The 55393-nt window shown below is 37.0% G+C and carries 79 protein-coding genes (2 of these 79 cut by a window edge); 13 read left to right on the plus strand and 66 right to left on the minus strand.

The features are described from left to right. From TY13_RS19700 to TY13_RS20550, 14 genes are all read right to left on the minus strand, one after another. Window positions 1-756, minus strand: the beginning of a protein-coding gene (locus TY13_RS19700) for an Ig-like domain-containing protein (RefSeq protein ID WP_052344231.1). The gene continues 1182 nt to the left of window position 1, outside the view; 756 of the gene's 1938 nt are visible here — the first part of the coding sequence; the start codon lies at window positions 754-756; its stop codon lies off the left edge, out of view. Window position 757: 1 nt separating this feature from the next. After that, window positions 758-1363, minus strand: a complete 606-nt coding sequence (locus TY13_RS05310; protein ID WP_042472766.1) for a hypothetical protein — start codon at window positions 1361-1363, stop codon at window positions 758-760. Then, window positions 1356-1664 (minus strand): hypothetical protein, encoded by a 309-nt coding sequence (locus TY13_RS05315; protein ID WP_042472769.1) that lies wholly within the window; start codon window positions 1662-1664, stop codon window positions 1356-1358. Before TY13_RS05315 ends, TY13_RS05310 begins: the two co-directional genes overlap by 8 nt. Then, window positions 1661-2314 carry a putative phage tail protein gene (locus TY13_RS05320; protein ID WP_052344232.1) on the minus strand — a complete coding sequence of 218 codons (654 nt, stop codon included), beginning with the start codon at window positions 2312-2314 and terminating at the stop codon, window positions 1661-1663. The genes TY13_RS05315 and TY13_RS05320 overlap by 4 nt, the downstream gene beginning before the upstream one ends. Beyond that, complete coding sequence (locus tag TY13_RS05325; RefSeq protein ID WP_042472772.1) at window positions 2311-3402, minus strand: baseplate J/gp47 family protein; 1092 nt, start codon at window positions 3400-3402, stop codon at window positions 2311-2313. The genes TY13_RS05320 and TY13_RS05325 overlap by 4 nt, the downstream gene beginning before the upstream one ends. Continuing rightward, a complete protein-coding gene (locus tag TY13_RS05330; protein WP_042472775.1) occupies window positions 3395-3811 on the minus strand; it encodes a DUF2634 domain-containing protein in 417 nt (138 codons plus the stop codon). The genes TY13_RS05325 and TY13_RS05330 overlap by 8 nt, the downstream gene beginning before the upstream one ends. Continuing rightward, on the minus strand, window positions 3805-4116 hold the full coding sequence (locus tag TY13_RS05335) for a DUF2577 domain-containing protein (protein WP_230199385.1): 312 nt from the start codon (window positions 4114-4116) through the stop codon (window positions 3805-3807). Before TY13_RS05335 ends, TY13_RS05330 begins: the two co-directional genes overlap by 7 nt. A 1-nt stretch (window position 4117) precedes the next feature. Then, entirely contained in the window at window positions 4118-5074 is a 957-nt protein-coding gene (locus TY13_RS05340) for an XkdQ/YqbQ family protein (protein WP_042472778.1), read from the minus strand. Window positions 5075-5084: 10 nt separating this feature from the next. Then, entirely contained in the window at window positions 5085-5786 is a 702-nt protein-coding gene (locus tag TY13_RS05345; protein WP_042472781.1) for a LysM peptidoglycan-binding domain-containing protein, read from the minus strand. Then, entirely contained in the window at window positions 5783-8425 is a 2643-nt protein-coding gene (locus TY13_RS05350) for a tape measure protein (protein ID WP_042472785.1), read from the minus strand. Before TY13_RS05350 ends, TY13_RS05345 begins: the two co-directional genes overlap by 4 nt. A 51-nt stretch (window positions 8426-8476) precedes the next feature. Continuing rightward, a complete protein-coding gene (locus TY13_RS05355) occupies window positions 8477-8839 on the minus strand; it encodes a hypothetical protein (RefSeq protein ID WP_042472788.1) in 363 nt (120 codons plus the stop codon). Between the two features lie 365 nt (window positions 8840-9204). Then, window positions 9205-9540, minus strand: a complete 336-nt coding sequence (locus tag TY13_RS05360) for a hypothetical protein (RefSeq protein ID WP_042472791.1) — start codon at window positions 9538-9540, stop codon at window positions 9205-9207. A 135-nt stretch (window positions 9541-9675) separates the two neighbouring features. Beyond that, a complete protein-coding gene (locus tag TY13_RS05365; RefSeq protein ID WP_042472794.1) occupies window positions 9676-10410 on the minus strand; it encodes an ORF6C domain-containing protein in 735 nt (244 codons plus the stop codon). 16 nt (window positions 10411-10426) lie between these two features. Beyond that, complete coding sequence (locus TY13_RS20550; RefSeq protein ID WP_042472796.1) at window positions 10427-10621, minus strand: helix-turn-helix transcriptional regulator; 195 nt, start codon at window positions 10619-10621, stop codon at window positions 10427-10429. Window positions 10622-10812: 191 nt separating this feature from the next. On the opposite strand from TY13_RS20550, the gene TY13_RS05375 reads away from it, so the two are divergent. Beyond that, window positions 10813-11235: a helix-turn-helix domain-containing protein gene (locus tag TY13_RS05375; protein ID WP_042472799.1), complete on the plus strand. Its 423-nt coding sequence runs from the start codon at window positions 10813-10815 to the stop codon at window positions 11233-11235. Between the two features lie 1226 nt (window positions 11236-12461). Here the strand turns inward: TY13_RS05375 and TY13_RS05380 are convergent. The 36 genes from TY13_RS05380 to TY13_RS05545 form a co-directional block, all read right to left on the minus strand. Beyond that, a complete protein-coding gene (locus TY13_RS05380; protein WP_042472802.1) occupies window positions 12462-12863 on the minus strand; it encodes a phage tail assembly chaperone in 402 nt (133 codons plus the stop codon). A 38-nt stretch (window positions 12864-12901) separates the two neighbouring features. Next, complete coding sequence (locus tag TY13_RS05385; protein ID WP_042472804.1) at window positions 12902-13369, minus strand: phage tail tube protein; 468 nt, start codon at window positions 13367-13369, stop codon at window positions 12902-12904. A gap of 17 nt (window positions 13370-13386) precedes the next feature. Further along, window positions 13387-14682: a phage tail sheath subtilisin-like domain-containing protein gene (locus TY13_RS05390; protein WP_230199386.1), complete on the minus strand. Its 1296-nt coding sequence runs from the start codon at window positions 14680-14682 to the stop codon at window positions 13387-13389. Continuing rightward, on the minus strand, window positions 14682-14882 hold the full coding sequence (locus tag TY13_RS20555; RefSeq protein ID WP_154661531.1) for a hypothetical protein: 201 nt from the start codon (window positions 14880-14882) through the stop codon (window positions 14682-14684). Before TY13_RS20555 ends, TY13_RS05390 begins: the two co-directional genes overlap by 1 nt. Beyond that, complete coding sequence (locus TY13_RS05395) at window positions 14833-15300, minus strand: phage tail terminator family protein (protein WP_052344233.1); 468 nt, start codon at window positions 15298-15300, stop codon at window positions 14833-14835. The genes TY13_RS20555 and TY13_RS05395 overlap by 50 nt, the downstream gene beginning before the upstream one ends. Next, window positions 15293-15691 (minus strand): HK97 gp10 family phage protein, encoded by a 399-nt coding sequence (locus TY13_RS05400; protein ID WP_042472810.1) that lies wholly within the window; start codon window positions 15689-15691, stop codon window positions 15293-15295. The genes TY13_RS05395 and TY13_RS05400 overlap by 8 nt, the downstream gene beginning before the upstream one ends. Then, window positions 15691-16083, minus strand: coding sequence for a hypothetical protein (locus TY13_RS05405; RefSeq protein ID WP_042472814.1), 393 nt, complete (start codon window positions 16081-16083; stop codon window positions 15691-15693). The genes TY13_RS05400 and TY13_RS05405 overlap by 1 nt, the downstream gene beginning before the upstream one ends. 2 nt (window positions 16084-16085) lie before the next feature. Continuing rightward, entirely contained in the window at window positions 16086-16430 is a 345-nt protein-coding gene (locus tag TY13_RS05410; protein WP_042472816.1) for a head-tail connector protein, read from the minus strand. Window positions 16431-16432: 2 nt separating this feature from the next. Beyond that, window positions 16433-16618 carry a hypothetical protein gene (locus TY13_RS05415; RefSeq protein WP_042472820.1) on the minus strand — a complete coding sequence of 62 codons (186 nt, stop codon included), beginning with the start codon at window positions 16616-16618 and terminating at the stop codon, window positions 16433-16435. A gap of 19 nt (window positions 16619-16637) precedes the next feature. Then, window positions 16638-17681 carry a major capsid protein gene (locus tag TY13_RS05420; protein ID WP_042472823.1) on the minus strand — a complete coding sequence of 348 codons (1044 nt, stop codon included), beginning with the start codon at window positions 17679-17681 and terminating at the stop codon, window positions 16638-16640. 16 nt (window positions 17682-17697) lie between these two features. Next, window positions 17698-18057 (minus strand): hypothetical protein, encoded by a 360-nt coding sequence (locus TY13_RS05425; RefSeq protein WP_042472826.1) that lies wholly within the window; start codon window positions 18055-18057, stop codon window positions 17698-17700. Between the two features lie 14 nt (window positions 18058-18071). Further along, a complete protein-coding gene (locus TY13_RS05430) occupies window positions 18072-18569 on the minus strand; it encodes a phage scaffolding protein (RefSeq protein ID WP_042472828.1) in 498 nt (165 codons plus the stop codon). Between the two features lie 137 nt (window positions 18570-18706). Then, window positions 18707-19795, minus strand: coding sequence for a minor capsid protein (locus tag TY13_RS05435; protein WP_081796926.1), 1089 nt, complete (start codon window positions 19793-19795; stop codon window positions 18707-18709). Next, on the minus strand, window positions 19785-21230 hold the full coding sequence (locus TY13_RS05440) for a phage portal protein (RefSeq protein WP_042472830.1): 1446 nt from the start codon (window positions 21228-21230) through the stop codon (window positions 19785-19787). The genes TY13_RS05435 and TY13_RS05440 overlap by 11 nt, the downstream gene beginning before the upstream one ends. A gap of 9 nt (window positions 21231-21239) precedes the next feature. Continuing rightward, window positions 21240-22514, minus strand: a complete 1275-nt coding sequence (locus TY13_RS05445; RefSeq protein ID WP_042472833.1) for a PBSX family phage terminase large subunit — start codon at window positions 22512-22514, stop codon at window positions 21240-21242. Beyond that, entirely contained in the window at window positions 22507-23451 is a 945-nt protein-coding gene (locus TY13_RS05450; RefSeq protein WP_042472836.1) for a terminase small subunit, read from the minus strand. The genes TY13_RS05445 and TY13_RS05450 overlap by 8 nt, the downstream gene beginning before the upstream one ends. A 50-nt stretch (window positions 23452-23501) precedes the next feature. Then, a complete protein-coding gene (locus TY13_RS05455) occupies window positions 23502-24221 on the minus strand; it encodes a GlsB/YeaQ/YmgE family stress response membrane protein (protein ID WP_042472838.1) in 720 nt (239 codons plus the stop codon). A gap of 192 nt (window positions 24222-24413) precedes the next feature. Next, a complete protein-coding gene (locus tag TY13_RS05460) occupies window positions 24414-24887 on the minus strand; it encodes a hypothetical protein (RefSeq protein ID WP_042472841.1) in 474 nt (157 codons plus the stop codon). A gap of 86 nt (window positions 24888-24973) precedes the next feature. Then, window positions 24974-25507 (minus strand): sigma factor-like helix-turn-helix DNA-binding protein, encoded by a 534-nt coding sequence (locus TY13_RS19705; protein ID WP_052344235.1) that lies wholly within the window; start codon window positions 25505-25507, stop codon window positions 24974-24976. Between the two features lie 101 nt (window positions 25508-25608). Continuing rightward, on the minus strand, window positions 25609-25776 hold the full coding sequence (locus TY13_RS20560; RefSeq protein ID WP_154661532.1) for a DUF3954 domain-containing protein: 168 nt from the start codon (window positions 25774-25776) through the stop codon (window positions 25609-25611). A 90-nt stretch (window positions 25777-25866) separates the two neighbouring features. Then, a complete protein-coding gene (locus TY13_RS05470) occupies window positions 25867-26121 on the minus strand; it encodes a hypothetical protein (RefSeq protein ID WP_042472842.1) in 255 nt (84 codons plus the stop codon). 192 nt (window positions 26122-26313) lie between these two features. Next, the gene (locus TY13_RS05475; RefSeq protein ID WP_042472845.1) at window positions 26314-26739 is read right to left on the minus strand and encodes an ASCH domain-containing protein; all 426 of its coding nucleotides are present in this window, start codon (window positions 26737-26739) and stop codon (window positions 26314-26316) included. Window positions 26740-26751: 12 nt separating this feature from the next. Then, window positions 26752-27558: a DNA adenine methylase gene (locus tag TY13_RS05480; protein WP_042472848.1), complete on the minus strand. Its 807-nt coding sequence runs from the start codon at window positions 27556-27558 to the stop codon at window positions 26752-26754. A 19-nt stretch (window positions 27559-27577) separates the two neighbouring features. Further along, window positions 27578-28384, minus strand: coding sequence for an ORF6C domain-containing protein (locus tag TY13_RS19710; protein ID WP_052344236.1), 807 nt, complete (start codon window positions 28382-28384; stop codon window positions 27578-27580). A gap of 12 nt (window positions 28385-28396) precedes the next feature. Beyond that, on the minus strand, window positions 28397-29011 hold the full coding sequence (locus tag TY13_RS05495; RefSeq protein WP_042472850.1) for a hypothetical protein: 615 nt from the start codon (window positions 29009-29011) through the stop codon (window positions 28397-28399). A 17-nt stretch (window positions 29012-29028) separates the two neighbouring features. Further along, window positions 29029-29553, minus strand: a complete 525-nt coding sequence (locus TY13_RS05500; RefSeq protein ID WP_042472853.1) for a Holliday junction resolvase RecU — start codon at window positions 29551-29553, stop codon at window positions 29029-29031. Beyond that, window positions 29546-29722 carry a DUF6011 domain-containing protein gene (locus TY13_RS20850; protein ID WP_195891666.1) on the minus strand — a complete coding sequence of 59 codons (177 nt, stop codon included), beginning with the start codon at window positions 29720-29722 and terminating at the stop codon, window positions 29546-29548. Before TY13_RS20850 ends, TY13_RS05500 begins: the two co-directional genes overlap by 8 nt. Next, window positions 29709-29900, minus strand: a complete 192-nt coding sequence (locus TY13_RS05505) for a hypothetical protein (protein WP_154661533.1) — start codon at window positions 29898-29900, stop codon at window positions 29709-29711. Before TY13_RS05505 ends, TY13_RS20850 begins: the two co-directional genes overlap by 14 nt. A gap of 59 nt (window positions 29901-29959) precedes the next feature. After that, window positions 29960-30967, minus strand: coding sequence for a DnaD domain-containing protein (locus TY13_RS05510; RefSeq protein ID WP_042472858.1), 1008 nt, complete (start codon window positions 30965-30967; stop codon window positions 29960-29962). A 21-nt stretch (window positions 30968-30988) separates the two neighbouring features. Continuing rightward, window positions 30989-31153 (minus strand): hypothetical protein, encoded by a 165-nt coding sequence (locus TY13_RS20565; protein WP_154661534.1) that lies wholly within the window; start codon window positions 31151-31153, stop codon window positions 30989-30991. Between the two features lie 29 nt (window positions 31154-31182). Continuing rightward, window positions 31183-32145, minus strand: a complete 963-nt coding sequence (locus TY13_RS19715) for an ERF family protein (RefSeq protein WP_052344237.1) — start codon at window positions 32143-32145, stop codon at window positions 31183-31185. Window positions 32146-32366: 221 nt separating this feature from the next. Beyond that, entirely contained in the window at window positions 32367-33239 is an 873-nt protein-coding gene (locus TY13_RS05520; RefSeq protein WP_042472861.1) for a DnaD domain-containing protein, read from the minus strand. 165 nt (window positions 33240-33404) lie between these two features. Then, window positions 33405-33839 (minus strand): hypothetical protein, encoded by a 435-nt coding sequence (locus tag TY13_RS05525; protein ID WP_042472864.1) that lies wholly within the window; start codon window positions 33837-33839, stop codon window positions 33405-33407. A 384-nt stretch (window positions 33840-34223) separates the two neighbouring features. Further along, on the minus strand, window positions 34224-34496 hold the full coding sequence (locus TY13_RS05535) for a hypothetical protein (RefSeq protein ID WP_154661535.1): 273 nt from the start codon (window positions 34494-34496) through the stop codon (window positions 34224-34226). 8 nt (window positions 34497-34504) lie between these two features. Further along, a complete protein-coding gene (locus TY13_RS05540) occupies window positions 34505-34798 on the minus strand; it encodes a helix-turn-helix domain-containing protein (RefSeq protein WP_042472868.1) in 294 nt (97 codons plus the stop codon). Window positions 34799-34990: 192 nt separating this feature from the next. Then, window positions 34991-35212, minus strand: coding sequence for a hypothetical protein (locus TY13_RS05545; RefSeq protein WP_042472871.1), 222 nt, complete (start codon window positions 35210-35212; stop codon window positions 34991-34993). Between the two features lie 121 nt (window positions 35213-35333). Here TY13_RS05545 and TY13_RS05550 point away from each other — a divergent pair, with 121 nt between their 5' ends. Next, window positions 35334-35966, plus strand: coding sequence for a hypothetical protein (locus tag TY13_RS05550; RefSeq protein WP_042472874.1), 633 nt, complete (start codon window positions 35334-35336; stop codon window positions 35964-35966). Between the two features lie 4 nt (window positions 35967-35970). On the opposite strand, the gene TY13_RS05555 is transcribed toward TY13_RS05550, so the two are convergent. Together TY13_RS05555 and TY13_RS05560 are read right to left on the minus strand one after the other, a co-directional pair. Beyond that, the gene (locus TY13_RS05555) at window positions 35971-36207 is read right to left on the minus strand and encodes a hypothetical protein (protein ID WP_042472877.1); all 237 of its coding nucleotides are present in this window, start codon (window positions 36205-36207) and stop codon (window positions 35971-35973) included. 38 nt (window positions 36208-36245) lie between these two features. Continuing rightward, a complete protein-coding gene (locus TY13_RS05560) occupies window positions 36246-36479 on the minus strand; it encodes a helix-turn-helix transcriptional regulator (RefSeq protein WP_042472881.1) in 234 nt (77 codons plus the stop codon). 157 nt (window positions 36480-36636) lie between these two features. Between TY13_RS05560 and TY13_RS20045 the strand changes: the two genes are divergently transcribed. The 5 genes from TY13_RS20045 to TY13_RS05585 all read left to right on the plus strand — a co-directional run bounded on the left by TY13_RS20045 (window position 36637) and on the right by TY13_RS05585 (window position 41886). After that, window positions 36637-36999, plus strand: coding sequence for a helix-turn-helix domain-containing protein (locus TY13_RS20045; RefSeq protein ID WP_042472884.1), 363 nt, complete (start codon window positions 36637-36639; stop codon window positions 36997-36999). Between the two features lie 295 nt (window positions 37000-37294). Further along, window positions 37295-38347 (plus strand): dsDNA nuclease domain-containing protein, encoded by a 1053-nt coding sequence (locus tag TY13_RS05570; RefSeq protein ID WP_042472887.1) that lies wholly within the window; start codon window positions 37295-37297, stop codon window positions 38345-38347. Between the two features lie 11 nt (window positions 38348-38358). Then, the gene (locus TY13_RS05575; protein ID WP_042472889.1) at window positions 38359-40047 is read left to right on the plus strand and encodes a coiled-coil domain-containing protein; all 1689 of its coding nucleotides are present in this window, start codon (window positions 38359-38361) and stop codon (window positions 40045-40047) included. Between the two features lie 84 nt (window positions 40048-40131). Next, window positions 40132-40629, plus strand: coding sequence for an ImmA/IrrE family metallo-endopeptidase (locus tag TY13_RS05580; RefSeq protein ID WP_042472892.1), 498 nt, complete (start codon window positions 40132-40134; stop codon window positions 40627-40629). A gap of 93 nt (window positions 40630-40722) precedes the next feature. Continuing rightward, complete coding sequence (locus tag TY13_RS05585; RefSeq protein WP_042472894.1) at window positions 40723-41886, plus strand: tyrosine-type recombinase/integrase; 1164 nt, start codon at window positions 40723-40725, stop codon at window positions 41884-41886. A gap of 1019 nt (window positions 41887-42905) precedes the next feature. On the opposite strand, the gene TY13_RS05590 is transcribed toward TY13_RS05585, so the two are convergent. Next, window positions 42906-43139 (minus strand): hypothetical protein, encoded by a 234-nt coding sequence (locus TY13_RS05590; protein ID WP_042472897.1) that lies wholly within the window; start codon window positions 43137-43139, stop codon window positions 42906-42908. A 280-nt stretch (window positions 43140-43419) separates the two neighbouring features. Here TY13_RS05590 and TY13_RS05595 point away from each other — a divergent pair, with 280 nt between their 5' ends. After that, window positions 43420-43761, plus strand: a complete 342-nt coding sequence (locus TY13_RS05595) for a hypothetical protein (protein ID WP_042472899.1) — start codon at window positions 43420-43422, stop codon at window positions 43759-43761. Window positions 43762-43842: 81 nt separating this feature from the next. Here the strand turns inward: TY13_RS05595 and TY13_RS05600 are convergent, their stop codons facing one another. The 3 genes from TY13_RS05600 to TY13_RS05610 all read right to left on the minus strand — a co-directional run bounded on the left by TY13_RS05600 (window position 43843) and on the right by TY13_RS05610 (window position 46258). Beyond that, the gene (locus TY13_RS05600) at window positions 43843-44106 is read right to left on the minus strand and encodes a hypothetical protein (RefSeq protein ID WP_042472902.1); all 264 of its coding nucleotides are present in this window, start codon (window positions 44104-44106) and stop codon (window positions 43843-43845) included. 643 nt (window positions 44107-44749) lie between these two features. Next, the gene (locus TY13_RS05605; protein WP_230199387.1) at window positions 44750-45193 is read right to left on the minus strand and encodes a GNAT family N-acetyltransferase; all 444 of its coding nucleotides are present in this window, start codon (window positions 45191-45193) and stop codon (window positions 44750-44752) included. Between the two features lie 852 nt (window positions 45194-46045). Further along, window positions 46046-46258: a hypothetical protein gene (locus TY13_RS05610; protein ID WP_042472906.1), complete on the minus strand. Its 213-nt coding sequence runs from the start codon at window positions 46256-46258 to the stop codon at window positions 46046-46048. A 153-nt stretch (window positions 46259-46411) separates the two neighbouring features. Here TY13_RS05610 and TY13_RS05615 point away from each other — a divergent pair, with 153 nt between their 5' ends. Next, complete coding sequence (locus TY13_RS05615; RefSeq protein WP_042472909.1) at window positions 46412-46648, plus strand: hypothetical protein; 237 nt, start codon at window positions 46412-46414, stop codon at window positions 46646-46648. A 263-nt stretch (window positions 46649-46911) separates the two neighbouring features. Here TY13_RS05615 and TY13_RS05620 read toward each other — a convergent pair whose 3' ends face one another. After that, window positions 46912-47112, minus strand: coding sequence for a hypothetical protein (locus TY13_RS05620; protein ID WP_042472912.1), 201 nt, complete (start codon window positions 47110-47112; stop codon window positions 46912-46914). Between the two features lie 172 nt (window positions 47113-47284). Next, window positions 47285-47488, minus strand: a complete 204-nt coding sequence (locus TY13_RS05625) for a DUF4177 domain-containing protein (RefSeq protein WP_042472914.1) — start codon at window positions 47486-47488, stop codon at window positions 47285-47287. 655 nt (window positions 47489-48143) lie between these two features. Here TY13_RS05625 and TY13_RS20050 point away from each other — a divergent pair. Next, the gene (locus TY13_RS20050) at window positions 48144-48269 is read left to right on the plus strand and encodes a YjcZ family sporulation protein (protein WP_042472921.1); all 126 of its coding nucleotides are present in this window, start codon (window positions 48144-48146) and stop codon (window positions 48267-48269) included. A 222-nt stretch (window positions 48270-48491) separates the two neighbouring features. Then, on the plus strand, window positions 48492-48602 hold the full coding sequence (locus TY13_RS20055) for a YjcZ family sporulation protein (protein WP_042472923.1): 111 nt from the start codon (window positions 48492-48494) through the stop codon (window positions 48600-48602). A 278-nt stretch (window positions 48603-48880) separates the two neighbouring features. On the opposite strand, the gene TY13_RS05645 is transcribed toward TY13_RS20055, so the two are convergent. The 6 genes from TY13_RS05645 to TY13_RS05670 form a co-directional block, all read right to left on the minus strand. Beyond that, a complete protein-coding gene (locus tag TY13_RS05645; RefSeq protein ID WP_042472925.1) occupies window positions 48881-49306 on the minus strand; it encodes a YybH family protein in 426 nt (141 codons plus the stop codon). Window positions 49307-49436: 130 nt separating this feature from the next. Then, window positions 49437-49661, minus strand: a complete 225-nt coding sequence (locus TY13_RS05650) for a hypothetical protein (protein WP_042472927.1) — start codon at window positions 49659-49661, stop codon at window positions 49437-49439. 219 nt (window positions 49662-49880) lie between these two features. Then, window positions 49881-50396 (minus strand): SRPBCC family protein, encoded by a 516-nt coding sequence (locus TY13_RS05655; RefSeq protein ID WP_042472930.1) that lies wholly within the window; start codon window positions 50394-50396, stop codon window positions 49881-49883. Between the two features lie 17 nt (window positions 50397-50413). After that, window positions 50414-50758 (minus strand): ArsR/SmtB family transcription factor, encoded by a 345-nt coding sequence (locus tag TY13_RS05660; protein ID WP_042472933.1) that lies wholly within the window; start codon window positions 50756-50758, stop codon window positions 50414-50416. Between the two features lie 251 nt (window positions 50759-51009). Then, complete coding sequence (locus TY13_RS05665; protein WP_042472936.1) at window positions 51010-51528, minus strand: hypothetical protein; 519 nt, start codon at window positions 51526-51528, stop codon at window positions 51010-51012. A 68-nt stretch (window positions 51529-51596) separates the two neighbouring features. Next, complete coding sequence (locus tag TY13_RS05670) at window positions 51597-52460, minus strand: aminoglycoside phosphotransferase family protein (RefSeq protein ID WP_042472938.1); 864 nt, start codon at window positions 52458-52460, stop codon at window positions 51597-51599. A 186-nt stretch (window positions 52461-52646) separates the two neighbouring features. Between TY13_RS05670 and TY13_RS05675 the strand changes: the two genes are divergently transcribed. After that, window positions 52647-53588 (plus strand): phosphotransferase enzyme family protein, encoded by a 942-nt coding sequence (locus TY13_RS05675; protein ID WP_407637711.1) that lies wholly within the window; start codon window positions 52647-52649, stop codon window positions 53586-53588. Between the two features lie 53 nt (window positions 53589-53641). Here TY13_RS05675 and TY13_RS05680 read toward each other — a convergent pair whose 3' ends face one another. Further along, window positions 53642-54310, minus strand: a complete 669-nt coding sequence (locus TY13_RS05680; protein WP_042472940.1) for a M15 family metallopeptidase — start codon at window positions 54308-54310, stop codon at window positions 53642-53644. Between the two features lie 145 nt (window positions 54311-54455). On the opposite strand from TY13_RS05680, the gene TY13_RS05685 reads away from it, so the two are divergent. Continuing rightward, entirely contained in the window at window positions 54456-54644 is a 189-nt protein-coding gene (locus TY13_RS05685; RefSeq protein ID WP_042472943.1) for a hypothetical protein, read from the plus strand. A 146-nt stretch (window positions 54645-54790) separates the two neighbouring features. Here TY13_RS05685 and TY13_RS05690 read toward each other — a convergent pair whose 3' ends face one another. Continuing rightward, window positions 54791-55393, minus strand: the final stretch of a protein-coding gene (locus tag TY13_RS05690; RefSeq protein ID WP_042472946.1) for an MFS transporter. It continues 657 nt past the right edge of the window; 603 of the gene's 1260 nt are visible here — the last part of the coding sequence; the start codon falls outside the window, past its right edge — the gene reads right to left on this strand; its stop codon occupies window positions 54791-54793.

Raw genomic sequence — 55393 nt, forward strand, 5'->3', positions numbered from 1 at the left:
TGTTGTCTGCCCTGGTATCTGCGTATAGCTTGGAGCTGTGTTGGCTACTGTCATGCTAAATGCCTGTGACGTTGATAAGCTACCATCAGTTGCTGTGACGGTAATTGTAGCTGTACCAATTGCTTTACCTGTCACAGTGAGCTTGCCTGATGCAATGCTCACAGTTGCCACATTAGTATTATTTGATGATGCCGTAAAGGTTAAAGTATTCCCTTCAGCATCACTAAAATAATTTGCAAGTGTAACAGTTGCTGTTGTATTTTTTTTCACAGTTTGTGCAGGTATTTGTGTGTATGTTGGTGCTGTGTTCACCATGCTTTTTCGAACGTACCAGAAACCGTCGCTATGCCGCCCGTTAGTTGGGTATGTGCCATCTTCTGCGGAAATATCGGATTGCACGATAGTTCCCCGTGTATATCTGGTTTCAGTCCGCGTCATCATATGCTTGGCATTCACTCGGATTTGTCCATCTGCGGAGGAAATAGACCAATCTAATGTATTTCCCGTTATTTGAAACTTGACGCGGGCTGTCGGGCCGAAACAATATCTACCGATAAAATTAGGGCTATTTCTCGTTAAAGTTGTCGGCGAACCTACCCCGCTGTACGTACCTGTCGCTGTGTCAAATTTATAATCGGCGTATGTTGGGTACGTACTTGGGTGCATGTCATGCACTGACTCGGGATACCAACTGTAATCTTCATGGTAAACATATGTGGTTTCCGCATTGTACTTATCATAATAATATTTCACCATTTTACACCACCTCCACTAACACAACACTATACGTCTGCCAATCGCCTATACCCATCTCTGCAAGTGTTGTATCAATGGCAACATTGCTACAAGCCACTTTTGCGCCTTTTTTATACGCATTTGCAAGGGCTTGTACAGTAATCGTCTTTGCATCTGCATTGATTTCTGTAATCAACACATCCTCGCTGTTAATATCATCATACACAGTGACTTGCTTAAATGCCGAAAACCCTGTTGTGTTTGCTACTTTTAATACAGTTGTCCCCACCGCAACAGCTTCGACAACATCTGTCTGCGCTTTATCAAGTGCAATTTTATTTGTACCACCATCCAGCGTATCTGCAAATGAACCTGCATTGTTTGGCGCACGTCCATCAAGTTCGAGTTGCACCTGTATACGTTGCATTTGACGGGCGAGTTCAAGCATAAAGCGATAGCTGTTATAGATACCCCATTCCAAATTATTCCCATACTCAGCCCAAAATATTGTACCTTCCTCTAATACTTCACCTGTGTTTGGGTCTTCCAAGTCATCTTCCCAAACCACCCGCTTGTATGGATTGTGTTTAAAGTTTAGGGGGATTTCTCCTGTCATAAATTCAGTCATGAATATTTACCTCCTCTACTTTTAATGTGAGTGGAAATGCAATTGTATAACCTTGCGTTCCTTTTTGATAACTCATTTCCTTTACGTACAGCTCACGACCATGCGCATCTACTAAGGCAGCGCGTGTAATTAAACCTTGCTCATTTGTCAATTTAATATATTTTCGTAAGCCATAACGGGTGCTGGTATGAGATATAGGTTTGTCATAGACGACACCGTTGATAGTCACTTTTGCACTAACTACTAAATTATTTAAAAATTCCTCTGTTAGTTGCACTAGCAAAGGCTGTATTTCGCTCATATCCTGATACCTCCTGCTCTAAATCGTCCACAAACGCGTGCAGACACTAAAAAAGCATACGATTCATCCCGTACACTTAATTGCTCCTTCCCTATGACAGCTGGCTTAGATGCTGTTTTAAATCGTCCACATATGCGGTTACTGAAAGCCCATGCATACGTACCTGAAAGAATAACTAAGCAATCTTTTAAAGCAAGCAATGTTGTCATTAAGTCTATATTTAACGGCACTATACGTTCAACTATTCGTATTACCTCGTTATAGTACACAGCTTGTTCAACTTCAACTGCTACTTCCATCTCGAAATTATCTGTGTCTAGTAAAATTTGATGATTATTTTCACCCAATAAATCGGTAAGTATTTTTATTAAGTATTCTAATACTTGTGGTGCGTTTTCTTGCATCCGAGCCAGTAGCCTAAGCTTTCTAAATTTTAGTGTTTCGTTTTGAAGGTCTGGGCGAATGCCGAAATCTCGCTCTCTTATTGCAATAGCAGCCTCGCTTGACGTTAGTATAAATTGGTCATTGTCAATATTAAAAAGAGCTTCATCAAGTTTATCCCAATCTTTTACTACCGTAGAGGATAACTCCTGAAACTCTTTAATATTTTGATAGTATGATGGAAGTTCGTTCATGAAATGATTATTCATGTGCCCACTTCCTTCAGTATCACTTCTGCAATAGCAGGGATTTCTTCTATTAAATTAATATTACTCTCCACACCATTTAACCGTGTGACTGTAATATCTTCAATGCCTTCAATCTCTAAAAGCCGCGATTCGATATGTGTAATACGGACATTAATATCTAAATCTTTGTACCAGTTAGCGCGCAGTTCCGCAAAGTAAGCTTCTAGAGTTTCCGTAGCTTGGGTTTCAATTTGTCCAAGCGTTGCCCCATTTAAGATAAGGTCACACTCGATAGTCATGTCAACTACACCTACACCTTCAATCGTTACCTCATGCCCGATTGGTGCAGTGCCATAGCCATCACCTTTGAGCTCAGGTGGATCAATTAGCTCTTGTGCATAAACAAGAAATTCAGGCGTTGGAGCATTAAAGTCCGAGTCAATAATGATTACTTTGACTGTCCCACCACCATATGGTGCTCGTCTTAACCGTACACCACCAACTCCCTGTATCGCACGTACTTTTTTGCGATAGTCCGCGCGATTGCCACCAAATGCTTTATCACGTATATGCTCTAAATACTTTTGATAGAGAGATTCATCTGATTCTTCGTCCTCGCCTGGTATAATGACATCTGCTAATATTGCCTTTCCTAGTCGGTTATTCGCCTCTAGTGGCAACATTTCCCCATAATCACGATTTCCCACCGCTCCCGTTGTTTGTGCTTCTACTTTGTATTCACCTGGTACAATATCTTCTAATACTTGATATACTAAATCATCTAAGCGATAAAGACTGTTTAAAGCCACTTGCAAGGGCTGCCCTTCACGGTCTGTGAAAATCGCTCGTCGCACCGCTTTACCTGCTGGTTTGCGTTCTACCCCAAATTCATTGACACGTTTTTCAAGATCAATACCGTCTGCTGTTGCTGCAAAAGTTCGACGATATAAAACTGCCATATCCCAGTAAGTTTCCGCAAGCTTTAGTGCTGTAGGGGCAAGTGCATCATAAATAACGCTGCCTTCTCGCTTATCTACATCATCTGGCACTCTGTCTAGCAATTCGGTTAAACATTTTTCAAACGTTTGCGTTTCTAAATAATCAAGCAATCCGTACCGCCTCCTTCAGCAGGTGCACATCTCCATAAATCGTATGGGCAACCAAATCGACCAGCACGTCCTCTTTTGTTACAAACTCCAATCGAAAATCGGAAATACTTATTATCCGTTCATCCTGAAGTAGTGCCTCTTGAATGCGCCTGCCTAAATCACCGCGCACATACAGTTCATCATGCCCAATCATATTTTCAAAGCCGTAATCATCTGAATAAATTAAGTGTTTGAAGCGCACTGTATTTAATACTTTAAAGATGGCTTGTTCCATTGCTTTTTGACCATCAACAAAGCCGCCGCAGCGACCTCGGACAAAATCTAGCTGATACGTTCTCGTTGGTAGCTGTGAAGCATCTTCTACCTCAATGTCAGGTATAATTGTGATGTCGCCAGTTGGTACTACCATAAGTTATCCCCCTCCTTGTATCTATCTGACACAAAGTATTCTTGACCACCTTGTACACGATGCAAAATAACTTTATCTCCTTTTTTCAGTCCATCATCGAATGTTATTTTTTGACCTGAAATAACCCGCTCATGACTAGTTAAATGTTCGGCAACAAGCAAAAACTCACCCGTTAAGATGAGCTTTGAATGCACTTCTATTTTAAGGGGCCTTGATTCAATGACTTCGCCCACAAGGATGTTAACAGGATTGGAAGCTTGGAAGGCTGCCATTGCTGTTGTTTTTATTAAATTTAATAAGCTCACGTTAAATCACCTTCAATTCTAAGTCCATTGTATGGACTTTTGCTGACCAATCGTGCGTACAAGTTTCAACCAAAAATAGTTGCTTCAACCCTAATTTTTCAATAAAAATAAATACCATCTTACCTGCACGTACACGCCAATCACCTAAGCACTTTAATGACAGCTCTTTTTTTTCTTTATTGTGTACAGCTAAGAGAGCATCTAATAAACTTTCAACTTGTGCTGGTGTCATTTTTTCATCAACTTTTTTGAAAAACTGTAATTGTCCCCACCGCGCTATATTGTTGCTATCTTTTGCGACAAACGATCTGCGCTTAGCCTTTTTTTTATCATCTATAACGAGCTTTATACGGTTATAGCTATCTTCGATAGAAGTTGAATAATCAAAGTCGTAGAGCAAACTGCCTTCCCCAATGAAAAATGTTGTAGGATCAATCACTAAATCTTTAATGTTATGCAGCCCTAATGCACCGAATTCATCCATAAATACGAAACTTTGATTAGTGGCTACAATAGTTGAATCAATGTATTTATTGATAACATCTAAAGCCTTTTTATCATCCTCTGTCATTTTAGGCGCTTTATATCCTGTCTGAGCAACTACTTTTAAAGGTAGTTTAAACTGTGCGCAAATTTGAGCGATGGCATCTTCAGCCTGCATTGACTTCATAACAAAGGTATCGTTATACATCAGATATTTTATTTGGTCATAAGCCGTAATTTTAAATTCGCTGTTTTTACCAAAGCTTGATTTAAACACATACCCATAGAAAATCTTGTGTTGCCCATCCGTTACACGCACAATTGCACCTGGTACAACTTTATTTTTCAACGGTGTGGGATTCAACATTGTAACATCTAGTACCGATGCCGTTCCTGATTTTTCTGTTTTCCAGCTAATTGACGTGACAGGTACTTCATAAATATTTCCGTCACGATTGTCAATCAGCACTTCCATAGCCATCACCTCATTTCTTGACTGCCCATTCAGGTGGGATTTTTACCTTCAGCCCAATGGGGAGCCTTCGCAAATCGCTATCTTTAATACCATTGAGAGATTGCAGCGCTTTATAATTTGCACCGTTCCCCGTATACTTTTGAGCAATTTTCCACAAGGAATCGCCACGCACCAAGCTGTATGTTTGAGGTACAGGCTTTGAATTTTCACGCGGCGCTTGCTTCTTGACTAATTTTTCAGTAGGCTTTTTATCTGTAGATTTCACAGCCGCCTTTGGCTTTTTCGCTATTTCCATTTTTTTAAACCCAAATGGCACAAACTTTTTAAAAGAAATAGTGTAATCTACATCCGCTGTACCATACTGTTGTTGATATTCAAATGATTCAATTGTAACTTGCTCATTGACTGTAAATGAGCCCCCTACAAAAACAAAACGGATAACCTCTTCATTGGTCATCCATTCGTTTATCTTATTTAGATACTCTTGTGGCTTTACAAACTGTGTTTCTGCATAGTGAGTGTCACTGGATGGGAAAAATGATGAAAAGCTGAACTCCCTTAATTTCATAGGTTTTGGTACATTTACAGTACCTACTGAAGCGACTTGAAACTCCTCACCATCCGCATCTTGTTTAAAGGGTAATTCTGGTGGGTTCACAGGAATCCGAAATCCTTCCTTGTCATTTTTCGCACTTAAATAAATACCAATCATCCACTATATACCCCCTCCACAGATCTGTCTTGTTCCTCTTTCAGTGTTTGGATAATCTTTTTAATTATCGTGTCAATGTCAGCACCATCTCGGATATCTCCCGAAAATTCAATGTGTGGCTGGCTAGTAATGTGATTTGTAACAGTCTGTTTGGAGTTGCTGATAGGCGTATTCGTAATATTCCGTACTTCTTTTGATACGGCCACTTCATCTTTTTTCGGTGCATCCAGTACTTTAGGTCCTAGAGACAAGTTACTCACTTTATCCAATACTTTGCTGAGTACACCGCCCGTTGTATCCTCAATAGTGTTTTGCACCTGTATTTCAGGAGTTAGTGAAACAATGTTGTTGATTGCTTTCCCCTCCGCGATATCCTTGAAAATTTCAAGGTATTCGTTTGCTAAATCGACCTCGCCAATTTTGTCTACCTTGTCTAATTTTCCGCCTTTTAGTTTTTTGTCTTTGTCATTTGCTGCAGCACCTAGGCCTGTTTCGGATGGGGCTGTATTCACGACATTATCAAGTAAACTGCTTGGATCCAAGAAGGGATTATCTTTATTCCCATCATCTTTACCTAACCCTGCTAGGCTCTTAGCTTTTTCTACTAAACCACCCATCTTTTCGGTAAGTCCCTGCGAAAATTCTTTCCCTACTTTATTTCCTTTGTCATAGGCTGCACCAACATCTTTGTATTCAAAACGTGCAAATTTTTGCTTTGTTGGAGCCGTTGGCATTGTCACAGAATCCATATAATCTTGAGTAGTATTCATACGATCCAACACAACTTGCTCTGCTTTTTCGGGAGCTTCCAGAAGTCCCGCCATCTTTTCAGCAAAATTAGTTGGCCCCTTGCCGATTTTTAGATCCACTGTGCCAATTGTTGATAAATCAGTATCCAGAACATTGTTTAATAATCCAATGAATGTGTTGACCCCCGCAACCGCACCGTTGATGAGGTCGGAAATACCACCTAACGATTTATTTATCACGTCTAGTACGCCATCAGCGATTCCTCCCATTGTCCTTAAAATCATCGTACCCATAGTATAGAAAGCCATTTTTATTCCGTATATTCCGTCATTCCATTTGTTCGCAATCCACTCCACTACGGTTATGACCATATTACCTATGGCATCCAGCACGGTGCGTATCATAATATTGAGCCCTATCCATGCTAGCTGTATCAAGTAGACTGCTTCATTCCAGATATTGACGAACCACTCGGCAACTGTGATTACTAAGTTAGCTAGACCAATGAAGATATTTTGGATAAATGCCCATAAGCCACTGAAAAAGCCTGCTACAGCACCAACAACAGCTGCAGTTTGATCACCCCACATCACTATCGCTGTGATTATTAATGCTAGTACAGCAATTATTGCTAGTAGTACCCATGTGACGGGACTAGCCAAATAAGCTGCGTCTACTACCCATTGAGCCGCAGCCCATGCAAGTGTTGCAACTCTAATTAAACCGAGTACTGCATATTTTACTGCTAAGATAGCGACAATCGTACCTAACACTCCCCCCATAACAACCAAAATCGGAACTACCCAACCTGCATTGTCAACCATAAACTTCCCTACCGCGCCAACGATATTGTAAAGTCCTTCTAGCACATCAAATACAAACGAAAGCCCCGATATAAATAAATTGACGAACACCATTGCATGTCCTGCTAATACGCCGAATGCATCTGAATTAACAAATTGACTGAATCTAATAAACAGAGGCTCGAACGCTGTTTGTGCCCAGTTTTTAAATACAGTCATAGCATCTGAAAATGTTAATGGCATCTTACTAAATTTGTCTTCTATATCATCTGCAGCATTAAATAGCGCAGTCTTAATAATATCTGCTGTAATTTCCCCATCCGAGGACATCTTCTTTAATTCACCCATGCTTTTACCTACTGAATTGGCAATGGCTCTAGCTAATAAAGGTGCGTTTTCTGTGATAGACGTAAACTCGTCCCCTTGTAATCGTCCAGATGCCATCGCCTGTGTTAATTGATGCATACCAGCAGCCTTTTCCTGCCCACCTGCACCCGACACAGTGAACGATTTATTCATGAGCTCAGTAAATCGGATAGCTTCATCATTACTGCCAAAGGCATCTCCTGCTAATAGGTTTAATTTGGCCACGCTTGCGGCAGTATCATTGTAAGAACTTAAACTACGCTGAGAGGCTCTGTAAATTTTGTCCTGTAGTTCGGACTGCGTTTGTAAACCATCATTTATATTTGCCAACCGTGCATTAGTATTAGAATAATTGTCTGAAGCCTCTGTGAACTTATTGAAACCATTTGCAAGAGCTTGAATAGAGAAATATGCAGCAGCTAATCCAGTTAAAGCGCTGATTAGCTGCTGCACGTCACTGGTGGCCTGTGGAATGTTAGAGAATTTGACCTTTCCGCCTTCTTCTCTCGCTAATCTAGCACTTGCACGTAATCTTTCAAAGCTAGCATTTGCGCTCTCAATATCACGTCTAGCACGTTGCAAACTTCGCATATCCATGTTTCTATTTGAGGTGCTATGCATTTGCTCCATCGCTCTAATAGTACTATTCATTGCTTTCATCACTTTTTGTAAAGTACCAGTCATACGATCAGTTAGCGTCATGGTTGTACGTACCGACATGTAATATTTTCCTCCTTTCGAAACATAATAAAAAGCACTCTTTATGAGTGCTTAGAACATTTGTTGTATAAACATTTTATAGATTTTTTCATCTACTTCTATCAAACTTTTTTTCCCGTCTTTAAATTCTACCGCTATTGTGTGCGTCCCTTTATTTTTTGCGGATAAACCTGCTAGTAAACCTACAGGACCGAGCAATACACCGCCTACCAGTCCACGAGACACGCCGCTGACTGCGCTTTTACGATGTTCCTCAGTAATTAATTCGTAAGACGTTAAAGTCTCTTTATTCAAAGGAAATTTTTCTGTAAAACCTGTAAATAAAAAAACTCCTTGCTTGCTAAAAAAGCCTTTTTGACTAATCATAATGTTTTTACCTTCATAATCGCCTGCAATTACTTTGTTCTGTGCCATTTCCAATTCCCCCTTCTTATCTATTAATATACATAATTCGGAAGAGAGAAACCATATCTTTTACATAAATATCACCCCTTTCTAATGAAAAACACCCTCAAAATTGAGAGTGTTTCCCCGTTTTATTTGTATTTCTCTACTTTCACCCCACTCTTTATATAAGGAGTGACCTGTTCACATCTAACTGACATACTGTCATTTCAATCCGCACTCCCTATAAAGGGAGTGACTGTAAGAAATCAACAATCTAGCTTAATTATAATTGATTCTTGCTATTTAAAAATTTAATTACTACATTTATATCATACTTTGCTCTTAAAAATATCATATGATTTTGTCAAAAACCCAAACGTTTGGGAATCGCACTAAAATGTATCAGTAATATTGAAACTGTCTTTTGTTACAGAAATGCCACATGCCGCCAATTCCCTGTGTATCATCTGGCTATCTTGTAGACCTTGGCGATAAGCATATTCCAACCTAATCGATTCTAACAAATGAAAGGCACCCTCTAGTTCTTCAAGCAGATATTTTTGTCTGTCTGACGTTAAAGATTCACTCAACAACTCAAATGTAATGCGTCTTTTATTGTCACATTCGATGCACTCTTTATTTAATTCCGCTTTTCTCCAAGCGATTTCAAAAACACGCTCATCTACAATTTTACCAAATGCTTTTTGTATAATTGTTTGATTTTCCATAGTTAATCCCCCTTATGGGAGTAACATCCACTTTTAATTCCCCCCATTTTCGGGTATACTATTATTGCACAGAATTATTGAGTGGATGTCACTCAGTGTTAGCCATATTTCAAGTTCCCGCTTGAAATGTGGTTTTTATTTTACTAATTTTAATTGCGTTTGCTTGTTGTAACTTTCAATTTCGAGCTTTAAGAATGTTGATGGTTGCCACATATCAATAAAGTTCAACCCTTCTTCATATTTCACTTTATGCAGTTCGCTATAGCGAGGTATTTTAAAATACTTATTAAACTCTCCCCACAATGCCTTAAAAACTTTTCGACTAACATTGTTATATGCAGGAGAATCTTTACCGCCCAGTGCTTGCATTACTTTGTAAGCTCCTTTTTGTTGAATGTTTTGCTGCTCCACTCCATCAATTCGCATTTGACTAACCACTTTATCCAACTTGTTTTCGATCTTATCAACACGCTCGCTAGTTTCGATTGATAACTTCAAATGTTCGCGTCTTTGCTGTTCAATAGTTAAAATTGGTTGTTGAGCAATCATTCTATAATACTCGTCCACTAGCATTTCATAAGCATCCCAAGCTCTATCCGTATTCAAAGATTTAGCATGTAGCCAAGCCCCTTTTTCTGTCCAAAGGTAGAGCTTATTTAAATTTTGCGGAAGGTCAATTTGTCCCTTTGCCCTAAAATCACGTAATTTCTGACCCTCTAAACAGATGAAATGCTTACCTTCTGTGTAACGTTCCTTATTACGGTTAAAATTTCTCACAATACGCTCTGTTTCAGCAACATAACTTTCTGCAAGCTGAGTTGTTGTTAAAACTCGCTGATGATTATATGTGATAACCTGTAATTGATTCATATAAATCCTCCTTTTTTTAGAAAATATCTTCTATTGTTGTGTTATAGTAAGTAGCAATTTTTTTGGCTAAATTTAAAGATGGTGTTCTATCCCCCCTTTCAAGGGCTCCCAACATTTGCGGAGTTATATCCAATTTTTTAGCGACATCATTCCTTGATTCACCTCCTCGCAGTTGATAAAGTATCTCTCTGCTTTTTAAAACAGTCTCCAATAACCTCACCTCCCTAAAAAAGAAACATTATGTTTCTATATTTTGCATCATATCAGAAACGAATTGTTTCTGTCAACAATTTTAGGAAACTTTTTGTTTCCACATCAGATTTCTGATGGAAACATTAAGTTTCTGTATATATAATCTTATATATCACATGAAATATAATGAATATATAAGAGGTGAATTAATTGTTTGGTCAGATATTAGCGAAATTAAGAAAAGAAAGAAACCTCAGTCAATACAAACTCGCTGAATTAATGAATTTCTCAAGAGGTCAAATCGCTAACTACGAACAAGGTACGCGTGAACCTGACTTTAAAACATTAGAACGATTTGCTAATTTTTTTAATGTCTCTACCGATTTCCTCTTAGGTAGAACTGATGCTTTAGATAGTTTGGATAATGCTTTGTCCGATATGAAAAATCAGAGAAGCAATATGCAAGAAGTTTTTGAATTTCTCAAAGCTTCTAATGAACAAGTAGATGATATTCTAATGCTTATAAAAGATATCGACGATACTATCAAAAGCATTGAAGAACTGAAAGAAAATATACAGAATTTCAACAACAGTCTTGCTAAATCAGACAATGAAGAAGCAGATAAAAAATAGATTTCTGATTATCTGTAGCGATACCACCCCAAAAGTTAGCCTTTTCGAGTAACTTCCCTACTAACTTACACGCATTCTGTAGTATAAAAAGTTAAATATCTTTCAGTTCGAAAAAAATTTTAATCACTCACAACAAAGTTTTGTTGTGACTACCCAATCTTCTATATCAGCAACATTCTGGGTGTCATTTATATGGCGCCCTTTTATTATTTCATATATCAAAAATTCAAAAGTGACACCAACAAAAATACCCTGAAAAAAGCTGTAGTGGCAGCTCATTTCAGGGTATTCCTGTTTATGTATTATTAAAATTAATTAATATAATACATAATGACGAGCTGATTTGCAATATAAATTTTAAAAGATTGGCAAGGTCGCTTTCACTTGCTGATATTTTTTACATTACCATTTTGATATAGTAGCATGAAAAGCATGCCTTTTTGTTGCCCAAAAAGTGCTCTACTCCTAAGATATACACTAAATACCTCCGGTACCTGAAAATTAATCTAAACAATAGAGACAAACAGTAGTTTTCTATGAACCATAGTCTAATTATGACATAATTTCAGGAATAAAAAGTGACATTAAAGTAGTGCACTTTTAGTGAACCAAAACACATCGAACGGATACTTTTCCTTTCACTCCCTATTGTAGCAAATCGGACTTTTTCCATTTATCAACCTAAAATCGCTCGAAATATAGTGTTTTAACTATCATTAATTATCATGAGTTATTTTTAATTATCATGACCTATCACAAAAATAGTTAAAATTGATTTGAAATTGGAAAAAAACTCATTTCCTGTGTCAAGCACTTTTTCAAAATATTTTCGAAAACCTCAATCATATATTTTAATAGGTACAAAAAAGCACCATAAGAAAGCGTGTTTAAACGCCATCTTACGGTGCTTCCATATAGATATATTATATAAGTTCTTTTTAGTTGTAGTTATTTTTAATAAAAAATATTGTGATATGGATGGGTGTTAAGTTATAACGTCCCTATAACAAATATTAAACCATCAATTTTATAGTTTAGCAACCACTTTTTAAATTACTTTTTCGCTGCTTTCGCTTCCTTTTCTAACTCGATGTCAATTGAAGCTATTACAAAAGCCTGTTCTTTCTTAGACATCTCCAAAAATTGATAGGGCGATATATTAAACCGATGAAGCGCTACATGTGCGTAAAAGGCAAGTCCATCGTTCTCATCGTCATCGCCCGCAATTAGTTTTTTGCTTCTTCAATTTGCTCCTCTAACGAATCATCTAAACCACTTATTTGTTGTACTTTTTCTGAGATGAGTGCAGCTTCTCCAGCTAAAAACATCTTTCCGTATAACGCCTCTGCACCGCGCACCCCATATGATTGTTGAAGCTCCGTATCGTTTAAATCTGGGTACACAATAGATGCTACATTCATTCTGCGATTGTAGGCAACAGGGTCAAACACTCGCTCCTGGCGCCCTTTTTTACCAGGTACATTTTTAAAGCAGCGATCATTAATTAAATCTGCCTCCTCTGATGGTACAGGACGTAATTTAATTGGCTCACTGAAACGTGTCAAAACTAATTCAATTAGTTCCGCTTCTGCCACATTTTCTCTCATAAACGCTTTAAATTTACTCATTTTTAGTTTCCTCTTTTCAATTGATTTTTATAGTACATTTACTGAATCACATTAAATTGATTTAAAATAGAGAAATCATCAAATGTGAATTGAAATTCATCTTTTAAAATGTCGGCACTATCAGCATCCAACATCGCTAACAATGTTTTATCAGGTACGATATTACGTATATCAACGGTTTGCTTGCCTGCTGCACTTGTAATATCTGCATTGACAATGTTGGCATCAAACATTGGCGCTTTACCCGAACGCAAATAGTCCATTGCCATTGCGCGAATTTCTGGACGGTGATAATAGATTGTCATCTCTCCTGCACCCTTCGCTCCAACGATTTTCGAACCTTCCATTCGAGCGTTCAACCGTTTCACTTCGACTTTGTTATATTCAATCTCCGCCTTGAACTTTAAAATTTCTGCAATTTCTAGTGTTTGATTTCCAATCGCGATATACAATAAGCCTTCACGGGATGACATTGCATCTTTTGTTTGCATTACATTTGTTGCCATCGATTACTACCTCCTTCTTACTTGCACTCTACACGCATATATAATTTTTCCATTGCATCAATGAATTCAATTCCTAGTACAGCAAATACTGCATCTTTCTCATCTCCTTGTTCAATCACAATATCTTCTGGTAAATAAGGGTTAATGACACCTAGTCGTACATACGGATCAAGCACCGTTTTCATTAATTGCTTTTTGAACAAATCACGACCATCTGCATTATTATTCACTTTACCGATGAAGTATTTACGGAAAATATGCCGCGCGTTATTTTCGATGATTGACATACCGCGGTCAATCTTTCCTTTGCGGAAATCTTGATTTTTTTGTGGTGTGAAAGAACGAAATGTATTAATATCCTGCTCCACCACAACCTCGTCATTATTGAATGAATAAACAATATGACCATCTTTTAATGCTTGAATAATCTCGTCATTGGTCAAGGTTTCTACCATAATTGCGCCAGGATAAACAGCATATGTGAGTGAGCCAACTGTAGATGCGGCGAATGCGGCTGCAAACCAGTATACAGCTTCTTTCGATGTTAAACGTTCGCCACCATCAAGCGTTACGCCATTTTTTACAGACACAGTGCTCTCATGATCCGCGGCGTTGTAATCGTTAGTCACAAACGTCACACGTTTACCGACCTGCTCCCGAAACTCTTTGACCTTGAGCGCTAGCAAGGACTTGATTGTATTATCATCTGTACCGTATGCAACTGTTTTAAATTCTAGTGCATCTAAAGCTGAAGCGAATTCTGAAATAGATTCATTGGTTGCTGCTACAGTTGTTCCGCCTGTTAATGTTAGCGTTGCATCTGTGCTTGGTAGGCTTCCCGAAAATGCTACATAGTCATTCGGCTCCACCTCCTCAAAATCCATTACCTTTTGAATATCTACCTGTGCCCCATCAAAAAATGTTTTGAGGGTTGCAGAATCATCTAAACTTACCGTGATGGTTACGTGAATCTTATTTCCATCTGTGCCACCGTAAATTGCTGTTGCTGTAAGCCCGTCAGCTGTTGCTTTTGCTTTTTCCCCCTCCCCGTTTAAGTTATATAGAAAAATGTTGCTAGTTGCCTTAAATGCTTCCCGGACAGACAAAATCTCAGCAAGCGATTTACCAAACAATGATTTAAATTTCGTATTGGTTGATAACTTAATGAATTTACCAACCTCGCCCCAATCGAGCGCTACGGGAATGGCTAAGGCGCCATTGGAATCTAGCCCCATTGTATTTAAGCTGTTAGTTTCAAAATTGATATACGCATCTGGACGTACTTTATTTTGCGTTTCCCATGTGCCACCCATTAGAAGCACACTCCTTTCTGTTTCCATTCTGCAACCAGCTTATCTGCTTCCTCTTTGGTATACATCGTGCCGTCTTGCAGTACAACTTCATACTCTAAACGCTCTTTAGTAGTTGCTGCGCTTTCTAAAAAAGCTGTTTTGGAAAATTTTCTAACCATTTGTTTGGTCGTCTTCGGTTTGTTCGTTGTCTCTTGTGTCAAAATCAACACCCTCCAATTTTTGCATTTTGATTGCTTCTATAATGTCATGTAGATGTACTTTTACTTGAAATTTCATGACAAGCGTTTCATCTACGATTTCTCCATCTAGCTCATGTACATGAAATTTATCCACGAGATATTTGAAATTATTCTGTATGACCTCTAATACATTCAAGCATTCTTCGTCTATATCATCCGTAGATGGAAAATACACAACGCTGAAAGAATAGGTACGTTTCGCTTGATATGTCATGCCGCGCTCCTGGTGCACATGAAAAATGCGCACAATAAAAGCAGGTGCCTTTAAGCCCTGCTTCACTGGTTTATCGTATATTTTGATTGTTTGAGAGGGATAAAGAGAACGTATCTGCATGATTGCAAGTGCCTTTATTCCATCTGTTATTGTATTATTACTCACCTAAAATACGCCCCCATTCCTTCTCAATTTCACGTTCCCACATACGCGGTGCTATACGCTCCATTTCTTTTTCTGTGAGCTCTAACATGAATTGGCCGTCTACGAAACCAACCGTTTGCCCCGCTATTACAATGCGGTGCCCTTTTTCTACGAAGAGAGCATACTCCAATTGATTGTAGATAACAATTTTATAGGTGTCACCATGCTTGATAATATGATACTTCCAGTTATTCCGTAAGTCCCCTGTATCAACAGGTGTGAGCATTTTTACTTTACGAATCGCTAGTAATGCTACTCGCTCCGCCACTTTTTTATGAATCTTACCTGATGCAATCACTAACTCTTTGATATTATCTGCAAGCTTCTTCACTTCATCAAATTCAAACGCCATTATGCGTGATCCTTCAACGTCAATAATACTTCTTGGTGTGTTACGTACAAAAATGGCTTTTTCGCGGATTCAAATTCATCAGTCAATATCAATTTATCATCTTCAAAGAGCTCCACCGTTATCTCGTCACCAGGTAAAATATCAACTTCTGGCGAGAGTAAGAGTTTGGCATCGTATTGAATTCGATTAGATTCCTCTTGAAGTGAATTGTTAAGGGTTTGCGTACCCTCTGTAGATAATCGACAAGGTACATCTTCGTGTTTTGTAACCCACTTTTGAGATGTTGAACCATTTTCCTTCTCATATTCCTCGTAGCGCTTTATAGTCGCTACGCGGTCATATAAAAGCTCCACTGGGGCTCTTGCTGCCGATAACAGTTTACGGATGTTCATATTTACCGCCTCAGCTTTCTAAATCGATTGAGCTGAGGGATATAGCTGGTAAGAATTTGCGATGTGGCCCGTTCACTTGCAGTTGCGTTAGATCCAAACTCTACACTTACATCTCCTTCTTTCACAGACTTAGCTACTACAGATTCAGATGGATCATCCATCTTCTTTTTTTCCGTGATTGTATCTACAACCATGTTAGCATGTACGAATTTTAGATCCTCTGGTACATCTGTGCGGTTGCAATAGATTTTAATAGCTTGAGCTACTTCCTCGATTTTGAGTAGCAGCTTTTCATCAGATATTTGTTCGATTGGAATTTTACTTCTTGTGATTTTGAATACATCCACCTTTATTCCCCCTGTTCGCCAGTTACTTTCGAGCTTCGTTTTTTAGGGAGATTGGCTTCTTTTAAAATCTCAAAGCTAGCGTGCTCAGCATGTTCACTAAGCACCTCTAGCTCATCTCCTTCCCTATATACAACGCCATCATATCGGACAGGGAAACTGCCTTCTAGGACTTTAACTAAAGTTTTCATGAACGTTCCCTCTCCTTTATTAATTTACTTTTGCGATAAAAATATCATCGATTGTTTCAAAACTTGGTAATGTTATTTCAGAGACGATGGTTTCAACATTTACTGGATGAGGCTCTTTAATAGTTGTAATCGCTACCCCTGTATTCACAATAGATACGTCTGCTGCCGATTGGCCTGCTAACAAGTCAGATTCTTCGGGTGTTGTTCCATAGTATGTGTTGCCAAGTCCACCATCCGGAATAAGTGTGAAGAAGTCATCTGGATAGAAATTATGCAATGAGCCATCTTCCGCGCGGTACTTTTTGTTATAAACCGCCACGGAAAGACCGAATTTATCTTTTAAATATTGCTTCAGCATCGCATCAGTCATTATGATGTTTTGTCCACCTAACGGATTCATGTCTAGGCGGATGCTTGGATGTTTTAATAAATAGCCAAATGTTTTGCGTGTCATGATTGCGTTGGTTGGACGTGTGCCAGTGTTATCTTCCACCGTGTCCTGCCATCTCATGATGTCCTCGACTGGGGTAGCATCTGTGTTGCTCCATTGAGCTCCGCCAGCAAGTGATTCCTTATGATCGTCTTTCATTTTGTAATCGTAATCATAGTCAAGACGATTGGCCGTAATACTGATTTTCCCTGAGGAAAGCAACTGCATAATCATTCGCTCCGGCTGCACATTAGCACCATTCACAAGATTTGACACATCATCATAAATATTGGTGATTATTGCTTGAGCCATAGCATCCGAATCAGAACTTGCTAATTTGTTTAATTCTTGGCGGTCTTTTTCACCAATTTTCATTGATTCACGGAAGAAAGGCATATCTGTTTGTATCTTACTAAAACCAATGCGATCACGAACTGTCGCTTTAGCATCAAAAGCAGCTGGCATCAAAGCAACTGGCAATCCCTTAGACCCTTTAATCCAACTTAAATCTAATCCAAGTTGTTTTTTTGGCGGAAAAAGGGTAGCGCCTAAGTATGGAATGCTGTTTGATGGATTGTTTTGGTAATAAGCAGCAATGTTTTTCGCATTGACTAAATCAAAAAGTGTTGGCATTAAATTTCATCCTCTCTTATTTTAAAAATGTTATTTGTTTCAATGCTGTAATGGCGTCAGCAGTAGGGTGTTCTGGTAATTTATCCAACGCTACAAAACCATGAATTAAAGCCGCCCCTGGCGCAGGTCCATGTGTTACATCCGTATCATTAAAAAGAACACCTTCCGCACTGGCGTCGTTTGTTTTTACAGCTTTAATGGATTCATTTAGTAAGAATCCACCTCCTAAGATTGTGCCTGCTGGGACAATCTTTTTTCCTTCGCTATTCGCAGTAACACCAACATCGGAAACAGTGATAGATAGGTTTACATAGTGATCTGGAAACTTTAAAATTTCTTTTTTGTTCGTATATTTTGTTTCTACAAATTTACTCATTCAATTCACTCCTTTTAATCAAAGTAAGCTTTCCGCGCATCTGTTAACAGTTGTGTAGCTCCCGCTTGTGCCTCAGCGATTTTCTTCCCGTAGTTATCATTTGGATTTCCATCTTTATCAGTTGATGCACCCTCACCAGGCTTTGTCCCTTGAGGAAGCGTAGGCTTTTCTTCTGCATCTGCAGTAAATAAAAAAGACTTGGCTTCTTGCAGCGCGGTAATCTGCTCATCCAGTCCTTTTTTGACGTTGCCATCCTCATCTAATTCAATTTTTTCGTTATCGATAAGGCTTGCTACAAGATCCATATCATGTACTTTTCCTGTGAGTGCTAATTTCAAGGCGCTCTTGAGCTGCATACCTTTCGTTTTCGCCTCCCAATCCAGTTTGTCCGTTTTATGTTGGCGTTGTAAATCCTCTAAATCACTTTTCGGTACTACGTCTCCGTAGCCAGCTAGCACTTGATTGGCTTGCTCTTCGGTTAATCCCATTGCAATTAATTGTTCTTTCGTCATATAACCTCCTATTTAACGTGCAACAACACGATAGAGTAAGATACGCTTTATTATTTAATGTCTACAAGCTGTACATCAAAAAGACAATATTCCCAAGTGTTTGGGATTTTGAGCAAAATAAAAACACCTATCATAGCTCAGGTGCTTTTCTTCTCCTTCATTCGCAAGAATTGCGGCTTGTCTATATTAGCAGGCTGAACAAATTGCTGATACCACTTCTCATACGGCATACTTCTAGAAACATACTCTGTTTGCCCTGTAGCACCTCTTGCAATACGTTGTTCACCCTCCATGTATTCTGCTTCGTCAAAATAGGCCACAGATGTGGAACGACACCGCGCATGGAAAGGGGGAGCTGTCACGCCTGGCTTATAATCTTTTGTGGCATATATTTTTAAATCCTGTGCGCGGCATATCTCTGATGTACGATGGTCCAAGGTCACCAATATTTGATAACGATTGACGCCTGCTGTAATATACGAATTTTGGGCAGCTAAGTTGTGAAAGAAATTCGCTTCCGTCCTGACAAGTGCTTCGGCTCGACTTAACACCACATCTGTGGCATCGCTAATTGCCCTAGCTGTTTTATGAAGGGAACGGCCTCGCATAAATGATTTTTTTAATTCTTTACGAATAGTCGTCATCGTTCGGGCTTCATGCCCCCAAATACGTTTAGAGAACTCTTTCCCTGACCAGTTATAGGTTAAGATCTCTTTCATCACACCATTTGTTAATTTTGTGATAGGTTGATAGATTGCCGTAAACGTAGCAATATCATAGAGTGACTTATAGTAAGCATTTTCATATACCTCACCTAATCCTGAATAAGTATAGACTTGCAACCCGTTCCTACCGCCGTATAGTTCAAGCATCTGCATTTCGATTTGTAAATGCAGTGCTTCTAATCTTGATATACGAGCACGATAGCCAATCGCATTCAGTGCGCGGTCATATGCAGGATTCCCTTCTAAAGAAAGGGCTCTATATTGCTGGAGCGTCGTATGACGAAAATCCTTTAATTCCTTCGCCGTTAAATACTTTTTCGCCTCTGCATAGCTAATTTTATTATCCACTGCATACCGCGCATAAAAGGTTTCAATTTGTTGAATGATATTGATTTGGGCGGTGCGTAGCTGCTCCTCCATCCGTGATAGGTATTTACTCGAGATAAGCTGTGATTCTAGTTCACGTTGTGCAGCTCGATTTTGCCAATAGCTACTCATCATCCGTCACGCCCGATTGCGCCTGTCTCTGTTTCTCCATCGTTTCAAGATACTCATCCAATTCATTTCGCTCTTCAGCTTTCTGTTGCTTTAGGCGCGTTTCTACTTCTGCTGTGTACCATGGATGATTTTCTCGATTTGTTTGCTCATCAATAATACCTACGGATTTTTCACACATTTCAACGGCTTCCATTTCATTAGTGATAATATCTCGATTAAAGACAAAATTCATCTTCTCGCTAGTGAAATCGCCTTCCCCGATCATTTTTAAATAGTGGGTAATAAACCACATCATATGCTCAATGCTTGACTGCATTTCGCTCTCTAACATATTACAATCTAAATCTAAGTCGCTATAGCGAAATTTCAGTGCCACGCCTGAAGCGTTGCCCAGATTTTCATTCAGCGTATCAACGCCGCGCCCTAGCTCATAAATTGCTTTTCGTGTGCGCTCAAGCTCTTTCTCAGTAGCATCTGTTTGAATATCAGCAGTAAGTTTGTCTACATCACCATTTTCGTCAGTTTTAACCACGCGATTAATATTCAAATCATTGATAAATTCCTCTAAATCAACCCCACCATAATTGATAAGCTTGTAAATGAAGTTCGGTATATCTGCCAGAACATCAGCATTTGTAGAAGCTTGCGTATTGTAGTTATCAACTAACGATTTAATCAGTTCAACTAGTGGCTGTTCCTCCTCGTTGTAGCGAAAGTGAATGAGGGGTACCTTTTCCCACAGCACAGGTTGCTCACCATATAAAAAATGATAGCCCTGTCTCCCACCAGTTGGAATATCAGGGATAAGGGTAGCTCCTTCCATTACATAATGATCGATACCGCCTGCATGATAATGCACCACTTTTTTTATCCGCTTTTTCGTAGTACCCTCATAGTGATTCATCTCAAATACTCGAAGAAAGGATTCAATTCGCATATTTTCGCTATCCGCATAAAAAGGGATTACTTGCTCAGCTGGAAAGCGCATAAAACTTAGTTCACCTTGTTCATTAAAATATGGGTGCAAATAAGCCACACCTTTGTTAATAGCTTCCTTCCCTACTTTTCGTAGCCGATTTAACATGCCCGCATCAAATAGTTCAGTGAGCTTTTCCTGATACTGCTTATTTGTACTAGTAACAGAAGGCTGTTTGGAAAGAACATAACCTACTTTCTGGTCAACTAGTTTCTTTACATAGCCATGAACTAGCTTTAAGTTCGATTTCCACGCTGCATCGCGCTTTTTTTCCTCAATTGACATTTTGTTTTTATAATAGTTATTGCCAATGAGCATCCATTTGCGCTTCTCAGAGTTCTCCCAATCAGTGATTTCATTAAGTAAAACCTGCTCATTTGTGATGACGCTCGCCACCATATTCTTAATCACCTCCTCCATTTGCTCATGCCAGCGCGGTCTAAATAAATCCTCGATTAGCATTTATGCACCTCATTTCAACACGGATATACCGCCATTTTTGAATATAACTGTGTTAATAAAATATCTATCTCCATCCATATGATGGTCATTTTGCTTCACTGGTTTATCCTCTCCGCGCGCAGCTGCTTTTTCATCCCAAATAAAAGAACTAAATTCGCGGAATGTTTCCCTACAACAGTCGTTATACTTGATTAACTCATTAACTAGGGCATTCCCAACATTTCGAATGCCCTCTAATACATCATTCTTTGCTTTTAAAACCCGCATACCATTCTTTTTTAATAGCGCAATAAAAGATGCAGCGGAGGGATCCACAATGATACCATGAAAGTTTTTAATATTCCCTATAAAATCAATTAAGTCTTCGTAATATTCCTGATCAGTCTTTTGCTTATTGCTTTTACGGCCATCATGGTGATACTCTTTGACCTTGTACCAAACGCCATTACAAAAGCCCCACAAACCAAACGTCGTAGGGTTTTGCGTGCCGTAATCGATACTCACATAGTATTTTGTATAGTTGCGCGGCTCTGTTTTCACCTCATGCAAAGCTTTATCAAACATGTCATATATAATGCCTTCTGCCAGCACCCATAGACCTAGAATGAAGCGTTGATAAAACACACCTTTATACATTCGTTTATAACGATTTTTAATACGCTCCGATAAAGATAGATTATCATCCATCGTAAAATGTAAATGTAGCATATTCTTTTCTTCTAATTGATCCAGGTACTCTAGCTTGAACCAATGATATGGACCAGCTGGGTTACAGTTAAACCAAAACTTAGCGCCATCAACTGAACAGCGCGCAGTTGCTTGGTTGACGAAGGATTGCGGCATAAGGGCTACTTCGTCAAAGAACATACCGGCAAGTGTAATTCCTTGAATCAGATCTTGTGAAGCCTCATCTTTCCCTCCGAAAATATAAAAATAGTTCACTTTGCCATTTCGAGTGACGGTGAACATATTTTCTGAGCGATATTCTTTTACTTTGTAACCTCTGGACATCAGCATTCGTTTTAACGGCTGGAATACATTACGGCGGAATGAACCAATTGTTTTCCCTGCCATACCTAAATTCTCGTCCTCAAATGTTTCCATCGCCCACATGACAAAGGAAATAGACATAACGACCGTTTTACCTGCGCGGACAGAACCATCACAAATTAGGCCATCTTTATCTTTATGAGGTGAATTTTCTTGCCACCATTTAAGCACTTTTAACTGTTTTTGACTAAACGGCTTGAATTTGAATAAAGCTGGTTTCTTTCGCTTACTCATCCCAATTCACTTCCGTTCCCTTCAATGCCTCTAGGAAGCCGTCATCTTTATAAACATCGTTCTCATCACCATTTTCCTTACGTATCGCAATGCGTAATTTTTCGTTTTCTAGCTTCTTGCGAGTGTTTTCATCTAGCAGGTCGGTATACTTCGCTAGCATGTTGAGCGCGGCCATTTTATCGGCAAGTTGTACTTTAAACATGCCATCTTTACCTTTAGATAGTGCTGTAAGAAGCGTGCCATCAATTTCATCGCTATGACGCATAGAAAACTTTGTATACGTAAATGGCTCAGTGCGGATCGTTTGTACCTCTTTACCATCTTCGTCGTTAGTTATGGTCACTTCAGTTGCTTGTGATTCAACTTGCGAAAAGTCGATGAAATCTGTGATGTCAGCAAATGCAATATCAATGTATTTTTGTAGCACTTGGCGTGCATCGAGCATAATGCCGTTTGCTAGCTCGTCTTTCAGTCGATTAATTTCATCGCGTACCTTATCATTTCTTATCAATCTGCTGCCGTTGCTCATTGCTGAAGCGTAGTCGCAACCATACACTTTTCGGTACGCTTTAGTGGCATTCCAATACTTTGTGTAGTACATGCAAAAAAGCAACTGTTGGCTGTTGAGACCGTCACTCGGGACGATTTCAAACTGTACAGTTGCTTGCGATTTTTCTTCACTATTTGATTTGTTCCGTTGCGTTTTTTTCGGTTGCTTTTTTACGGAACGTTCCGTATTTTTCGGTTGTTTCGAATGGAACGTTCCATTCGATTCTTCTTCAAGACGTTCGTCCCACTTATCTTTATTCTTCCAGCCGCGCACGGTTCCCTCGGATATATCTAACTGTTCAGCTATATCCTTTAGCTTTACATTACCGTTGTGAGCTTTATAAATTTCATAGGCTTGGTCACGTCTTGGGTCTCTTGCTCTAGCCATGTTTCATAATCACCACCACCTCCAACACACTATTATACCGATTTTCTAAATCAAAATTCTTCAAACCGACTTTTATCTGAAAGCTCATTAACTTCTTTGAATAATTTTTCTCTATCCTTTTTGGCCCTCTTTGAACAAATATCTATTGGTTTAAACAAAAAATCAAAGAGTTCGTACATCATTGGCCTTCCGCTATTTTCAAAATACACTTCGAAATAATAGTTTTCTTCAAATTCATCTGAATCTGGGTCTGGATTAATATCTAAATCAAAACAAACCTGATATAATTCATCGATAGCTTTTCTTAACTCCTTTAGTGCAGTAAAATTATCAGCGCCAATACTAATACCGTCTATCTCCATTTGTTTACATCTATTATCTAGCTCATTTAACAAATTTAAAACAAATTCATCGGTAATATCCTCATCGGGCGTCATTCCATGAATAATCTTTTTGGATAATAATTCACTCATTTCTGAAAGTTCAACACATATAGCATGCTTAATTTCCGCCCTTTTTCCTAAATTTTCAGTATACTCCTTCCTTCTGTCTCGTTCCCTACCATCTTTGATTGTTTTGTTTACCCCTATCAACGTGATGGAACCACCGATTACAGCACCTACAAATGCAATAATTGCAGCTACTATTGTCATATCCCACTTGTAAAATTCATGCATTATCCAACCAATCAGGAGTAAAACTAATAGGGTAGTCCAAATAATTATCAACCATCCAGCAAATTCATTTTCCCTTTTATCTTTAGTTTTCATTTTCATCACCCTTTTATAAATATATATATAAAGGTAATAAAATGGAACATTCTTCTTAAAAAATAAGAAAATAAAACCACCCATCCGCTTGATAGGTGGCGTACCTAATATTAAGTTTTATTTGCATTCGTATATGCAACACCTAATAACTTGATCGCTTTTCCAGGTAAATAAAAGCATTCCGAAAGAAGTTTATTTTTCAATCTTTTCATTTTCATATTTTATATTAGTGACTAAATAATTGAAGTATATTGCTGTAGAACGTTGTTTCATAACGTTATTAAGGTACAAAGTAGTACTACCCGCGAAAATCGCGACTACCAACATACTTAGAAATATAATACTAGCATGATTATTGGTAAACTCTCTAAGTAGCGCATACGCACTCAGAATAATACCTATTATCGCCAATAAAATAGGAAAACCTTTAGATGGGTCATTAGTCTCTTCGAATTGTTTAGCTCTAGCTTTGACTATTAATTGCTGATTTTCATCCATAGTTTTCAACTTATCAATATGTTTATTAATTGTCTCGGTATCCGAATTAATTAGTTTTTTATCAATAAATCCTTTTAACTGGTTGTCCTTTTTCCTAGTCATCTCAATTAATTTGTTAACAAAATCATTATTTGGATTAATTTCCTCTACAACTATCTCTTCTTCCATAATTCTCACTTCAACTAAATAGTAAGATGAAAAATAGAAAATTGCTATAAAAACATCTATCATTATATAGGTAATCGTATGACATACTACGCGATTTCTTTTAAGATATTGCTATTTATCTTTGATTCAGCCCGCCGTAAGTGCGTTTGAACCGTACTTTTAGTAATACCCAACACTTGCGCAACTTTTCCAAATGACATACGTTCAGCACGAATCATAACGAATGCCGCGCGTTCATTTGCTGTAAGTCCTCTTAAAGCATATCTGATTTTATTTTTTATATTCTCTAGCCGTTTTGCTTCATCATACAATGACCACCCAAAACGCTCCACTAGACGATTATCGTCATCGTATTTATCGTAAAGCATACGTTCCATCGCTTCTAAGTGCTTAGGTATATTATCAGGGCTATCAACGTATACGATTAAATCTTGCATGAGATGATGGTCCATGACAAAAGTATCTTGGCGGGTTGCCGCGCGGTACTCCGCTGGATCGTAGCCCGTTTCCATCCATTGAATCGCTTCTTTCATATCACGTTCCATGCTTGGGCACCCACCTGCAGCTTTTAAATCTTTTAAGGACTGCTTATATTCCTCTATTAAATCCGGAAAGTACATGGCCATCTCCCTTTCTTTTATGTAAAAATAAAAAAGACACCAATAGACCTGGCGTAATTGCCAAAGTCTGTTGGTGTCCATCGGTTTTTCCGTAAGGACTGTTATTTTTTTTGTTTAATGCGTATACGTTCCGCGCGCTCTATATCGAGCACTTGCCCGTTCTGCCAGATGATTGTGTCTTGTCCAAATGGTTTAGGGCTCAACGCTGTTATAGTACCGTCCTGCACGATGTATACGCCATTTTCAGATGTATTAATTGTCTTCTCCATAAACTGCCCCCTATGTGTTATAATGAATTTGATTTTGCATAAGGGAACTTATGTTTCACCGCGGAAGGCTGCAACCTTCTGCGGTGTTTTTTATACCTCCATCAACCATTGTGGTGTTGATTCAATATCGTTTAAGCAGCCGCGATAGACACCATCAGACAATGCATTTTTATTTTTGGCCAACTTTATATTGCACTTCTGGTGTAGGTGAAAGTGCGTGTGCTGCTCATCTTGCTTTGCTGTTGCATATATGGCTTTAATACCTTTATCAATCGTTTGTGTACATGCAAAGCATTCATGCAGTTTACGTGTTGTTACAGGTCGCTTTTTTGTGATTTCTAGCATTCTATTTCTCCTTTCCCGCATAAAAGTGGTTTAGTATACTACATGGACTGAAACAGTGCCATCGCTATAAACTGAAATTTGTACCGGTTGATAATCAACTTCATCAAAATAACAAATATGATTTTCGTCTAACCGCTCCCAACTACCTTCTTGGTATTTATCACCGTAACGATTTTTAAAATACGTTCGTGCTCATTCCTCCCATTCCCACAGACTTAATTTCCCCTTAGCTGGTATCGGCTTTGGTAAGTGTTGTACACTATCCAGCTCCCATGCGTAGCGATTGGGTGAATAATCTCCTACGCGGTATTCTTGCCCACTGATTTTTGGCCCATCTGTCATTGCTATATCGTTTTCATGATCTTCATTGGTGACTTTATGACACTCTACTAAATTAGCTGTAGCGATGACTGCGCCTGTAAGTAGTTCTTTCGCCGATGTAATGCCATGCCTTTTAAAGATGGCTTTGAAATCCTCAAACGCTTCCTCATTTACTTTCTTACCAGCATGAATGGCAATTTTTCCGCGGTAGCTTGTTGACCATCCGCGCGTTTCAAACTGTTTTTCACCAAGGGCAATCAGTGAAGCCCAAGGTTGTGTAATGGTGATTGCTTTCATTTTGCACTCTCCTTAAAATAACGTTTGTTGTTTGTAGCCGCTGTTTGCCGCCACTGGATTGATCCATAAAATTTCCTCACGTTTCGCTCCTGCCTCTGCCATCACAGTGCGGGTTTCACGTTGCCAATGCCCTAAGCGACTATCATATAAATCATGTGCATACCCACTTAAAAGAACTGGACCAGGATGGGCGTCTAAAATCTCTAACAATTCGATATGGTCCTCGATTGTCATTTCATGTTTATAATGCCGCTTTGTACGTGTCTCAATGACATACGGTGGATCAGCATAAACTAACACATCTTTACGTGCATAGCGTTCAAGTAATTTTGTAGCAGGCTGATTTTCAATTTGTGCTTGTTTTAATCGAGTTGCAACAAGTAATATTTTCTGTGGGAGCTTGCTCCACTCCTTAGCTGTATCCGGACCGTTCGCACTTATCAAACTACGCCATCCTGTTCGGTCAGATGTTTTAGCCCCAATTGCTTGCCAGCAACGTACTAAGAAGCGGCGTGCGTCTTCAATCTGATTTTCCGGATCCGTTTCATATGCCGCATAGTATTCTTCACGTGATAATGGTGTGAAATTTATTGCACGTGCTAGCTGGTCCGGATAATCACGAATTACCCTAAATAGATTTACCACTTGGCTATCCATATCATTTATAGTTTCGATAGGTGACTTTTCTTTGTTAAAAAACACTGCGCCAGATCCAAAGAACGGCTCGACATAAGTTGAATGCTCTGGCATATGGCTAATAATCCAATCTGCCATGCTCCACTTGCTACCTGGATAATGCAAAATGCGTGGTATACTCATGCTTGTCCCTCCCTTGGCATTACTTCACCAAATGCAATTGTAGCTGCGTGTTATAGTGTTCAATTTCTAAGCGTAGTTCCGTATTCGGTTGCCAGGCGATTAGAAAACGCATCGCATCCTCAAATTTAATGCGTGGTAGCTCTCTGTACTCGCTGATATCAAAATAATTTCGGAACTCTCGCCAGCATGCCGCAAATGCTTTCGTTTTTAGCGTTTTGAATGCATGTGTTTCCTTACCGCCTAATGCCTCATATACGTTTTCTCCGACCTTTCGACGGATTGCTTTTGCCTGTGAACTATTGATGAAGATATTGTCTTTAAGTTGCTCAACATCTTCTCTCATCCCACTGACTTCCTCTTTTAGCGCCTCGACTTCTTCCGACATTTCCAACGATAAGCGCATCGATGCTTTTAATTGCTCTCGTTCAGTTAATGGCTTTGGGCCATTAACAAAAGCAGCCGCTAGTACATCTTTCGCTTTTAGTTGATAGTTAACTAGATTGTTTACTGCGATTGGATTCGTTTGTTGCATTTGTGGCGTAATCGGTACTTTAGCTAGCCACAATGGCAAAAAGTCTAATTCGATGCATAAAACTTCTTGAATACCACCGTTCGTCGGGAGGCGCAAATTTGCGACACCTTGCTTTAACACGATATCTTTACCCAAGTTCTCAACTTGTCGCTTCGCTTGTCCATCACTTAAACCAATTCCTACACAAACCCATTTCACTGCCGCATAAATTTTTTTATTTGTCATTTTTACTGCTAAAAGCTCCACATTACCAAATGGCACCATCTTTTGTTCAACTACTTGCAATGTATTCATAGCAATTCCTCCTCAAAATAAAGTTAGTTGTTCAAATTGTTTTGATTGTGAAACGTTCTTCTTTTTTGGTACTTCGTTCACCAATTTCGTTATTTTAGGCGCTGTTTTTGGTATATCGTGCACAGATTGCGTTATTTTTTGCTCATTTTCGGTTAAATCGTGCACACTATCAACCATTTGTGTTTCCGCTTCAAACGTTGCTACTATCTCAAAAAAGTTATTAATGTATGAGCCTACTGGTGCATGGTCAGGGCGGCTTTTTAAATACACACTATAATATCCGTCTGCACGTGGCTCGCTGATAATGTACTCGTCACCGATTCGGTAGTTATAGTTACGGCCATCACTTACACGTGCCAAAAACTTTTTAGGGTAGGCTGCTTCCGTTTTTGCAATTGGCAGCTCTTTGATTTTTTCAAAATCTTGCAATGCATAGGTACCTAGTTCCTGCTGCATCGCCTCGTCTTGATAAGCTGTAGCTTGCTCATCGTTCAATACACGTATATACATAAGCCCTTCATCGTTCGCACGTGGTAACGTTAATAACCGAGCTTTATATTGCCTCTGTGGGTACATCCAACGCGCTTTGGGTATACTTTGCTCAATGTAAAATTGCGGTGCTTTCAACAAAGTTATTCACCTCACTAAATGAACGGTAACAAGTAATGCAGAGCGTAACCATCCGCCGACTGTACTTCATCTGCCTGCCGCTCAAACGTAGCAAGTGGGATTGACTTACGCCCACCTACTTTTGCGGCTTGCCACGTTTCCTGTATAGGCGTGAATGGCAATCTATAAAACTTGTTCACATCCGAAAAATAGACTAGCAGGAATACAAGGGCGCCCTTGTCATACCATGATTGCAATAGCTCATATTGATGGTCATGTAAATTGGCGAGAGGGAAGCTTTTACCCTTCGTTTCTTTCGCATCGAATACGACTGCCTGACCGTTACAGATGCCCGCATAGTCCACCCATTCCGCTTTTTCCTTACGTCCTTCAATGCGACTGCCTATCGACTTTGTAATTTGAACAGGTGTTGGAATCTTGCGTATATCTGCAAGCCCTGCATTGCGGTATTTTGTATTAGACATGTCAATTAGTCGTTCTAAGTGCCTGCCACGATTGGCATGTGATATCGATTTTGGTTTATGAAATGTTTTATACATCTGTTCGTTCCTCCTCATCCATGTTCAATATGTCGTCTATCGTTAGCTGCATCTTTAAAAACTGCTGCTCCAAATCGTTTAAATGATGGTGCCAACAAGTTAGTCCATAACCACGTTCAATTGACTTACCACTGCGTAATACACGATTACACCTTTTACACAATCGCATGTAATACCTCTACTCGATAGTACGCGTCAATGTAGTATGGCCTGCTGTCAACGAGATGAATTTTCACAGTATGCTGGTCTTCTTTATTTCGATAGACATCTATGTGTGCATCCGCTTTACGTATGGTTTTTATAAACTTATACTGCTTGTCCTCGTACACAATCTGGTTATAGGGCATCGAATATTCTTCGAAGAGCGCCGTCAAGGATGGAAATACGTTCCCGTGTGGTTTATTCTTCATTTTCTCGCTCCCTCTGAACCACCACCGCGCAGCTGTGTAAGTAATTTTTGATATTCTGCATCGAAGTTTATATTTTCGTCGTTTATAGGATTTGGTACTTCAATAGCCGCAGAAGGTTGTTGTTCTTTGTGGAACCATTCGGGCACTAATTCTCTTTTTGGTCCATACCCTCCTCCACGTTTGCGTGAGTATGGTTGTGTTTGTTTCTTATTTTTTTCAGCGGCGAAGCGTAGTTGTTCCGCTTCCGCTTGCTCTACAGTTTTAATCTGCTTTTGTGACCATCCGCGCAAGATTGTTTCTACATAGCTCCACTTGATTGCATTATTCTCGATTGCTAGTTTCATAGCATGAACAACAAGCTCTTCTCCTGCGTCATCAATCCATGCTCCAATTTTTTCGTTGACGTAGGATGATAAAACGCCGAATCCATTCGCTTGATAAAACGTGAAGGCATTTTCTGGTTGTTTTGTTGGCGCTGGCGTAGCCTTTTCATCATCATTATTAATATTTTTAAATTCAGTATTTAGTTTATTAGTACTTAGTAATTCAGTACTTGGTATATCAGTACTTAGTAGTTGCGAGTTTTCCGTAAACGGTTTTACCGTATATGGGTTTCCCGTAGACGGTTTATCCATACATGGTTTTTCCGTACATGGTAAATCAGGTAATGGCGGATTGTTTGTTTCGTCCACCTGCTCCTGATCTGTCAAAGTTGGTACTTCGTATACAACAGTCACCCAATCAAATTCGCCATTTTCTCCATGTCGTCTTTCCTTTTTTACATAGCCGTGATCTTTCAACTCTTTGAGCCCGGAGGCAAAGGCATCTCTTCCGTCCTTTGCCCATTTCATTAGCTCAATGTTATGAAATGTCCAATCATCTGGTTTAGACAACATAAATACATGAATCGCTTTTGCTTTCCAGCTGAGGCGCTCATCATACAGCGACGTGTTGTTAATGATTGTGTAGTCCTTATTTTTCTCCACTCTTACTATGTTTTTCATGAGGAAGCCCCTCCCTTGCTACTATGTGTTTTGGACCATCAAGCAAGCCCAATGTCCATTTGAAAGTTGTTTTATTTCACCTTTCACTTGCCAACCGCGCAACTCACTTTCATTGACCTTTATTAGTAAGTCGCTCTTGGTTAAACCTTGAACAGTTTTGCGGTTAAAGTGCCTTACTTTTTGCATATACCTTCCTACCTCCCTCCCCACTGACATCAAACAGTATTTGCTGCAGGTATTTTTGAAATTAGGTCAATCATTTTTGCGGCCTGATCCTGGCTCAAATTGTCTATCAAAATAACGTCCTCTATACCTAGTTGCATCTTGGCATAATACAAAACGCCGTCTTTGTCCATTTTTGTGCGGGTACTTGCCGCATTAAGTACCGCCTTTAGGTCCTTATATTGCCCTGGCGTGATTTTGTTAGGCTGTTGCTGGCTATCTTGCTCGGTAGGCTCTTGTGACCCCTGTGTTGCTTTTTGCGCCCTTTGTGCCACTGTTTTAGCCACACCGTCTAAATAGTTAATCAGTACGCTTGCCTCCTGCGTTGTCAATTGATTAGATGGCTTTTGAGCAATCTTGCACTTTAGCAAGCTGTTATTGTAAAGCGTGTCCGCGCTCATGCCTTGCGACTCCGCGAGCGGCAGCAGTACCTTGTCCAAGCGTTGTAGTTGCTGTTGTGTGATAAGTCCGGTCGGTTGTTGTTTCTGTGGTGATTGCTGACGTGGCTGCTGGTGCTCGTATTGATAATCGTTGCCACTCATACCGTTTGCGTCATCATCTTTTTCCGTCGCGATGCCTAACGCCGATGCCAAGCTGTAACGCTTCATGTAAGTAATTTGCCCCCCGAAGTCTTGCATGTTTTGCGCCGCTAGAAACTTCAATGGGTACGACTTCGCAAACTCTCCTGACTCATGCAGGATAATTGTTTCTACACATGCGAACACTTTATCGTGTTCCATTTGTGTATAGCTGTTTTGCATAATCGTAAGCTTGTTCTCGATAAAAATGGATCGTACTGCATCTAAAATTCCTGCAAAGTCCGTATATTCGAACGTGTATGAACTACCTGACCTTGTTGTCACTTTCACAGTTTTATTATGTTTAGGTGTTCGGATAGCTGCCCACGACTTTGCAAGAGCAGCAGCGATATTTGAATTGCTTTCTGAAAAAATCATTGTTATGCCTCCTTTTCATTGATTTAAAGGCGGTCATACGCTAAAATATTGTTACACGTATAATTTTGCATATGACACTAAACCTAACGTTCCCGCGTTAGGTTTTTCTTGATGGATCTATCCCATCAAGCAACTTAAAAGCGAGGGGGATGCACGCTAACCTGTGCTACTTTTAAGCTGCTTGACGAGAGCGAGCATTGCACTCGCAAACGTCTTGCTGTTTAATCGTTATTTAAAGTCGCTACTTCACGTGCAATAAAGAAATTTCCGAATTTATCACGCTCAGGAAGCCCGTTTGTTTGATAATTAGGCGTTGCAGTTTCTACATACAGCTCCTGGCCACATTCACGACAAGTAATAATCTCGTCATGCTCATGGATATATCTTTTCCCTTTACTGCAACAGTCGCACCAATAATAACAGCGGTAGCGTTTTGTTCCATCGTCCTCCACCTTAATGCCTGTTTTCCAATGCTCTTGCTCTTCTTTGGCTTCTAAAGATTCTGCGATTGAAACTTGCAATGTGCGGTCAGCATCGATTTTAGGCAACGCTTTTGGTAAAGGCTGTATACCGACTTGTTGCTTTACTCGCCGCTCCTTAACGATGTGTTCCGCAGGTGTTAAATTCGGCTGTTCAGATGGTTTCGCTTGTTCTTGCGTCCAACTTTTAAGAGCAGATTCAACGTATGCCCAACGAATGATATCTTTCTCTACTGCTAGCTTCATAGCTTTGATAACTAAGTCTTCTCCTACCTGGGCTACCCACTTGCCTATGCCTTCAGCAATGTGTGGAGTTAAGAGGCCGAAACCATTTTCCTTATAGAAACGCAGGGCACTTTCTGTCGCTTTCCCCGATGACACTTCACCCGCAAGTGATTTTGCTTTTATCAGTGGCACTATTACATCCATTGGTTGTGTAGGTGGTACAAATGGCGTAGCATAATGTGGTTTAACCATTTGCGGTTGCTGTTGTTCCAGACGTTTTTGCCCGCCTGTCAAAACGTTGAAAAATCCATGTATAACATCTGACATATGCATTTCTTGTAAGTTTTCCGCTTTTAAATGTGCTTGTTGCAAGGTGATTTCAATTTTCATAGTGACCTCCTGCGATATGTGATATAATAGACTCTGTAGTCAAAACCTTTGCTACTTATATCGGTGGTGCGATTGAGTAGCTATTTTTTTATACAATTTGAGATACATACAAGCCTTTGTTTAGTCGTCAAGCTTGTCCATCGTTTGAAAAACGTCATGAAAAATTTAATCATTTGATTCACCTGCCATTGCTTTACGTAATTTTTCGTTTTCTTGTTGCGAAGCTAACAATTGGCGGTGAAGATCTACAAACTGAGCTCTAATTTCCTTTACACTCATCCCATCATTACCTTCTAGCATTTCCTGTAGGCTATTAATCTCGCTTGTAACAATATGATGTAAAACCCCATCCGCACGCTCACCATGTGTTAGATAATGATTTATCGCCTGTAGTGCATTAATTTGTTCATCCTGCACTTCCTTGTAATCCCAAATATCTATATTGCTTGTCTGGGCATCCTGATTAGCCTGCGATTTAATTGCCTCCGCAATTAATATTTTTGCTCGATCTGTAAGCATTGCCTCGAACGCTGCTTCCGTTATTGGTAAATCCACTTCGTATTGAACTTTGAGCGTCGCCGCCCCTGTAATTTTTAACATGTGATTCCTCCTCACCAAAACTTATTAAGATTTTTATAGTGTTCGAATAGACCGCTTTTCTTTAATGCTCCAACTTTTGATCGCAACGTGCTTTCTGTTCGTCCAAGCGCAAAAGAAATATTTGCAGCTCAATCCGACTCGTAAAATTTGCATAGATATTCCAACTCTTTTGCTCCAAATGGTTCTCCATGTGCGAAATGAAAATCAGGATGATAATTCATACGACCCTGTTTGTCATATGTGATTTTGATTTCATTCACTTTTATCACCTACCAAAACACGATTATTAAAATTGATGAAAACACTACCCCGACTGCTAATGAAATGAGATACGTCCAATCTGTATCATTCAATTCCCTCCAATCGTCGATACCAAAAAAATAGTCACCTAGCCACTTTAACAACACGCTTCACCACCCCATTATTAGGTACAACTGATTTTTCAACCTTAAAACGCTTGACGATCTCCGCAGCTACCCCGCGTTGCTCTAAATCAGCCAATAGCACTTCACGCTTTGATAAATTTATTATCGCTGCCCTTGTCACATAGATTCTTTTTAGTAATCGTTCATGGCAATCCTTACAAGTTGTGTTAGCACGCATGTACTCTAAGTTAGCTAGTTCTGCGCGATATTCTTCTAATGTCATACTTTTCACCTCACATATCACATAAAAATTTGTAGATGGATTGTAATAAAAGCAGGTACAACGGAAACCAATTGGCTTGCTTGCATTATTACGTCAGCTCCAAACATGGCTATTGCCACTTGTGCTTCGCAATTCGTTATTTGTGCCCAATGCAGAAATGTTTCGAGATCCACAATTTTTCGTCCTTGCTCGTATTTGCTGACGTGCGATTGTGTCATGTTGAGCTCATATGCAATTTCTTCTTGCGTTAGCTTGGCGTCTTTCCTAATTTTCTTCAATAACTTTGGAATACCCAGGGACAAAGATCTCATCGCCTTCACCCCCTCTCAAAAAGTCGTAAATCGATTATAAAAAGTCCAAAATGAACTATAGTCGAGAATGTGTTACTAACGATTTGATATAACCGTTATATTAATCTCAGAAACAAGCTATCTTGTAACATCAATGCAACATAATTTAGGGTGTTCATTCCCCTATTCAACGCGCCTGCCAGCCGTTTATTTTTATTCCCATTTGGTTGCAATGATGTTGTGTATAGCTTCCGTCACTTGTTCACGCGGCCATATCTTTTTGCTACGTGGTCCAAAACGTTTTTCAAGCCGCTGGATTCGTGGATCACTTAACACATGGTTGATTAAAAATGAACGTTGGTATGGCATTACTGCAATAATGTCATCAATATCCCAATACAGTTTTTTTGTTGGGTCATTAATGTGCTTACTCATGGGAGTTGTTTCACCCCTTTCTAACTAAGTAGCGTTATGACAAGTATCTAAACAATGGGATTTGTTAATTCCAATTCCCCTCATATGGTATAATTAACCTATAGAAAGTGAGGTGAGTTATATGTTCTTCTTTTTTGATAACCCAAAAATATCTGTTGGTTTAACACAATTTATCGATTTTACTGTAAAGCAAACGATGCTTTCAAAAATGAATGCAGTAAATAAAATTAAAAATCAAGGTGAGTATCATCCGGCTAAAGACCATTGGAAACAATTACGTGACAGAATCAAGTTATGCTACGAAAAAAATCTGCCAATAGATTCTTTAGATTCATTATTATTGGAAGTTCATGAGAAAAAAGTTGATTCTTATTCACAAGCTATCAAATCTTTCAAAAAGTTTGTTCGTAATAAAGACACTCAATGGTTCACTCCTCCTAAAGCTATATGGAAATCAGATGGAGAGCTTGTCGTTCGAGCAACAGCAGAAGTGGGCTTGTACATTGATGGAAAGCCCTATTTAATCAAGCTGTTTTTTAAAGGTGCAACTGAAAAAATTACAGAACGAAATATTAAACCTATCCTGACGCTAATGTCTGAAGCATCGTATGAAAAACCATATCCGCCAGACACTGCTTTTTGTGTATTCAACACAAAAACAGGTAAATTGCATATAGGAACACAAATAGATCCTGAACTTTCAAAAGCACTTAGGTACGAAATTAAGATTTTTGAAGATATTTGGAATGACTAATTTTCTAATCGAATTCATTTCCCATATCATTCATGATTTGAGCACAATATTCGCAAATATACGAGTCATCATCACAATGAAGTGTGCCGCAGCTCTCCAAACATAATGAACATTTTTCTTGGGAAGTTACTGTTGCCGCAGCTAACTTCCCTGCTGTTTCACCTTCAAGAAAAGCAAGTTTAATTAAAGATTGCTCCAATGTAATTACTCGTTCTTCGAGCTTATTCAGTCGTTGTTCCATGTTCTCACCCCTTTCTGTGAGTTATTAGAAAGCTTATTTTAGGAAATAATATGACTTTTTGTACAAGATTCTTGTACATTGTAACCAAATAAAAAGGCTACATCTTCCTCTAAAATTTCCGAAACAGCCAAAGCTACTTCTAATCTAGGTTTTGAGTATCCTGTTTCCCAATTCGATATAGCAGCCTTAGTAACAGTTTTAAGTAAGCCTGCTAATTCAGCTTGAGTAAGCTGTTTCTTTTTTCTAGCAGTAATTAAATTCAAGTTTTTCATTTGGTATAACCTCCTTTGTATGAATAACTTGTACTTCAATATTAACAACAAGAATCTCATACGTCAATACTTTTGTATGATTTTTTTGTACTTTTGATTTTATTTGTGCACACATCTTAAATAAATAGTACAATTTACTTGTACAAGGAGTGATTTCATGTTGGATCATCGTTTGAAAATAGCTCGTAAAGCTAAAAAAATGACTCAAGAACAATTAGCGAATAAAGTTCAAACTACTAAAGGGACTATTAGCAACTATGAAAATGGATATAGTACTCCTTCTAATGAAATGCTTGTACTTTTAGCTAATACCTTAAACACAACAACAGATTATTTACTTGGTAATACAGATAACCCATTTCTACCTTCACAACAAGAAAAAGACGAAGCCGAGTTCCAAGCTTTCGCCAACAACCCTACCCTGCAAAAATGGTACATGGAGTTGCCGAAGTCGAAGGAAGAGGACTTGGAGAAGCTGCGGAAGATGTGGGAGATTTTGAAGGAACATGGAGAGTTGTAATCGTTATTTGGAAATAGCCAAATAAACGATTTTTAATTTACCCTTAAAAGTAACATAATAATATCTATGAAAAGGACATGTATATAGCATGTCCTTTAAACTCACCATTATTGTAAATATTAAGAATTTATGTTTTATATTATTTTTATCATTTATATAAATACATTTCCACAAGTATTATTAAATAATATAACCAAATAACTCTAATGATCTATTTTTGAAATTATTTTATATATATAAAAACCAAAACAACAGAACGCGTGTTCTTTTATGGTATAATATAAGGAGAATAGATATGACAAGCCTTTTTGAAAAAAACAACTATCAACCTAGAGAAAATAGCGGTTCACGTTCGTCGAATCGATTAATGATTCAAATTTCATTCGCCATTCATCAAATGGTTCAAAATACCAATGATTACCTTATCATTTTAGATATTATTGACGATGTTGCTATTATTAATAATATAAACCAGCAGGAGAAGATTACAACCTATCAAATTAAAACAACAGATTCTAATGGATACTATGAATTAAGCCGATTGATAGGCGATGATGTTTTCAAAAACATATATGAACATATTGAAAAAATAGAAGCTGAAAAAATTGATAAGTTATATTTGATTTGTAATTATCCTATTCGCTATGTATTAAAAAGAAATAAGCATGAATTTATTGAAGGACACCTTCCTTTAAAAAATACTGTAATTTCTCAAAATATTATAGATAATATTAACAAAAATAAAGCAATTGCAATTAATGATGTTCCTGATTCAATCTATTTTAATCATTGGGATATCAGACTTATTAATCATGAAGAGGTAATAAAAGCAGAATTTCGCACGTTTTTAGAAAATGTTAACAGCAATTTAAGTCTCGGAGTTTCTTCAGCATTATATTCAAGCCTTAGAGATATATTAACAAAAAAACAAAACTATGAATTTAAATTAACTGAAAATATTAATGATATTCTCCCAAATAAAAGTTTTTCAAAAAAGAACCTTTTTGAATTGATTCAACGTGCTAATACAGTTGTAGAACTTAATTTTAGAGAAATTGAAGATAAATATTTGGAAAATGTAAATTTATTGGAGAAGAGAAAGTATAACGTAGCATTTTCGTCAGTAAAATCTCATCTATATTCTTTTAATAATTTTGTAGATGATGAAATAAAGAGTATCACCGAAATAATTGATAATGAGTATCTAGATGAACTATCTAAAATGACAACAGAATCTCAACTGTTTGAATTTTTACAAAATAAAATAAACAGCAATCCTATTTTCAATAAGTACGAGTACAAAATTTTGTTAATTATGGCTATTGAAAACTATTTACATACAAGTTAAGGAGACTTATTATGAATAAATTAATTTTTAAAAGTTTGTATATCATTGATAGACAAAAGAAACTTTCTTATTATACAACTTTTCATAGTAGAATTAATGTTATTACTAGCTCTGAAGTTAGTTTAGGAAAATCCACTATATTAAAATCTCTTTATTATACATTAGGAGCAGAGTTACAATTTGGAGAATTACCAATCAAAAATTTAATCACCATAGTAACCTTCACCTATATGAAAAATGATTATTTAATTGTACGTAATGGTAGCTATTTTTTATTTAATCATAAAGAAAAAAATACATTATATACATCAAACTCAGAATTCAAAGAAGCCATGATATCTTTGTTAGGTTATGAAATTACAATTGAAAAAAATGAAAAAATTTATACAGCACCACCTGTTTTCTATTTTATTCCTTATTACATAGATCAAATCAACGGTTGGACTGTTAATCCGCAATCATTTTTAAATTTAGGTCAATTCACAAAAGTAGAAAGAGATGATATGATATATTATCATTTGGGTATTTATGGGGAAAATTACAGTTCTTTATTATCCGAAAAAAATGAGTTAGAATACAATATTAAAAATGATTCTAATAATATGGAAAAGAATAAAGAATTATCGAATTTATTACAAGAAGAAATGGATAACTTAGTAGAAATAAGTGATACTGATTCTTTGTTTTTCCGAAAAATAAAAACCGAATATGAAAATGAAGGCAATATTATTAATAAAATTAAAATGGAAATTTTGATTTTATTAAATGAAAGAGCCACTACAAGAAGAACAATTGATAATTTACAAAAAGTAATAAAGAGCAAAAACAAAGAAAAAAATATTCTTAAAGAAAACTCTATACAATGTCCTCATTGTAATGAAATTTTCTCTCCTACAGATAAGGAAATTTTCGATGCAAATATCATAATTGTAGATGTTGATTCAGAAATTGCAGACTTAAATAAAATAATCTTAACTTTAAATAATAAGATTGAAGCAAAAGAACAGATTTTAAAGAAACATATTGATAAAATTAAACATCTAGAACAATTAAAATCTAAGCAACAAGTTAGTTTTGAATCTATGGCAAAGTCCAAAGGAATTGCTGAAACAAGGCATTCTTTATTAAATAAAATATTAAAATATGAGAATGACATTTTAGTAAACAATGTAACTTTAAAATCAGTAAAGAAAAAAATCAAAGAAATTAATAAACAAAAAGAAGGTGCTGATAACTTATATACCACTTACTACAAAAAATATTTATCTTCTTTTTTACTTTACAACGAACCTATGATGCAATATGAAAAAATACTTCCCAAAGAGACTTTTTCTAGTACGGGAGCAGTTCAAGTTCTATTAAATCTTATTCGTTTTTATGCAACAATTGAATTAATAAACCACTTTAAATTTTCTCCACTGCTACCAATTGTTATTGATTCACCAAAGTCTGGAGAGCAGAGTTTTTCAAACAATCAGCTTATTATAGAAAATTTAACATCCCATTTCAATGTCTCAAATCAAAGAATTATAGCTACAATTGATTTCAAAAAAAGTGAGGATACAAAAAATATTAAGATAATAGAACTAACTAATGAACCTAAACAATTATTAAGTAAGGAATCTTTTATAGTAAATCAGAAAGAAATTAATCGACTAATACAAATTTTTGATAAAAGTTTAAATGATAGTGCTAATTAAATACATTCATGCCCTTCCAAATGGGAGGGCTTTATTATAAACAAAAAGGGAACGTAGGTTCCTTTTTGTCAGGAGTTGATAACTATGTACTATTACACATATCTCGAAGATTATATAAATCATCTTTACCATAAATTAGGGATTACAACTTCTACCTTACTTGATTTTAATGAGATAGCCAACCGCCTAAAAATTAAAATATTCTGTTGGCCAGATGATAGCCAAGCAATATGTTTTGATAGTCAAGCTTATATATTTTTGAAAGAGAATCAATCACTTGAAAAAGCATGGCAAGATTTTGCACATGAGCTTTGTCATATATTGCTGAACACAGGAGATCAGTTCAATATGCCTCCCCTATTCCAGAAATATCAAGAGTTTAAAGCAAATAACTTTATGTATCACGCCTGTGTGACCACATTTTTACTTGAACAAATGCAAGTGTATGATTACACCCCTAAATCAGTAGTACATGTCCAACATCTTTTTAACGAAGTATATGAGCTTGCTGAAAAGCGATTGATTCAATACACCAATAAAAATTTCAATAGTCCATATTGGAATGGTAAGTCCAACCACTAGTGATTACATTTGAAAGGAGGGATGCAAGTTCATGTATACGAATATATTCGATCTAGCGCGCCTGCCAGCTCATTAGACGGAGGTATTCGTTAAATGGCCAGAGAAAAATACGAAACAACAAAGAAGGATTGTATCTACTACTATTTTAATTCGGATGGTGAAAAGCGCTATGCCTACAGGTATAAATACTATGACAATAGCCATTCGCGACGTGAAAAAACAAAGAAAGACTTTTTAACTGAAAAAGAAGCTGAACGTGCTTTGATTGATGTTAAAGCGGATATTTTGGACGAGCGAATCGTATTTGTACAAAACTCCGAGATGCTTGTAAGTGATTGGATTAAGCTCTATCTGCAAATTCGCCGTAAAAAATGGGAGTCAAGCACATTAAAACATTATACTGAAACGGCTGAAAATCATCTTATTCCAAAGCTAGGTCATTACAGACTGCATAAGCTAACGAATTTAATTATCCAGGAAGAGCTTGTCGATCCACTCGTTGAAAAAGGAAATAAAGTATCGACGATTGAAAATACTTTACGACCGTTATCCGCAATGCTCAACTATGCTGTTCAACGAGAGGTTTTAAAGAAAAATCCGATTGTAGAACTTGATTACGAAGATGCGACGCCAAACGGACCTGACCAATACTACTCTGAAGAGGAACTGAATGACTTGCTACGTTGCACACGCTTAGACGGTTCCCCTTCTCGCATTGCTTTTATTCATACATTAGCATTAACTGGCATGCGTCGTGGTGAAGCGATGGCTTTACGTTGGTCAGACATTGATTTCGTAGCCAAAACAATCTCCATCACAAAAACAAGGGATAGACATGGCGAGCGTAGTCCTAAATCACGCCGTGGTATACGCAAAGTGCATATGAATAATACTTTAGTGGCTGAGCTGAAATCTTACTACGATTGGAGTAAGAAAGCGAAATGGAGTAAAAAGATTGAACCTAAAAGCGATGACTATGTTTTCATTACAGTTAAGGGGCTAAGACCTGTCAAAGATTCATACACACGCGATGCGATGGTTTATATTTGTAAAAAGCACAATCTGCGCTTCATCAAAACACATGGTTTGCGACATACTTTTGCGTCTATCTTATTATCGCGCAATATCCCTCTTATTACCGTAGCGGAAATGCTCGGTGACCATCCAACAACAGTAAATAATGTTTATGCTCATTCCCTTGTAAAGAAAGAAACTGAGGCGAGCGACCTGCTAGATAAAATCGTAAGCAATCAATAATCATTTGGGGTACAAATTGGGGTACACGCAATAAAAAGAGCTTAGAAACGTTGATATATCAATGTTTCTAAGCTTCATCTAACCAAATGATGTAATTCGCGTGGTATACAACGCCCATCTGATCCGTTTCTGCGTAGCGGATTTCAATTTGTTTTTCTGATATATGCATTTTCGTCACCTCGGGTTCTATCATACCGTGAGTGGTGGGGGTTTGTCAGTTGGGAGGTGTTATTTTGGGATGATTGTTTTTGGGGGGATTTTGGTGGGGGGTGAGTGGGGCATGTTTGGTGGTTTTTTCCTTTCTATGTATAAGAATGTATAGAAATGTTTTGATTTGGGGTACAAGTGGGGTACAAGTGGGGTACAGATTTTTAAATTGCGGCAGGCGCTGAGGATAGATATGAGTAGGCATCGCCCCTTGGGTTGTATCTTATTTTTGATGGGATTTGGGGTACAATTCTGTTTTGTTTCATTAACAAGCCCATGTACTCATAAAAATTTGAATATCATGGGCTTACATTTATTTAGTGGTGCTACGTCGCTGGTCAATGGTTACATACAGACCTAATAGTCGATCAGTTGTCATTTGCTTATTTTGCAAGTCCTTTAAGTGAGAGTCTTGAATGATACCCTCTTTCACTGCCTGCGCTAAAAAGCCTCTGCTGCTATACGTGCCACTACTTGATTTACCATAATAAAAGCCTTCCAATTAAACTGTGTAAGGCTGATAAATATTTGATATTAAATTGTTGTTGATTTACTACGTATACGGGGACTATTGTTTTATTTATATAAATCCAAATTATTTACCCAAATATAGTTTTCATAAATGCATTAAAAGTTTCAGTATGATTTGATATTCGATTTTCAAATTGACACTTAAGGAGGTTTCAACTATGAATAAAAAAGATTGGTTACATTCATTAAAATTTATGATTGTAACCATGCGAGCTGTTTGTATAAAAATTTCATCTACTTGATTCATTCGTTCTTTAATTTTTCTCTAATCATAAATTCTTCTATATTTTTAGCAATAGGAATGCGTCCCTAAATACGCCCATTTTCATTATCAACACATCATTAAAGTCAATATTAATGTTTCCCCATGCGTCATTAAAATCGCTCCATGTCTTGAATCTGATATTGGAGTTATAATTGCTTTTGCCTGTTAAGTAGTCCCATCCAGGACCCCAGCCGATATATCCTCTGCTCCCATTTTCATAACTTGGTAAGACCTTTAAGTCTATAGGCATTTCGTTAGCTCCCCCTTTATTCTGTAAAATTGAGATATTATTTAGTTACTATATAGCTCTCACAATATTAGGTGTTACTACTAGGGTACTATGTCTTGGTATATGGATTCGCCCTTGTTTACAGATTCACTATTAGGACATTTTCTACTAAATAATTCATACTTTGCTTTTATTTTTTAAGAAACTTGATTAAAAAGACTAGAGAACATATCGGCTACTACATACTATGAAAATGTAATCTGCAGATTATAAATTATTATTTTTAGGAGGTGAATATTGCATGCCTTTAACAACTGGTCCAATCGAAAATATGGGAAATCTACCAGCTAATGCTTCTAGCGTTCGTGTAAAAGTTCTTAATCTGACTGGAGGTCTATTAACAGGCGTAGTAAGGGTTTTCAGACTCAACGGCACTAGACAATTATTATCAACAACTCCTTTTGCGGCTAACGCCAACGCTTCTACTTTTGTAACTCCAAGTGTAGCTGGATCGTTTCAATATGAAGTTGAAATTGTTCCTAATCAAACAGGCGGGTTATATAGCGTTTACGGGCGAACAGCTTCAGGTGTAATCATCGATGCCCAACGATTTGTGAACTCAGAATTAACACCGATTCTTTAATTTTATAAACAGATTTTATTTGTTAGTTACGGAAGCCTTATACTCGTTTATAAGGCTTCTCGTATTTTTCCGATTCCCTTCCTACATATTTTGGTTCTTGTGTGGAGTAGCCTGGTAAACAGCTACCCACTCACCTTCTTTTTTCTGAATCAGCACACCATCTTTATCCTTGTCATTAGAATACATCTGTTGCAAACGCTCTACTTGCTCGTCCGTTAAATCACGGCCTAATATATATGTGTAAGTTTTTCCATCTTCCCCTTGACCATCTATTAGTAAGAATGATTCTTCAATAATTTTCATTTTCAAATTTTCGATATTGACCAGTGGTTTTATTACAGTCAAGTACTCCTTTGGAATATGTCAAGCCCCTGCTGGATCGTATTCTTCCGCATCCCAATCTTTTAAAAATTCCTCACGTTGGTTTACGTACAAGCCGAAAAGCTTATCTTGTTCGATTTGATAGACAAAATCACAAATTTTTTCATCATCTTGTTTTATAAAGAAGAATTGGTGAATAGATTGATTGCAGTTGAACAATATGTTGCAGAAAATCAGAAGCGATAGGTTGCTAATCATTTTGAGCAGTTTAAATAGAGAGTTTATGAGATGCCCTGATAGCCCTGTTAGATTGTTTTTAACAAGGTTACCTTAACTATTTTTAACGTTAAGAAATATGCATGGTATTATTCATTAAAGTCAATCATGCATCCATGCTCGAAAGACCACTTAAACATTGCTATGACTGACTTTTGAAGAGAGTGTATAAAATTATTTATAAACAAAGTCATACAGAAAAGCTACGAAACGTTGTTTTGACAACATTCGTAGCTTAATGGTGTATCTCCAACTTGCGTTTGGGAACGTTATTTACGTTTGTTTTGTATACGCTATAAATCCTTATTGCACTAAAGCACACCGTTAGTGAAACAAGAGCGCTTATGTAATAATCGTGCCCGTTTATGGAAACAGGCTCCATTTTATATACTCAGACATATTTTTCTGGTATGTACAACCGCATATAAAAATAACCATCCTCCATATCGTCTGTTATTTCAAAGCCTATGTTGCTCCAAAATTTTTGTGCGGTTATATTTTCTAGATTAACTGGTAAGGAAATCCTAGTTGCATTGTATTCTTTCCACAAATATTCAACACAAAGCCTAGCCGCTGCTGATCCATAGCCTCTTTTTTGAAAACGGCTATCTATCATAAAATTTATGATTTGGGGGTTATTTTCGCCAATATACATTAAAACATAGCCCACCATCACATTATCGGCATAAATTGCAAAGGGGCGTGAGTCATCATAAAACACCCACGCTTCAGCTAAAGACCACGCTACAGAGTCTACAAAGTCCGCATTGGTATCAGCTGTATGCAAGTTTAAACATTCTTTATAATTGTCCTGATTAATTGTTCTTAACTCCACCAAAAAATATCACCTTCCAAACATAGTTAGGGATGTTTAATGTAAATAATTCAACTTTTGAAAAGTGGAATTAGCAAATAAATCTTAATACAATCTGGAAATCCTAGAACCTAATGCTCCAATTGATTTTGAATCAGTTCTTTTTGATAATAGTCATTCATATAGCCGCATTGCACCACTTTATTATTATAGCTCTATGCGATTTTTCGCAAAAGATAAGAAAGAAACTTCATAGATAAATTACTCAACTAACTGTTGCTTATTCGCAAAAATACGCTCATATTCTGAGCGTATTTACTTGTTTTAAATATCTTTTTCATTATTGAAATTTATGCTGATTAACCTGTTAATTGCACTTTTCTCCCCATCAACCAAACCCGTTCCCCATAAGAGCGAGATTCCTTATGTACCCAAACTTTCATTTCGGTTCAAACATTAATACAACAAAATGAACCGATTGTGGAATAACGAAAATGCACCCAAAGCGTCGATTGCTAACTATCCTTTTCTTAGCGTTGTAAACAGCTTAAATCTGACGTGATGAATCAACAAAGTAATTGCTACTGCTTCATAAATCATTTGTAATTATATTAACATATTTCTCAATTATTGGGGAGAACTCTTTTTAAATTATTTAGTTTAACAAAAAACTTGACCCACAGCTAATCGATCGAGTTTTTAGTTCCCAACTTTTTTGTCTTTAAACATCACTCTGAAAAGGATAGATGCAAGCAGGTAATCCCCTTGTTCATCTATCCTTTCCTTTTACCCCTATATAATGTGTGACATTGTATTGAATTATTTAGTTATAGAGCTTTATAAACATTTACTTGACTTTTAATAAAATTATTATCATCTTTTTTTCTTTGAAGAAGTATTGCTAAATTCTCCTGCTTTCTTCCACAATAATATCCCTGAATACCCCAATAGACCAACGATAAATCCAAAGAATGGTATACCAGTAATATTAAATTTATTACTAACGACAACTGCAACTCCTGCGATTATAAAAATAAATGACCAATACCATAGAACCAATGATATAAAACGTAATAAATACTTCATAAAAGCCCTCCTATTTATACCACTAATATACATGGATAAATAGGTTATTTCTATTACTGCTTTCATAATTCTACATATTTCTTTTAATTTTATTAGATTACATTTTCCTTTTATGCTATAATTTCCATAAAAAGTAGAATGGAGTAATGTTATATGGACTTATGGTCAAGCTTCTCGATAGGTAGCGGTCTATGGCATTTCATCCCTCCAATACTCCTATTACCAACTGTAATGTATATTTGTGTGTGGATTTATAAAATACTTTTGGGTAAAATATTGCCAACTAAAATATATAATTTCTTTATTGGTCCAATTGCTTTGTTTGGTTTCTTTATTTGGGCAATCCCAATGAATATCGGATTTTATGAATTTTTTAGAGCAATAATGTAACAGCTAAAAAGGTAAACAATCAAAGAAAACCAGATTCCAATTAATAAACTGTACTCAATAAAATTGACACTTTGAAAAAAGTCCATCTTATTGAATACAGTTTATTTTGAGTATCATGGTCTTAAATTTGTTTAGTAGTACTACTCCGTTGGTCAATCGTAATATATAAACCTAATAGTCATTCAATTGTCATTTGCTTGTTTTGCAAGCCCTTCAAATTCCTAAGTTTCTGGGATAAAAAAACACCCTTGATTAATAGCGTTTTATTCCGTAAAAAACCAGCCTTTTCTTTTTTCAATCTGACCTTGTATGCCACTTACCGTTCTCCGCATCCCTGCCGCAATATAAGGAGAGATTTTTTCCATCTCTTGTCGATCCTCAAGTACCTCCGCTAAAGTATCAAGAAATATTCTTTCTTCCTCTGTATATGCTTTACCATTTCGTGATGTGTCAAAAGTTTTCATTACTGTTTTACCCCTACTCCATTTTCTTTATCTTTTACATATTTCGACTAAAAAAAAGATTTTTCCTGCTAATTCTTTTATAAAGACCGCTAATCTAGGTAACTAGCAATTGCTGCGTATTTTGGGACACAAGTAAATGCGTATCCTTCAAATTCCCAAGCGTTTTGGTATTTTACTCTTCAATAGGTCTTTTAAATGTGTAAGTAACCTCCTCTACCCGATTGTTACTAGTTATCTTGGAGTTTCTCTCACTTACCAATTCCCAGCCTTCTAATCCTAAATAGGCAAGCTCCTTTTCTAATTCTGCTTCATTATTCTGGAGTTTCCACCCCTGCATACTTGGATCCCATAAAAGTCTTTTATATTCCCATTTCATACTACTATCCCTCCTTCATCTTCTTAATTCGACAAAAGGAAGGATTTCCCTTCATTTATTGACACTAACAATAACTGTGGCTGAAGAGAGAGCCAGCTACGTTCTCTCTCCCCTTTTTTTTCTTCAACCAACCAAGCTCGCTGTCGCTAAGAACCTCTTTTACATCTGGTTGTAGAGATGTAGGCACTTTACTAAAAGCCGTTTTTCTCAAAATTACAGGTTGTACGAAAAACATTGCCACCATGATTTACTCCCTCAAGTACAACAAAATCTATTGAAAAAGCGCATCATTTTTATACCTTCAAAGCAATTTCTGCAATCAAATCTTCCATAAATTCCATACTCTCAGCGGTTACTACAAGAATGTGGTATATCAATTGGCGTTTGGATATCTGTTGAATAAAAATAAAAGGCGCAAGATTCGTTTAGAATCTTTTGCGCCTTGAAACGTGATGGCTAACCAACCATCAATATTATTATGACCAACATTTAAATAATTATTCAGGAAAAATACATATTATATGATCGGCTTATTTTTTTCTAAACCGGCTTACAATGTGAAAAAAGCTTACCTATTTTACTCTGAATAGGGTGAACACCTCCTTTATTTTATGTAGCTTTACATATTATAGATTATACAAAGGAGGGATATCATATGAGTTACTATGGGAACGAATGTTATGGTGGCGGTGGCGGTGGTTATGGCTATGGCTCGTCATTCGTCTTAATTGTTGTTTTATTTATTCTTTTAATTATTGTCGGCGCAACTTTCATGTATTAGTCTAACTACCACAATTGCTACTATCGACATAATAGAAATCAGTAATGTGTAAAGCATATTTTGCTTTACAGCATCCTATTAAAAGGTCACTTTTACAAAAGTGGCCTTTTTCATTACAGCTTTTGAGAGATAACTAAGATATTTATTTTTATTAATTAGATGATTATCGTAAGTCGTTTAAACAATCATTCATATTCTAGAATAGAAAGGAGGGGAAATCTTATGTCTCAAGAATATGGTTCAGGCTATGGCTCTGGTGCAGGTTTTGCACTAATTGTTGTTCTATTCATCCTTCTAATTATTGTTGGTACTAGTTTTGTAAGACCTTATTAATAATATTCACATTGCTCGTAATGCCTAGATTCAAAATTAATTGAGCCCTATAAAACTTATACTTCACCGTAGCAGGTCATTCCTTGTCTACGGTGATTTTTTCTTTTTCATAGAAAGTACCTATTTACTTGTTTCTTTCTCTTAGCATATTAGGTGTTTCTACTATGGTATTACGCCTTAATATATACATTCATCTTTGCTTACAGATTTTTTTGAAAAAATTTCTACTAATTTAATTCACATATTTCTTTTATTTCTAGAAAAATGATTATTTTCTATTAATTAGAAATAAAATGTTCAGGACTAAGGCTTTCACAATATTCTCTTATTAACTTCCATTCATTATTTTGTTCTTTTCTGAATCTCTGTACAAACAGTTTTACTACTTCTTTTAATGTTCCATCCATTTCAAAGGTTACCCAAAACGTGGCAATGACTTCATTTTCAGATGCGGGTGTAATATGCAGCTCTTGAAAGTACCATTTCGGATAATGGCCCTCATATTGTTTATATGCTTCTTTCCACCCTTCACAGGCTTCCTCATATCCCCAATCCGAAATAGTTGTTTCTGGTCCTCCCCACCTTACTGTTAAATCCTCCGACAGCAAAGCAGTCATATTATTTGCATTACAGCTATTCCACGTTTCTTGAAAATGAATAAAAAATCTCCGGAAATCCTCAATTAAAGTTTTTGTAGTAGACATTTAAAAACCCCCTTATACCAAATACATTAACATGAAACTGATAATTCTGAATATTGATATTCCCCTTTTAACTATTTGTAGCATAGATTTTCAATATGACTCACCAATGACTGAATTATTATCGAAAGCTTTAACTAATTACGGCCTGTTCTTTTACAATAATAGGAGCTACAGCAAGTAAATTGTCAATTATAAAAGTACGTTTTGCCTGTTTGCTGAAGCAATATACTTGCATTGTGTCGCCAGTTAATTTGATAATTTTTATACGTCGCTTCGATATTTTTCCGTCCTTTGCTATATACATAATATCCAATAACAATTGACGTTGCATTGCTTTTAATAATTGCTCTTTCATTTCTCACCCTCCAAAAGGAACGTTTGTTTGTATTTATTTTAGAACATTTGTTCTTATTTATCAAGTGGAAATAAACAGCAATTTCTATTAGCTCTTCTGATAGTCATTTGTTTCTTTATAAAATATTTCCTGTTCATCAATGTTTACATACTCGAAATAGTAAATCTATAATAAAAAAGACGCCACCCTTTGTGACGCCTTGCATTTTATAAATATAGCCTATTTCAGTGATAGCACAAAGTCATTCAGGCGATCCCAAGTTTCAGTAATGCCTTGTAACATGCCCATATCCATAACAGTTTTAAGGTTCTCGGCAGAGGCATATTCAGCGCGATTTATTAGCTTAGTCTTTCCATCTAAATCAACAAACTCTAATGTAATTTCAGTCGCTGGCAAGGAATCATCCAATTTGCCTTCAGCATCCGAAAAGTAATCTGTATAGCTAATTTTTTCTGGCTCAATAATCTCTTTATAAATCCCTTTTCCCCACGATTCCATGCCAAAGAATTGACCTTGGCTTTCGTCAACACATTTCATGCAATAGTGCCAAACACCTCCTGGGCGAAAATCAACGTTACATACTGGCATGTCCCATCCTTTTGGTCCCCACCAATGTTTTAAATGCTCAGGCTCTTTAAACATTTTGAATAACAAGTCACGCGGAGCATCAAAAACACGCTCCAAAATAAGTACACGCTCGTTTTCTACTCTTGATACCATCGAATTGTTTGACATTGCAATTCCTCCTAGTTTTATAATTTTTCTTTTTTCTGCAAATCCTTCAAATATGCATCGAGATTGTCAAACCTTTCTTGCATTACACATTGGAAGGTTTGTATCCAGGAATCCAAAGCTTGAAATGGCTCCGGCCTGAGCTTATAAATTCGGCGGTTAGCTTCCGCCTGTACTTCCACAATCCCATTGTCACTAAGTACTTTTAAATGCTTTGAAGTTTGGGGCTGCTTTAATCCTAAGTTGTCAGCTATTTCCCCTACGGTTAGAGGACCTTGACGCAGGAGTTCGACGATATTCATACGATTTGCTTCAGATAAAGCACTCAATGTCGTAATGTTTACGTCTGAGATTTTCCCTGACATGTCATTCACCTCTTAAAATGATGATTGCTGGTAAATTATCATCTACATCAGCATAGGTTTTATTAAATATAATATACTCGATAAAGAATATTCCTGTCAAGGAATATTCAAGAGTTACTTCAATATATTTTGCAACTTACTTTACTAATCCTCTATAAATCACCTTTGACACAAAGGAATATTTCAAGCCAACAGCAAAAATTGTCCGCAAAGCGGCGCACTAGCCTGCTTTGCGGACAATTTATTCATCGCTATTCTTTTAAATCGTCTGGGTAAACGGTTGTATTAAAGATTTCACCGCTCTTCTCATCTTTATGTTGGATTGTTACTTTGTATGCATCCGCATCTACACCATTAAAAATTTGATAGTACATGCCTGCGATAGCTAATGCAAATGAGGCAAACCCATCAAAGCTGCCCTCGAATTTTTCCTTGTCCACAGTTAACGTAAACTCAGTATATTCTTTGTTGTAGTCTACGTTTTTGATTGATGGAAAATCTTCAGTGCTCTGAATTTCTTCAATCGTTTCTTTTATACCGTCCTCTAATTCCTTTATCATTTCTTTATGCTTTTCCTTCGACATTTTATATGTCAAAGAACCATCATCATTTTTCGTAATTTCATTGACGCCTTCTTCTTTAGCGTTAGCAATGACATCATCGACATTTTGCCCTTCTAGGAAAGATGCAGGAAGCTTGACTTCGACAGTTTGATTACAAGCTGCTAGAAGAAAAGTTAGTGCTAATAGAAATGGTAGTATTTTTTTCATAAATTCTCCTCCTAGTATATTAATATACATAATTAGGTGACAAATTAATATAGAAAATTAAATTTAACTTATTTTAGCCATTTTTCCAATCTCGTTATATTTTCTTCTAAAAATAAAGCATTTTTTTCAATACCACGACGCTTACACCATCCAATACTATTGAAGGCATCCGTAAATTGATAAAATGGCAATACATTTTCTAGTTCAATTAAGGGTCTGATACTGTTATAGCCCTTTTGATAGGCGTTATACAAGGCATTATCAAGGCTCAAAAAATCACGATATAATTTAGTAAAATCGATTTCTGTTGAACCAAATCTTACGCTTTCAAAATCAATCATTCCTGAAACTACTTCCCCATTAACAATTATATTAGCTGGACGAAAATCCATATGTATAAAGCTTGGTCCATCCGAGGAAGGAAGCTGTTGTTTCATTTTTTCATATTTTTCAATGGCTTGTTTATATAATTGTTCATCCAAAATGCCTCTTACTTCTTCAGCAAAACTATAAAATTGGCGTTCGACAAAATTAGACCAGTTAGGAAATTCGTTTTGGATAGCTGCTAATTCTCGCCCTTCAGGAGGACGAATAGTATGCATTTTGGCATGGAGAACCCCAACTTGAAATGCTACTGTTGGTGTGACCTTGGCTGTTAGCGGTTGTCCTTTTAATTCCGATAATAAAAAGGCACCTGGGCACTCTTCATTACCAGACCAGTAATCTAACATTTTAGGAATGGCAACATTGCCCTCTAAAATTTCATAGGCTTCTAATTCCCGCTGATACTTCAATTTTGTAAAGGGAATTTTCACAAAAACATTTTCCCCATAAGATAAAGTACATTTATAGACTGTTGAACTATAAGAATCATCAACCTCACTCACTGATTGTACCTTCAATCCAAATTTTTGAATGACACGCTTTAACATCGAGTTGTCCCTCCTTGTTTACTACATTACAGCATTTTCCTACGAAAACATAGTTTTCATTTGGCACAATTCTATTTTACAGGATTTTTTAAGAAAGATATATTCAGGGATATATGGTTTTCAAATATTCGAAATGTTATAATAACCATATGTAGGATTTTTTTATTGAAAATGGAGAGATTAATGATGGAACATAAACTTGTTGAATTACTAAATGAAATATACCCAGTGGAGTTTATAAAAGTGGAAGCAGTAACGAATGAAATGTATCGCTGTCTTACTAAGCAAGGCGATTATTTTGCAAGAATCACCAACTATAAAAGTTATGATGAACAATTAGAAGAAGTTAATTATACAAACTTCCTGTATAAAGAAGGATTAGGTGTATCGCCAACAATCCCTTCCTTAAATGAGAAAATAGTTGAGAAAATCACACTTAACGACAAAGAAATATTAACGGTTCTGTATAAAGCAGCTCCCGGTATACATTTACCCAAAAACCAGTGGAATGCCGATATATTAAAAGAATTAGGCAGGCAAATAGGCAGATTGCATCGTTTCTCAAAGAAATTTGAAGATTTACATTCAGTTCAATACATAAATGATTGGCATGAAAATGAGGAATATGCTTTTCTAAAATATATCCCTGAGGAAGAAACCGTTATTCGAAATATTGCACAAGAGGTTTTATTAACAATTAAAGAAATGCCAAAGGATTACTCAACTTATGGATTATTGCATGGTGATTTATGGCTAGAAAATGTGCTTGTTGATTCGGATTCAAAGGTGACAATGGTTGATTTTCAAGATTGTGAGAAAAACTTTTATATTTTTGATTTAGCAGTTCCGATATATAGTGCGATAGAGTATTCCTATGTCGGTGGTGGTAGCATAATTGAATACGGAAGAAGTATTACAAAAGCAATTATCGAAGGCTATAAAGAGGAAAATGAGCTTCCAACAGAAATGTTAGATAAGCTTCCCTTATTTATAAAATTAAAAGAAATATTTGAATACAGCTTAATGCATATGTACTGGAATAAAGAAAAGTTAACTGAGGATCAAATAAGAATAATGAATCACTTTAGGTTAAGGATTGAACAAAATCATTCCCTTCCTATTATTTAGCTTCAGAAAAAACCGTTATTTTGGAAAAATTCGAAATAACGGTTTTTCATAATTTATCCAGTAGTACTTCGCCGTTGCACAATCGTAATATATAAGCCCAATAGTCGATCCGTTGTCATTTGCTTATTTTGCAAGTCCTTTAAGTGGGAATCTTGAATAATGCCATCCTTTACGGCTTGTGCTATAAAAGCTTCCGCTGCCGTTTGCATTGAAGGACTTCCTGGATTCCATGTTTGTGACATAGGTATTCCCCCCTTCGTGTCATCTACAATCAATTGAACTTGTAGCTTACTGTTAGAAGGAACAATGACAGTCCCCTCTAGCTTATAGCCTGCTGGCAATTTCCATGTTGATTGAATCTCAAAATGTGCTCGGTCAACACTGCCCTGCCAATCACCACCCCATGTAATATTTAATTTACGTGCAATTGCCCCGACTTTGCTTAATATTAAGGCGTCATATAAAGCATTTGGAGGTGATACGGCAATGTCCCATGCTAGGCGCGATTTATGATTACTATTCAGTGTCCAAGTAACGATTGCACCTGGTCTTGTACGTCCTTGTGCATACAGATAATTTTGCCGCTCCTGTGAGCGATATGTTTCGGTAATAAAAATATTTCGCACCCCCGCTTTGTAACACTCCTGAAACAGTAATCTACATGCCGTTCGCGCTACAGTTGTTAGCTCATCTAAATCTCTAATAGTAACGTCCACACTCATTTTTTATCACCTTCTTTCTTTCTATTTTTATGCATTGCGAATGCTGTTACTTGTGCGTTTTTCTTTTCAAAAAATGATATTGTTAGATTTTCATATACAAATAAAAATATATTTTTTAAAATTAGAATTAAGGGGGATTTATTAAATGGATACTGTATTCTTTTTTATTTGGTTGTTTAGTGTACCTTTTATTTTTATTTATGCTGTATTATTTATTTTTAGTTTAATTAAAAATGATTCTACAAAAACAAAAAAATACAATAAACTTCTTATCGCATCTATCGTAGTGATGATTATTTCCTTCATTGTATCTTTTTCTACATTCGATAAATAAAAGATAAAGAAGGAATGACTGTTTATAATATTGAATTAAAAAATGATTTACATTAAACCATCTAAGTGAATCATCAAGTCATCAAATAAAGAAAAAGTCAATTTACCCCAAAGTATTTGGGGTAAATCGACTTTTTCAGTTCTCTCCTATAAGCTCGTTTTTTCTTCTAGCTCTTTAATGTTGCTAAAAAAGGCATAATAAGCAATAATAATCACAATAGATGCCCCTGCTAGTACAAGTAAAAATCCATATGGGCTTAAAAAAGTAAATGTAACTTGGTGACTCACAAGCCAATCCCCTGCGAATCCCCCAATGACATAAGCAAGTGGAAGGGTTCCCCATGAAAGCATCCTAGAAATTGAAAATACTCGCCCTAGATATGCTGCATCCGTATTGCACTGAATAAGCGTAATACTTAATGTATTTGTAATTGGCAATAAAAATCCCATCATAATCCATAAACAGCCAATCATCCAAACGTGCTCTGTAAGTCCTGTTAGGAGAACGGAAAGTCCCATCCCCAGGGAGGATAAGAGAATATACCAAATCATCTTTCTCACTACTTTCAAGGTAGACATTACAATACTCCCAAGCACCATACCGACACCAAATAAAGAAGTCACAAGCCCAAACTGCTCTTCTGAACCAAACTCTAAAATATAAGGTTGACGAATGACACTATTTACTCCTAATGCAACATTAAGCCAAGTGTGTAGCATAATCATTGCAAACAATGCTTTGTATTTCCA

This window comes from Bacillus ndiopicus (assembly GCF_000612805.1).
Classification (GTDB): domain Bacteria; phylum Bacillota; class Bacilli; order Bacillales_A; family Planococcaceae; genus Metasolibacillus; species Metasolibacillus ndiopicus.

Bases quoted from the DNA above. Each gene is read 5' to 3' on its own strand.
- TY13_RS05545 (WP_042472871.1), bottom strand. From the start codon at position 35,212: ATGAGTAAGCACATTAATGACCCAACAAAAAAACTGTATTGGGATATT.
- TY13_RS05310 (WP_042472766.1), bottom strand. From the start codon at position 1,363: ATGACTGAATTTATGACAGGAGAAATCCCCCTAAACTTTAAACACAAT.
- TY13_RS19715 (WP_052344237.1), bottom strand. From the start codon at position 32,145: ATGATTTTTTCAGAAAGCAATTCAAATATCGCTGCTGCTCTTGCAAAG.
- TY13_RS19705 (WP_052344235.1), bottom strand. From the start codon at position 25,507: ATGTACTTTCCGGATTTAATAGAGGAATATAAGCAGTCCTTAAAAGAT.
- TY13_RS05525 (WP_042472864.1), bottom strand. From the start codon at position 33,839: ATGTTAAAAATTACAGGGGCGGCGACGCTCAAAGTTCAATACGAAGTG.
- TY13_RS20055 (WP_042472923.1), top strand. From the start codon at position 48,492: ATGTCTCAAGAATATGGTTCAGGCTATGGCTCTGGTGCAGGTTTTGCA.
- TY13_RS05580 (WP_042472892.1), top strand. From the start codon at position 40,132: ATGTACTATTACACATATCTCGAAGATTATATAAATCATCTTTACCAT.
- TY13_RS05680 (WP_042472940.1), bottom strand. From the start codon at position 54,310: ATGAGTGTGGACGTTACTATTAGAGATTTAGATGAGCTAACAACTGTA.
- TY13_RS20560 (WP_154661532.1), bottom strand. From the start codon at position 25,776: ATGGAGAAGACAATTAATACATCTGAAAATGGCGTATACATCGTGCAG.
- TY13_RS05385 (WP_042472804.1), bottom strand. From the start codon at position 13,369: ATGGCAACAAATGTAATGCAAACAAAAGATGCAATGTCATCCCGTGAA.
- TY13_RS20565 (WP_154661534.1), bottom strand. From the start codon at position 31,153: ATGCAAAAAGTAAGGCACTTTAACCGCAAAACTGTTCAAGGTTTAACC.
- TY13_RS05470 (WP_042472842.1), bottom strand. From the start codon at position 26,121: ATGCTAGAAATCACAAAAAAGCGACCTGTAACAACACGTAAACTGCAT.
- TY13_RS05415 (WP_042472820.1), bottom strand. From the start codon at position 16,618: ATGAAAACTTTAGTTAAAGTCCTAGAAGGCAGTTTCCCTGTCCGATAT.
- TY13_RS05320 (WP_052344232.1), bottom strand. From the start codon at position 2,314: ATGAATAATCATTTCATGAACGAACTTCCATCATACTATCAAAATATT.
- TY13_RS05570 (WP_042472887.1), top strand. From the start codon at position 37,295: ATGACAAGCCTTTTTGAAAAAAACAACTATCAACCTAGAGAAAATAGC.
- TY13_RS05380 (WP_042472802.1), bottom strand. From the start codon at position 12,863: ATGAGTAAATTTAAAGCGTTTATGAGAGAAAATGTGGCAGAAGCGGAA.
- TY13_RS05510 (WP_042472858.1), bottom strand. From the start codon at position 30,967: ATGAAAAACATAGTAAGAGTGGAGAAAAATAAGGACTACACAATCATT.
- TY13_RS05455 (WP_042472838.1), bottom strand. From the start codon at position 24,221: ATGAAAACTAAAGATAAAAGGGAAAATGAATTTGCTGGATGGTTGATA.
- TY13_RS05500 (WP_042472853.1), bottom strand. From the start codon at position 29,553: ATGTATAAAACATTTCATAAACCAAAATCGATATCACATGCCAATCGT.
- TY13_RS20850 (WP_195891666.1), bottom strand. From the start codon at position 29,722: ATGCGATTGTGTAAAAGGTGTAATCGTGTATTACGCAGTGGTAAGTCA.
- TY13_RS05610 (WP_042472906.1), bottom strand. From the start codon at position 46,258: ATGAAGTATTTATTACGTTTTATATCATTGGTTCTATGGTATTGGTCA.
- TY13_RS05330 (WP_042472775.1), bottom strand. From the start codon at position 3,811: ATGGTAGTACCAACTGGCGACATCACAATTATACCTGACATTGAGGTA.
- TY13_RS05675 (WP_407637711.1), top strand. From the start codon at position 52,647: ATGGAACATAAACTTGTTGAATTACTAAATGAAATATACCCAGTGGAG.
- TY13_RS05425 (WP_042472826.1), bottom strand. From the start codon at position 18,057: ATGAGTAAATTTGTAGAAACAAAATATACGAACAAAAAAGAAATTTTA.
- TY13_RS05655 (WP_042472930.1), bottom strand. From the start codon at position 50,396: ATGTCAAACAATTCGATGGTATCAAGAGTAGAAAACGAGCGTGTACTT.
- TY13_RS05350 (WP_042472785.1), bottom strand. From the start codon at position 8,425: ATGTCGGTACGTACAACCATGACGCTAACTGATCGTATGACTGGTACT.
- TY13_RS05520 (WP_042472861.1), bottom strand. From the start codon at position 33,239: ATGAAAATTGAAATCACCTTGCAACAAGCACATTTAAAAGCGGAAAAC.
- TY13_RS05585 (WP_042472894.1), top strand. From the start codon at position 40,723: ATGGCCAGAGAAAAATACGAAACAACAAAGAAGGATTGTATCTACTAC.
- TY13_RS05420 (WP_042472823.1), bottom strand. From the start codon at position 17,681: ATGCCAACACTTTTTGATTTAGTCAATGCGAAAAACATTGCTGCTTAT.
- TY13_RS05625 (WP_042472914.1), bottom strand. From the start codon at position 47,488: ATGAAATGGGAATATAAAAGACTTTTATGGGATCCAAGTATGCAGGGG.
- TY13_RS05590 (WP_042472897.1), bottom strand. From the start codon at position 43,139: ATGCCTATAGACTTAAAGGTCTTACCAAGTTATGAAAATGGGAGCAGA.
- TY13_RS05445 (WP_042472833.1), bottom strand. From the start codon at position 22,514: ATGAGTAAGCGAAAGAAACCAGCTTTATTCAAATTCAAGCCGTTTAGT.
- TY13_RS05540 (WP_042472868.1), bottom strand. From the start codon at position 34,798: ATGAGATCTTTGTCCCTGGGTATTCCAAAGTTATTGAAGAAAATTAGG.
- TY13_RS05615 (WP_042472909.1), top strand. From the start codon at position 46,412: ATGGACTTATGGTCAAGCTTCTCGATAGGTAGCGGTCTATGGCATTTC.
- TY13_RS05440 (WP_042472830.1), bottom strand. From the start codon at position 21,230: ATGCTAATCGAGGATTTATTTAGACCGCGCTGGCATGAGCAAATGGAG.
- TY13_RS05555 (WP_042472877.1), bottom strand. From the start codon at position 36,207: ATGGAACAACGACTGAATAAGCTCGAAGAACGAGTAATTACATTGGAG.
- TY13_RS05620 (WP_042472912.1), bottom strand. From the start codon at position 47,112: ATGAAAACTTTTGACACATCACGAAATGGTAAAGCATATACAGAGGAA.
- TY13_RS05315 (WP_042472769.1), bottom strand. From the start codon at position 1,664: ATGAGCGAAATACAGCCTTTGCTAGTGCAACTAACAGAGGAATTTTTA.
- TY13_RS19710 (WP_052344236.1), bottom strand. From the start codon at position 28,384: ATGAATACATTGCAAGTAGTTGAACAAAAGATGGTGCCATTTGGTAAT.
- TY13_RS05400 (WP_042472810.1), bottom strand. From the start codon at position 15,691: ATGGCGTTTGAATTTGATGAAGTGAAGAAGCTTGCAGATAATATCAAA.
- TY13_RS05475 (WP_042472845.1), bottom strand. From the start codon at position 26,739: ATGAAAGCAATCACCATTACACAACCTTGGGCTTCACTGATTGCCCTT.
- TY13_RS05645 (WP_042472925.1), bottom strand. From the start codon at position 49,306: ATGTCTACTACAAAAACTTTAATTGAGGATTTCCGGAGATTTTTTATT.
- TY13_RS20050 (WP_042472921.1), top strand. From the start codon at position 48,144: ATGAGTTACTATGGGAACGAATGTTATGGTGGCGGTGGCGGTGGTTAT.
- TY13_RS05670 (WP_042472938.1), bottom strand. From the start codon at position 52,460: ATGTTAAAGCGTGTCATTCAAAAATTTGGATTGAAGGTACAATCAGTG.
- TY13_RS05460 (WP_042472841.1), bottom strand. From the start codon at position 24,887: ATGGAAGAAGAGATAGTTGTAGAGGAAATTAATCCAAATAATGATTTT.
- TY13_RS05550 (WP_042472874.1), top strand. From the start codon at position 35,334: ATGTTCTTCTTTTTTGATAACCCAAAAATATCTGTTGGTTTAACACAA.
- TY13_RS05405 (WP_042472814.1), bottom strand. From the start codon at position 16,083: ATGAACATCCGTAAACTGTTATCGGCAGCAAGAGCCCCAGTGGAGCTT.
- TY13_RS05595 (WP_042472899.1), top strand. From the start codon at position 43,420: ATGCCTTTAACAACTGGTCCAATCGAAAATATGGGAAATCTACCAGCT.
- TY13_RS05355 (WP_042472788.1), bottom strand. From the start codon at position 8,839: ATGGCACAGAACAAAGTAATTGCAGGCGATTATGAAGGTAAAAACATT.
- TY13_RS05480 (WP_042472848.1), bottom strand. From the start codon at position 27,558: ATGAGTATACCACGCATTTTGCATTATCCAGGTAGCAAGTGGAGCATG.
- TY13_RS05505 (WP_154661533.1), bottom strand. From the start codon at position 29,900: ATGCCCTATAACCAGATTGTGTACGAGGACAAGCAGTATAAGTTTATA.
- TY13_RS05575 (WP_042472889.1), top strand. From the start codon at position 38,359: ATGAATAAATTAATTTTTAAAAGTTTGTATATCATTGATAGACAAAAG.
- TY13_RS05430 (WP_042472828.1), bottom strand. From the start codon at position 18,569: ATGACGAAAGAACAATTAATTGCAATGGGATTAACCGAAGAGCAAGCC.
- TY13_RS05390 (WP_230199386.1), bottom strand. From the start codon at position 14,682: ATGGGTGGCACATGGGAAACGCAAAATAAAGTACGTCCAGATGCGTAT.
- TY13_RS05560 (WP_042472881.1), bottom strand. From the start codon at position 36,479: ATGAAAAACTTGAATTTAATTACTGCTAGAAAAAAGAAACAGCTTACT.
- TY13_RS05685 (WP_042472943.1), top strand. From the start codon at position 54,456: ATGGATACTGTATTCTTTTTTATTTGGTTGTTTAGTGTACCTTTTATT.
- TY13_RS05340 (WP_042472778.1), bottom strand. From the start codon at position 5,074: ATGGAAGTGCTGATTGACAATCGTGACGGAAATATTTATGAAGTACCT.
- TY13_RS05665 (WP_042472936.1), bottom strand. From the start codon at position 51,528: ATGAAAAAAATACTACCATTTCTATTAGCACTAACTTTTCTTCTAGCA.
- TY13_RS05345 (WP_042472781.1), bottom strand. From the start codon at position 5,786: ATGATTGGTATTTATTTAAGTGCGAAAAATGACAAGGAAGGATTTCGG.
- TY13_RS05450 (WP_042472836.1), bottom strand. From the start codon at position 23,451: ATGGCTAGAGCAAGAGACCCAAGACGTGACCAAGCCTATGAAATTTAT.
- TY13_RS05435 (WP_081796926.1), bottom strand. From the start codon at position 19,795: ATGATGAGTAGCTATTGGCAAAATCGAGCTGCACAACGTGAACTAGAA.
- TY13_RS20045 (WP_042472884.1), top strand. From the start codon at position 36,637: ATGTTGGATCATCGTTTGAAAATAGCTCGTAAAGCTAAAAAAATGACT.
- TY13_RS05360 (WP_042472791.1), bottom strand. From the start codon at position 9,540: ATGGAAAATCAAACAATTATACAAAAAGCATTTGGTAAAATTGTAGAT.
- TY13_RS05365 (WP_042472794.1), bottom strand. From the start codon at position 10,410: ATGAATCAATTACAGGTTATCACATATAATCATCAGCGAGTTTTAACA.
- TY13_RS05650 (WP_042472927.1), bottom strand. From the start codon at position 49,661: ATGAAAGAGCAATTATTAAAAGCAATGCAACGTCAATTGTTATTGGAT.
- TY13_RS05660 (WP_042472933.1), bottom strand. From the start codon at position 50,758: ATGTCAGGGAAAATCTCAGACGTAAACATTACGACATTGAGTGCTTTA.